50 protein-coding genes, 4 tRNA genes and 1 other RNA gene are annotated in these 54500 nt (G+C 72.5%); 26 read left to right on the forward strand and 29 right to left on the reverse strand.

What is annotated here, in order from left to right; genetic code table 11:
* Together RBJ77_RS43910 and ffs are read right to left on the reverse strand one after the other, a co-directional pair.
* Positions 1–1220 (reverse strand): DNA polymerase III subunit gamma and tau (locus RBJ77_RS43910; protein ID WP_372350115.1); only part of this gene is annotated, 1220 nt, incomplete at its 3' end.
* Positions 1221–1284: 64 nt separating this feature from the next.
* An RNA gene (ffs, locus tag RBJ77_RS43915) (signal recognition particle sRNA small type) lies at positions 1285–1383 on the reverse strand.
* A 72-nt stretch (positions 1384–1455) separates the two neighbouring features.
* On the opposite strand from ffs, the gene RBJ77_RS43920 reads away from it, so the two are divergent.
* Positions 1456–1540, forward strand: a tRNA-Ser gene (locus RBJ77_RS43920).
* 101 nt (positions 1541–1641) lie between these two features.
* Here the strand turns inward: RBJ77_RS43920 and RBJ77_RS43925 are convergent.
* From RBJ77_RS43925 to RBJ77_RS43955, 7 genes are all read right to left on the reverse strand, one after another.
* Complete coding sequence (locus RBJ77_RS43925; protein ID WP_372350116.1) at positions 1642–3453, reverse strand: SLC13 family permease; 1812 nt, start codon at positions 3451–3453, stop codon at positions 1642–1644.
* Positions 3454–3495: 42 nt separating this feature from the next.
* A complete protein-coding gene (gene ggt, locus RBJ77_RS43930; RefSeq protein WP_372350117.1) occupies positions 3496–5157 on the reverse strand; it encodes a gamma-glutamyltransferase in 1662 nt (553 codons plus the stop codon).
* A gap of 40 nt (positions 5158–5197) precedes the next feature.
* A complete protein-coding gene (locus tag RBJ77_RS43935) occupies positions 5198–5419 on the reverse strand; it encodes a hypothetical protein (RefSeq protein WP_372350118.1) in 222 nt (73 codons plus the stop codon).
* Between the two features lie 10 nt (positions 5420–5429).
* Positions 5430–7097 carry an L-lactate permease gene (locus tag RBJ77_RS43940; RefSeq protein ID WP_372350119.1) on the reverse strand — a complete coding sequence of 556 codons (1668 nt, stop codon included), beginning with the start codon at positions 7095–7097 and terminating at the stop codon, positions 5430–5432.
* 90 nt (positions 7098–7187) lie between these two features.
* On the reverse strand, positions 7188–8357 hold the full coding sequence (locus tag RBJ77_RS43945) for an alkene reductase (RefSeq protein ID WP_372350120.1): 1170 nt from the start codon (positions 8355–8357) through the stop codon (positions 7188–7190).
* A 52-nt stretch (positions 8358–8409) separates the two neighbouring features.
* Entirely contained in the window at positions 8410–9660 is a 1251-nt protein-coding gene (locus RBJ77_RS43950; RefSeq protein ID WP_372350121.1) for an MFS transporter, read from the reverse strand.
* Complete coding sequence (locus RBJ77_RS43955; RefSeq protein ID WP_372350122.1) at positions 9653–10243, reverse strand: SDR family NAD(P)-dependent oxidoreductase; 591 nt, start codon at positions 10241–10243, stop codon at positions 9653–9655. The genes RBJ77_RS43950 and RBJ77_RS43955 overlap by 8 nt, the downstream gene beginning before the upstream one ends.
* A gap of 276 nt (positions 10244–10519) precedes the next feature.
* On the opposite strand from RBJ77_RS43955, the gene RBJ77_RS43960 reads away from it, so the two are divergent.
* Positions 10520–13753 carry a BTAD domain-containing putative transcriptional regulator gene (locus tag RBJ77_RS43960; RefSeq protein ID WP_372350123.1) on the forward strand — a complete coding sequence of 1078 codons (3234 nt, stop codon included), beginning with the start codon at positions 10520–10522 and terminating at the stop codon, positions 13751–13753.
* Positions 13754–14038: 285 nt separating this feature from the next.
* Positions 14039–14737 (forward strand): sensor domain-containing protein, encoded by a 699-nt coding sequence (locus RBJ77_RS43965; RefSeq protein ID WP_372350124.1) that lies wholly within the window; start codon positions 14039–14041, stop codon positions 14735–14737.
* Here RBJ77_RS43965 and RBJ77_RS43970 read toward each other — a convergent pair.
* From RBJ77_RS43970 to RBJ77_RS43980, 3 genes are read right to left on the reverse strand one after another with little or no spacing between them, the layout of a single operon-like run.
* Positions 14720–16615: a propionyl-CoA synthetase gene (locus RBJ77_RS43970; RefSeq protein WP_372350125.1), complete on the reverse strand. Its 1896-nt coding sequence runs from the start codon at positions 16613–16615 to the stop codon at positions 14720–14722. The genes RBJ77_RS43965 and RBJ77_RS43970 overlap by 18 nt on opposite strands.
* A 49-nt stretch (positions 16616–16664) precedes the next feature.
* The gene (locus RBJ77_RS43975) at positions 16665–16991 is read right to left on the reverse strand and encodes a cupin (protein WP_372350126.1); all 327 of its coding nucleotides are present in this window, start codon (positions 16989–16991) and stop codon (positions 16665–16667) included.
* A 42-nt stretch (positions 16992–17033) separates the two neighbouring features.
* Positions 17034–17951, reverse strand: coding sequence for a LysR family transcriptional regulator (locus RBJ77_RS43980; protein WP_372350127.1), 918 nt, complete (start codon positions 17949–17951; stop codon positions 17034–17036).
* Positions 17952–18116: 165 nt separating this feature from the next.
* Between RBJ77_RS43980 and RBJ77_RS43985 the strand changes: the two genes are divergently transcribed.
* Positions 18117–18878 carry a sulfite exporter TauE/SafE family protein gene (locus RBJ77_RS43985; RefSeq protein WP_372350128.1) on the forward strand — a complete coding sequence of 254 codons (762 nt, stop codon included), beginning with the start codon at positions 18117–18119 and terminating at the stop codon, positions 18876–18878.
* Between the two features lie 43 nt (positions 18879–18921).
* On the opposite strand, the gene RBJ77_RS43990 is transcribed toward RBJ77_RS43985, so the two are convergent.
* Positions 18922–21588 (reverse strand): GNAT family N-acetyltransferase, encoded by a 2667-nt coding sequence (locus RBJ77_RS43990; RefSeq protein ID WP_372350129.1) that lies wholly within the window; start codon positions 21586–21588, stop codon positions 18922–18924.
* An 86-nt stretch (positions 21589–21674) separates the two neighbouring features.
* Here RBJ77_RS43990 and RBJ77_RS43995 point away from each other — a divergent pair, with 86 nt between their 5' ends.
* From RBJ77_RS43995 to RBJ77_RS44005, 3 genes are all read left to right on the forward strand, one after another.
* Entirely contained in the window at positions 21675–22274 is a 600-nt protein-coding gene (locus RBJ77_RS43995; RefSeq protein WP_255982165.1) for an HhH-GPD-type base excision DNA repair protein, read from the forward strand.
* 76 nt (positions 22275–22350) lie between these two features.
* Complete coding sequence (locus RBJ77_RS44000) at positions 22351–22686, forward strand: hypothetical protein (protein WP_372350130.1); 336 nt, start codon at positions 22351–22353, stop codon at positions 22684–22686.
* Positions 22687–22741: 55 nt separating this feature from the next.
* On the forward strand, positions 22742–22882 hold the full coding sequence (locus tag RBJ77_RS44005) for a hypothetical protein (RefSeq protein ID WP_372350131.1): 141 nt from the start codon (positions 22742–22744) through the stop codon (positions 22880–22882).
* A gap of 56 nt (positions 22883–22938) precedes the next feature.
* On the opposite strand, the gene RBJ77_RS44010 is transcribed toward RBJ77_RS44005, so the two are convergent.
* Entirely contained in the window at positions 22939–24726 is a 1788-nt protein-coding gene (locus tag RBJ77_RS44010) for a helicase HerA-like domain-containing protein (protein ID WP_372350132.1), read from the reverse strand.
* Between the two features lie 121 nt (positions 24727–24847).
* Here RBJ77_RS44010 and RBJ77_RS44015 point away from each other — a divergent pair, with 121 nt between their 5' ends.
* Positions 24848–25144, forward strand: coding sequence for a type II toxin-antitoxin system VapB family antitoxin (locus RBJ77_RS44015; protein ID WP_003955420.1), 297 nt, complete (start codon positions 24848–24850; stop codon positions 25142–25144).
* Positions 25145–25241: 97 nt separating this feature from the next.
* The gene (locus tag RBJ77_RS44020) at positions 25242–25898 is read left to right on the forward strand and encodes a LytR C-terminal domain-containing protein (RefSeq protein WP_372350133.1); all 657 of its coding nucleotides are present in this window, start codon (positions 25242–25244) and stop codon (positions 25896–25898) included.
* 116 nt (positions 25899–26014) lie between these two features.
* On the opposite strand, the gene upp is transcribed toward RBJ77_RS44020, so the two are convergent.
* A complete protein-coding gene (gene upp / locus RBJ77_RS44025; protein WP_255977784.1) occupies positions 26015–26650 on the reverse strand; it encodes a uracil phosphoribosyltransferase in 636 nt (211 codons plus the stop codon).
* Between the two features lie 132 nt (positions 26651–26782).
* Between upp and RBJ77_RS44030 the strand changes: the two genes are divergently transcribed.
* The 9 genes from RBJ77_RS44030 to RBJ77_RS44070 all read left to right on the forward strand — a co-directional run bounded on the left by RBJ77_RS44030 (position 26783) and on the right by RBJ77_RS44070 (position 32524).
* A complete protein-coding gene (locus RBJ77_RS44030) occupies positions 26783–27001 on the forward strand; it encodes a hypothetical protein (protein ID WP_372350134.1) in 219 nt (72 codons plus the stop codon).
* Between the two features lie 217 nt (positions 27002–27218).
* Positions 27219–27773: a hypothetical protein gene (locus RBJ77_RS44035; protein WP_255977788.1), complete on the forward strand. Its 555-nt coding sequence runs from the start codon at positions 27219–27221 to the stop codon at positions 27771–27773.
* 85 nt (positions 27774–27858) lie between these two features.
* Positions 27859–28317: a tRNA adenosine(34) deaminase TadA gene (gene tadA, locus RBJ77_RS44040; RefSeq protein WP_372350151.1), complete on the forward strand. Its 459-nt coding sequence runs from the start codon at positions 27859–27861 to the stop codon at positions 28315–28317.
* A gap of 10 nt (positions 28318–28327) precedes the next feature.
* Positions 28328–28412 (forward strand) — tRNA-Ser (locus RBJ77_RS44045).
* A gap of 473 nt (positions 28413–28885) precedes the next feature.
* Positions 28886–29056 (forward strand): hypothetical protein, encoded by a 171-nt coding sequence (locus RBJ77_RS44050; RefSeq protein WP_255977790.1) that lies wholly within the window; start codon positions 28886–28888, stop codon positions 29054–29056.
* Between the two features lie 29 nt (positions 29057–29085).
* A complete protein-coding gene (locus RBJ77_RS44055) occupies positions 29086–29379 on the forward strand; it encodes a Dabb family protein (RefSeq protein ID WP_255977792.1) in 294 nt (97 codons plus the stop codon).
* Positions 29380–29549: 170 nt separating this feature from the next.
* Complete coding sequence (locus RBJ77_RS44060; protein ID WP_372350152.1) at positions 29550–30473, forward strand: RNA polymerase sigma factor SigF; 924 nt, start codon at positions 29550–29552, stop codon at positions 30471–30473.
* A 247-nt stretch (positions 30474–30720) separates the two neighbouring features.
* Positions 30721–31593 (forward strand): RNA polymerase sigma factor SigF, encoded by an 873-nt coding sequence (locus RBJ77_RS44065; protein WP_255977796.1) that lies wholly within the window; start codon positions 30721–30723, stop codon positions 31591–31593.
* Positions 31594–31765: 172 nt separating this feature from the next.
* Positions 31766–32524, forward strand: coding sequence for a hypothetical protein (locus tag RBJ77_RS44070; protein ID WP_372350135.1), 759 nt, complete (start codon positions 31766–31768; stop codon positions 32522–32524).
* 37 nt (positions 32525–32561) lie between these two features.
* On the opposite strand, the gene RBJ77_RS44075 is transcribed toward RBJ77_RS44070, so the two are convergent.
* Complete coding sequence (locus RBJ77_RS44075) at positions 32562–32774, reverse strand: hypothetical protein (RefSeq protein ID WP_255977800.1); 213 nt, start codon at positions 32772–32774, stop codon at positions 32562–32564.
* A gap of 197 nt (positions 32775–32971) precedes the next feature.
* On the opposite strand from RBJ77_RS44075, the gene RBJ77_RS44080 reads away from it, so the two are divergent.
* The 3 genes from RBJ77_RS44080 (at position 32972) to RBJ77_RS44090 (ending at position 37006) form a co-directional block, all read left to right on the forward strand.
* Positions 32972–33424: a MarR family transcriptional regulator gene (locus RBJ77_RS44080; protein ID WP_255977802.1), complete on the forward strand. Its 453-nt coding sequence runs from the start codon at positions 32972–32974 to the stop codon at positions 33422–33424.
* Between the two features lie 20 nt (positions 33425–33444).
* On the forward strand, positions 33445–35979 hold the full coding sequence (locus tag RBJ77_RS44085; RefSeq protein ID WP_372350136.1) for an MFS transporter: 2535 nt from the start codon (positions 33445–33447) through the stop codon (positions 35977–35979).
* A 208-nt stretch (positions 35980–36187) separates the two neighbouring features.
* On the forward strand, positions 36188–37006 hold the full coding sequence (locus tag RBJ77_RS44090) for a YceI family protein (protein WP_255977806.1): 819 nt from the start codon (positions 36188–36190) through the stop codon (positions 37004–37006).
* Positions 37007–37051: 45 nt separating this feature from the next.
* Here the strand turns inward: RBJ77_RS44090 and RBJ77_RS44095 are convergent, their stop codons facing one another.
* A complete protein-coding gene (locus tag RBJ77_RS44095) occupies positions 37052–37798 on the reverse strand; it encodes an ANTAR domain-containing protein (RefSeq protein ID WP_372350137.1) in 747 nt (248 codons plus the stop codon).
* A gap of 43 nt (positions 37799–37841) precedes the next feature.
* Entirely contained in the window at positions 37842–38534 is a 693-nt protein-coding gene (locus tag RBJ77_RS44100) for an ANTAR domain-containing protein (protein WP_372350138.1), read from the reverse strand.
* 255 nt (positions 38535–38789) lie between these two features.
* Here RBJ77_RS44100 and RBJ77_RS44105 point away from each other — a divergent pair, with 255 nt between their 5' ends.
* Entirely contained in the window at positions 38790–39161 is a 372-nt protein-coding gene (locus RBJ77_RS44105) for an STAS domain-containing protein (RefSeq protein WP_372350139.1), read from the forward strand.
* A gap of 30 nt (positions 39162–39191) precedes the next feature.
* The gene (locus RBJ77_RS44110) at positions 39192–39659 is read left to right on the forward strand and encodes a PPOX class F420-dependent oxidoreductase (protein ID WP_255977815.1); all 468 of its coding nucleotides are present in this window, start codon (positions 39192–39194) and stop codon (positions 39657–39659) included.
* On the opposite strand, the gene RBJ77_RS44115 is transcribed toward RBJ77_RS44110, so the two are convergent.
* Positions 39656–40441 (reverse strand): TetR/AcrR family transcriptional regulator, encoded by a 786-nt coding sequence (locus RBJ77_RS44115; protein WP_372350140.1) that lies wholly within the window; start codon positions 40439–40441, stop codon positions 39656–39658. The genes RBJ77_RS44110 and RBJ77_RS44115 overlap by 4 nt on opposite strands.
* 96 nt (positions 40442–40537) lie before the next feature.
* On the reverse strand, positions 40538–42043 hold the full coding sequence (locus RBJ77_RS44120) for an MFS transporter (RefSeq protein ID WP_372350141.1): 1506 nt from the start codon (positions 42041–42043) through the stop codon (positions 40538–40540).
* Between the two features lie 104 nt (positions 42044–42147).
* Here RBJ77_RS44120 and RBJ77_RS44125 point away from each other — a divergent pair, with 104 nt between their 5' ends.
* On the forward strand, positions 42148–43008 hold the full coding sequence (locus RBJ77_RS44125) for an endonuclease/exonuclease/phosphatase family protein (RefSeq protein WP_372350142.1): 861 nt from the start codon (positions 42148–42150) through the stop codon (positions 43006–43008).
* A gap of 98 nt (positions 43009–43106) precedes the next feature.
* Here the strand turns inward: RBJ77_RS44125 and RBJ77_RS44130 are convergent, their stop codons facing one another.
* The 9 genes from RBJ77_RS44130 to RBJ77_RS44170 all read right to left on the reverse strand — a co-directional run bounded on the left by RBJ77_RS44130 (position 43107) and on the right by RBJ77_RS44170 (position 51740).
* Positions 43107–45302 carry an ArnT family glycosyltransferase gene (locus RBJ77_RS44130; RefSeq protein WP_372350143.1) on the reverse strand — a complete coding sequence of 732 codons (2196 nt, stop codon included), beginning with the start codon at positions 45300–45302 and terminating at the stop codon, positions 43107–43109.
* Positions 45299–46600 (reverse strand): glycosyltransferase, encoded by a 1302-nt coding sequence (locus tag RBJ77_RS44135; RefSeq protein ID WP_372350144.1) that lies wholly within the window; start codon positions 46598–46600, stop codon positions 45299–45301. Before RBJ77_RS44135 ends, RBJ77_RS44130 begins: the two co-directional genes overlap by 4 nt.
* Positions 46601–46626: 26 nt before the next feature.
* Positions 46627–48084 carry a sensor histidine kinase gene (locus RBJ77_RS44140; RefSeq protein WP_372350145.1) on the reverse strand — a complete coding sequence of 486 codons (1458 nt, stop codon included), beginning with the start codon at positions 48082–48084 and terminating at the stop codon, positions 46627–46629.
* 50 nt (positions 48085–48134) lie between these two features.
* Complete coding sequence (locus RBJ77_RS44145; protein WP_305128485.1) at positions 48135–48884, reverse strand: response regulator transcription factor; 750 nt, start codon at positions 48882–48884, stop codon at positions 48135–48137.
* Between the two features lie 99 nt (positions 48885–48983).
* A complete protein-coding gene (locus RBJ77_RS44150; protein ID WP_372350146.1) occupies positions 48984–49901 on the reverse strand; it encodes an amidohydrolase family protein in 918 nt (305 codons plus the stop codon).
* A complete protein-coding gene (locus tag RBJ77_RS44155; RefSeq protein ID WP_372350147.1) occupies positions 49882–50235 on the reverse strand; it encodes an antibiotic biosynthesis monooxygenase in 354 nt (117 codons plus the stop codon). Before RBJ77_RS44155 ends, RBJ77_RS44150 begins: the two co-directional genes overlap by 20 nt.
* A 116-nt stretch (positions 50236–50351) precedes the next feature.
* A complete protein-coding gene (locus RBJ77_RS44160; RefSeq protein ID WP_372350148.1) occupies positions 50352–51215 on the reverse strand; it encodes a DUF2797 domain-containing protein in 864 nt (287 codons plus the stop codon).
* 137 nt (positions 51216–51352) lie between these two features.
* Positions 51353–51425 (reverse strand) — tRNA-Arg (locus RBJ77_RS44165).
* A 224-nt stretch (positions 51426–51649) separates the two neighbouring features.
* Positions 51650–51740: transfer RNA gene (locus RBJ77_RS44170), tRNA-Ser, on the reverse strand.
* 176 nt (positions 51741–51916) lie between these two features.
* Here RBJ77_RS44170 and RBJ77_RS44175 point away from each other — a divergent pair.
* Both RBJ77_RS44175 and RBJ77_RS44180 read left to right on the forward strand, forming a co-directional pair.
* Complete coding sequence (locus RBJ77_RS44175) at positions 51917–52411, forward strand: SSI family serine proteinase inhibitor (protein WP_372350149.1); 495 nt, start codon at positions 51917–51919, stop codon at positions 52409–52411.
* 193 nt (positions 52412–52604) lie between these two features.
* A partial coding sequence (locus tag RBJ77_RS44180; RefSeq protein WP_372350150.1) for a PAS domain-containing protein occupies positions 52605–54500 on the forward strand: 1896 nt, incomplete at its 3' end.

A 54500-nucleotide genomic window follows, 5' to 3' on the forward strand; every position in this document is an offset into this window, starting at 1 on the left:
GCGTCGGGACCGGGGACGTACGCCATGGGAGGCGCGGCGCCCTGCCCGCCCGGGGTGAAGACGCCGCCCCGCTCGATGCGGTCGAGGCGGGCCATGACGGAACGTGCGTCGTCGTACGCCGCGGGCAGCAGCACGCGCGCGCAGATCAGCTCCAGCTGGAGGCGCGGCGAATTGGCACCGCGCATCTCCGTCAGGCCCTCGTTCACGAGGTCGGCGGCGCGGCTGAGCTCGGCGGCGCCGAACGTGCTCGCCTGCGCCAGCATCCGCTCCACGACGTCGGCCGGGGCGTCGATCAGCCCCTTCTCCGCCGCGTCCGGGACCGCGGCCAGGATCACCAGGTCACGGAGCCGCTCCAGGAGGTCGGTGACGAACCTGCGCGGGTCGTTGCCCCCCTCGATGATGCGGTCCACGACCTCGAAGGCGGCGGCGCCGTCACCGGTGGCGAAGGCCTCGACGACCGAGTCGAGCAGCGCGGCGTCCGTGTACCCGAGCAGGCCCGTCGCCATGGCGTACGTCACACCGTCCTCGGCGGCGCCGGCGAGCAGCTGGTCCATGACCGACATCGAGTCACGGACCGAACCCGCGCCCGCGCGCACGACGAGCGGCAGCACGCCGTCCTCGACGGGGATGTCCTCCTTGCCGCACACCTCGCCCAGGTAGTCCCGCAGGGTGCCCGGGGGGACCAGCCGGAACGGGTAGTGGTGCGTGCGCGACCGGATCGTCCCGATGACCTTCTCGGGCTCGGTGGTCGCGAAGATGAACTTGAGGTGCTCCGGCGGCTCCTCGACGACCTTCAGCAGTGCGTTGAAACCCGCCGACGTGACCATGTGGGCCTCGTCGATGATGTAGATCTTGTACCGGCTGCTCGCCGGGCCGAAGAATGCCTTCTCGCGCAGGTCACGGGCGTCGTCCACACCACCGTGCGATGCCGCGTCGATCTCGATGACGTCGATCGAGCCCGGTCCGTTCCGCGCGAGGTCCTGGCAGGACTGGCACTCGCCGCAGGGCGTCGGAGTGGGACCCTGCTCACAGTTCAGGCAGCGGGCCAGGATGCGCGCGCTGGTCGTCTTGCCGCAGCCGCGCGGACCACTGAACAGGTACGCGTGATTGACCCGGTTGTTCCGCAGCGCCTGCTGCAGCGGGTCGGTTACATGCTCCTGCCCGATGACCTCGGCGAACGACTCCGGGCGATAACGGCGGTACAGCGCGAGAGACGACACGCATACGAGGTTATAGGCGCCCACTGACAACCACGGCCGCCCCGGACGGCGAACCCGCTCCGGAAACGCAAGCGCCCCCCACGCACCCGCCAGAGCCGACCTACCCTTGCTGCCTTCCGGCCCTGGGGGAGTTCAGTCAGATAGCGCCACGTGAGGGGCTGCGCCAAGAGTACATGCTCCGGGTGGGTGGGAACGAGTTCGCGAGCACTCCTCAACGTCTTGTATTGTTTGCCGCGGAGGATTCGCCTAGAGGCCTAGGGCGCACGCTTGGAAAGCGTGTTGGGGGCAACCCCTCACGAGTTCGAATCTCGTATCCTCCGCCTCCGCCCGTCAGGGCGATCGAAGGGCCCCGCTGCTTGCAGCGGGGCCCTTCGGCGTTGTCGGGCGGGGCCGGTCGGTGCCGGGCGGTGTCGGGGGCGGTTCAGAACGGCCAGTAGAGCGGCGTCACGAGGACCGTCACGATCAGGGTCCAGATCAGTACGACGGTGCCCAGGCGCCAGAAGTCGCCGAAGCGGTAGCCGCCGGGGCCGTAGACCATCAGGCTCACCCCGTTCGCGAACGGGGTGAGGAACGAGGCGCTCGCGCCCATCGCCACGCCGAGCAGCATGGGGAGCGGGGAGACGCCGAGGTCGTTGGCCGTGGCCAGGCCGATCGGCATCATCACCAGCGCGGTCGAGGTGTTGGAGATGAACTGGGTGATCAGCACCGAGACCAGGAAGAGCGCGGTGAGGACGACGCGGGGTCCTGCGTCGCCGAGTGCGCTGACGACGTGGTCGCCGATCATCTGGGCCGCGCCGCTCTTCGTCATGGCGGTCGCGGGCGCGATCATCGCCCCGATCAGGATGCAGGTGTTCCAGTCGATGCCGCGGTAGAGCTGGGGCAGCCGCACCACCCGGCAGACGACCATCAGGCAGGCGCAGACGAGGGCGGCGATCGGCGCGGGGACGAGGTCGAAGGCGAGCAGGACGACGAGGAGGCCCATGATGGCGATGGCCGGGCCCGCGCCCCTGCCGAGCGGCACGGCCTGCGTCTTGACCTGGTGGGGCGGGTCGACGACCAGTACCTGGGGGTTCGACAGGTAGCGGTCGAGGGCGGGCCAGGTGCCCTGGAGCAGGAGGTGGTCGCCCGCCCGCAGCGTCAGTCCGGCCCGGCGGAGTTCGGCGCCGCCGCGCTGCACCGCGAGGATCATCAGGTCCTCGTCCGCCGTGGTCATCCCGGTGAAGACGCGTCGGCCGATCATCTCGGACCGCTGGGGGACGACGACCTCGGCGAGGCCCGACTCGCGGCTGAAGAGCAGGTCGGCGAGGGCCGCGTGGCCGTCGCCCGGCACGAGCTCCAACTGCCGCTCGGACGCGAGCTGTTCGGCTTCCGTCGTGTCGCCCCTGACCAGCAGCACGTCGCCGGCCGACAGCTGGTCGCGGGCGAGACGCTGGGCCTTGCCGCCGTCGAGGACGGCCACCGTGCGCAGGCCGGGGTGGCCGGAGAGGTCGAGCGCGTTCCACGGCGTGCCGACGAGCGGGGAACCGGCCGTCACCCGCAGCCGGTGCAGGTCCTCCTCCAGGCCGTACTGGTCGACCAGGGTGTGGGCGTGGCCGCTGAAGTCGGCGGGGATCGACTGGCCGCGCCGCTCGGGCAGCAGCCGCTTGCCGAGGAACACGACGATGAGGATCGAGCCGATCAGCTGCGGGATGCCCAGGATCGACCAGGCGAAGAAGCCGATGTGGCCGACGCCCGCGTTGTCGGCCTCGGTGGCGGCGATGACGTTGACCGGCGAGCCCAGCAGCGTCAGCTTCGCGCCCTTCAGGCAGGCGATGGCGAGCGGGATCATCAGATGGGACGGTGCGATGCCGGTGCGGACCGCGATGACGACCGTGACCGGCAGCATCGCGGCGACCGCGCCGTTCATGCCGATCAGTCCGCTGAAGACGGCGGCGACGACCATGAGCGCCACCATGAGCACGGTCTCGCTGCGGCCGCTCAGCCGCATCAGCAACTGCCCGGCCCAGGCCCCGACGCCCGCCGTCTCCAGGCCCACCGCGATGGCGAGCAGCGCGGCGATGAGGACGACCACCGGGTCGCCGAACCCGGTGACCGCCTCCGGCATGGTGAGCACGCCGGTGAAGAACAGCGTCAGGGAGGCGCCGATCGCGACGACGGCCGCGGGCACGACGTTCCAGATGAAGAGCACCATCGCCAGGCCGATGACCGACAGCGTGATCCAGATGTCTGACACAGGTATTCCTCGGGTCCCCCGTGGGCGGCGTGGACGGACAGGTCAGAAGCCGAGCGCGGCGCCGTCGCCGCGCGGGTCGGCGCCGCCTTCGTAGAAGCCCTGTTCGCTGTCGACGCGGATCGCCTGGGCGTGGCCCATGTTGTCGTTCCAGTCGGTGACCGGCTGGACCGGCTGGCCGCGGCGCTTGAGGTCGCGGACGATCTCGTCGCTGATCCGGCCCTCCAGCGAGAGGTTGCGCGACGGGGTGCCCCAGGTGCGGCCCATCAGCCAGCGCGGGGCCTCGATCGCCTGCTGGACGTCGTAGCCGAAGTCGAGCATCCGGGTCACCAGCGCCACCTGCGACTGCGGCTGGCCCTCGCCGCCCATGGAGCCGAAGGCGAGGTGCGGCCTGCCGTCCTTGAGGAGCAGGGCGGGGACGAGGGTGTGGAAGGTGCGCTTGCCGGGCGCCAGGCAGTTGGGGTGGTTCTCGTCGAGGGAGAAGAACGCGCCGCGGTTCTGCGGGACGATCCCGGTGTCGCCGCCCACGACCGCGCTGCCGAAGTCGTGGTAGATCGACTGGATCAGCGAGACGACCATGCCGTCGGAGTCGGCCGCGTTGAAGTAGCAGGTGTCGCCCGCCGGTACGCGCCGCTCGTGCGGATGGGCGTAGGGGATGCCGGGCGGGACGGAGTTCATGTCGGCCGCGCGCTCCGGGTCGATCAGCCGGCGGCGTTCGTCCGCGTACTCCTTGCTGATCATCCGGTCGACGGGGATGTCCACGAAGCGGGGGTCGGTCAGCCACTCGTCGCGGTCGGCGAAGGCGATCTTCACGGCCTCGACGATGTGGTGGTAGTAGTCGGCCGTGCCCTCGCCGAGGGCCGTGATGTCGAAGCCCTCGACCAGGTTGAAGATCTGGAGGGCGGTGAACCCCTGGGTGGCGGGCGGGAGTTCGTAGATGTCGTGGCCGCGGTACGACGACGAGATCGGGTCGGCCCATTCGGCGTGGAAGCCCGCGAAGTCGTCGGGGGTGAGGGGGGAGCCCTGGGGCTGGAGGGCCGCGCAGAGGCGCTCGGCGGTGCGGCCCTCGTAGAAGCCGTCGCGGGGGCCGTGCGTGGCCAGGCGCTCGAAGGAGTCGGCCAGGCCCGCCTGGACCAGGCGCTGTCCTTCGCGCAGGACCCGGCCGCCCGGCAGGTAGACGGCGGCGGTGTCGGGCCGGGCCTTCAGGATCGGTTCGTCCTGGACCAGCCAGTCGGCGAGCGAACGGCTCACCGGCATGCCGTCGCGGGCGTGCCCGACGGCGGCCCGGAAGAGCGAGTCCCACGGGAGTTTCCCGAACCGCTCGTGGGCCAGGCGCCAGCCGTCGACCGCGCCGGGGATCGTGAGCGCGGCCTGGGCCCCGCGGGCGGGGATCTCGCCGTCGTCGCCGCTCAGGGCGCGGTAGCGGTCGAGCGTCGCGCCGGCGGCGGCCGGGCCGCTCGCGTCGATCGCGTGCACCCGGCCGTCGGGTTCGCCGATCAGCCAGAAGCCGTCGCCGCCGAGCCCGGCCATGTGCGGGTAGACCACGCACAGGACCGCGTTGGCGGCGACGGCCGCGTCGACCGCGCTGCCGCCGCGCTGCAGGGCGTCGAGCCCGGCGGCGCTGGCGAGGTGGTGGGGCGTGGCGACGACGCCGTTCGCCGCGTACGTCGGGGGGCGGCCCGTGCGGGGGCCGTCGGGGTGACTCATCAGCGCCTCCTGGGGCGGGCTGCCGGGACTCCGGGGAGGGCTACGACGTGCGCTCGTCGTACTCCATGCCCATGTCGGTCGGCTTGTCGGTGGAGTGGTCCATGTAGCGGGTCCAGACCGGCAGCAGGCCGCCGAGGACGAAGGCCGCCAGTCCGATCCACCACACGGCCCGGTGGTCGTCGGTCGCGCCGGTGCTGATCACGGGAAAGGCGATGAGGAGGAGCACCAGGGAGACCGTCTCGGCCTTGAGCTTCTTGTCCATGACTGCCCTCTCAACTCACCGCTACGAGAACGATCGTGGCGATGCCGGTGAGCACCGCGACGACGACCGTCCAGCCGATCGTCAGGCGCAGCACGGCGCCTTCCTTGCCCTTGATTCCGGCGATGCTGGTGCCCAGCACGATGTTCGCCGGAGCGATGGCGTTGCCGTACGCGCTGCCCGCGGCCTGGGCCGCGACGATCGACTCGGCGCTGATGCCGTGCAGGTGCGCGACGTCGCTCTGCACACCGGCGAAGAGCACGTTGGACGCGGTGCTGCTGGACGTCATGAAGGCACCGAGCGCACCGATCACGGAGGCGATGCCGGCGTAGACGTACGGCGGTGACACGTCGGCGATGCCGTGGGCGATCGTCAGGGTCTGGCCGCTGTGGTCGAGGATGCGGCTGGTCACCAGGAACGCGATCACCGGCACCGAGGCGGGCACGGCGTCGATCAGCAGCGACGAGGAGATCCGCTCGGGTGCGTGCAGCCGGCCCCAGGCCCGGTAGTAGCCCTTCCACCGGTAGACGATCCACACCACCAGGGTGGTGATCAGCAGCATCGTGCCGGGGTGGGTCAGCAGCGTGATCGGGGCGTACTTGTCGGTGGCGTCGATGTCGATGCCGTAGCCGGTGTCGACGGCCGGGAACGGCATGCCGAGGGTCCACTTGCGCAGCTGGTCGTTGAGCGGCCCGATCAGCAGCGCGCTCAGGGTCACCAGCGGGAGCACGGCGTACGGCAGGCACGACATGCCCAGGCTCATGACCGGAGGCGCCTCCTCCTTCTCCTCGACCCGGCGCTCGGCCATGGCCGGCCGCTCGCTGATCCCGGTGATGGGTTCGCCGAACCGGCGCCAGCGCGACAGCGGGTAGAGCGCGAGGAGGGCCACCGCGGCGGCCAGGAACGTCGACAGCTCCGGGCTGAAGAGCGTGGAGAGCATCTGGCCGACGCCGAGGATGGTGCCGAGGATCAGGACCAGCGGCCAGGCGTGCCGGACCGCGGCCCAGCGGCCGTAGAGCCAGACGACCAGGAAGCCGCCGAGGTAGGTCGGGATGAGGATCAGCAGGCCCGACTTGAACGCCGCCTGCGTCGCGTCCTCGACGTCGGCGACCTGGAGCGTCGCGAGCCAGCCGACGCCGAGGGTGCCGAAGAAACGGGCCCACGCGTGCGCGAGCACGCCCATCGCGACCGCGTGGACCGGCCGGACGCCGACGGCGATCAGCAGCGGCACCACCACGGCGACGGGGGCGCCGAAGCCCGCGATGCCCTGCAGGAACGACGAGAAGACCCAGGCCAGCGCCAGGATGATGAACAGCTCGTTGCGGCTGAACCTGGAGATGCCGCGCCGCAGGGCGTCATAGGCGCCGGCCTGCTTGGTGACCTGGTAGAGCAGCAGCGCCGGCCAGATCACGTACAGGATGAAGATCGCGTCCCACACGCCCTTGCCGCACGCGACGGCCAGGGTGTGCCACGGCGTCTTGAAGGCCACCAGCGCGACGATCGCCGCGGTGAACATCGCCATCGGCGCGGCCTCGGGCGCGCGCCAGCGCAGGGGCACGAGGAAGACGAGCAGGACGACGATGGGCAGGATGGCGAGCGACCAGTGGAGTACGTCCACGGGGATCTGAGCGGTGTCCATACACTCTCCGGGGTTTTTTACTGGCTTAGTCCGGATGCGCACCGATATGTGGGACATACACACTGACAGCCCGTTCATCCGCCCGTTCAGGGGAGCCCGGGGCCCGAGCCCCGAGCCCCCCGAGCCCTGATCTCACCCGGCGGCGCCGGCCGCGGGCAGCGTCGGATAGTCGGTGTAGCCCTCCGGCCCGCCCACGTACATCAGGTACGCGTCCCGTACGGGGTTCAGGGGCGCGCCCGTCCGGAGCCGGGTGACCAGGTCGGGGTTGGCGAGGAACGGGCGGCCCAGGGCGATCAGGTCCGCGCCCGCCGCGAGCAGCCGGTCGGCGGCCGCGTGGACCGGCTCGGCGGCGAGGGGCCCGTCGGGCAGGACCGGGTTGGCGATCAGGGTGCCGGGCCAGGCGGCGCGGATGGCACGGAAGACCGGGTCGGACGGGTTCGCGTACACGACGTGGAGGTAGGCGAGCGGGCCGACGGACCTGAGCTCCGCCACCAGCGCCGGGTAGATCGCCTCCGTGTCGCCCTCCTCGATGCCGTTCACGGTGAGGCCGGGCGAGAGGCGGACGCCCACCCGCTCCGGGCCGATCGCCTCGGCGACGGCGCGGACCACCTCCATCGTGAAGCGGATGCGGTGGGCGACCGGGCCGCCGTACGCGTCGGTGCGGCGGTTGGTGTTGCCCGCCAGGAACTGGTGCAGCAGATAGCCGTTGGCCGAGTGGACCTCGACGCCCTCGAAGCCCGCGGCGACCGCCCGGCGGGCCGCGGCCGCGAAGTCGGCGACCGTGGCGGCGATCTCGTCGGGCGTCAGCTCCCGGGGCACGGGCGCCGGGAGGTGACCGGCGGCCGTGTGGATGCCGTCCGGGAGCGGGACCGGGGACGGGGCGAGCGGGGTCAGTCCGCTGGTGTCCGGGTGGCCGACCCTGCCCCCGTGCTGGAGCTGCAGGAACATCCGGCCGCCGCGCGCCCGGACGGCCTCCGTGACCTGGCGCCAGCCCGCCTCGTGGGCGTCGGTGTGCAGGGCGGTGATGTTCGGGTACGTCCGGCCGACCGCGTTCGGCGTCGCGGCCTCGGCGACGATCAGGCCGGCCGCGGCGCGCTGTGCGTAGTACGTGGCCATGAGGGGCGTGGGCACGCCGTCGGCGGTGGCGCGGTTGCGGGTCATCGGGGCCATGACCAGGCGGTTGGCGAGGGGGATTCCGGCGAGGTCGGTGGGCTCGAAGAGGTGGGTGGGGTGGGAAGTACGGGTGGTGGGGGTGGTGGGGGTGGTGATGGTCTGCGTGGTCGGCGTGGCGTGCGTGGTCATGGTCCTACTCCCTTGGTGTGGAGGTGAGTTGGCGGGGGGGGAGCGGTCGGGGTCAGGTGGTGGGGAAGCCGTGGCGGCGGGACGCGGTGACCACGGCGAGGACCGGGGCCAGCAGGAGCAGGACGGCCCACGGGAACGAGCCCGAACCGGCCAGGTCGAGCAGCACGCCGCCCGCCACCCCGCCGACCGCCATCGCGACGTTCCACAAGGTGACGAGCATCGCCTGGGCCGCGTCGGCGGCCTCCTCGCCGCCCGCCCGGCCCGCCGCCGTCTGCAGCAGCGTCGGGATGCCGCCCCAGCCGAGGCCCCACAGCGCGGCGGCGGCGTACACCGCCGGGGTGCTGTCGGCGAGCAGGGCGAGAGCGGCGGCGGCCACGGCGATCAGGACGGTGCCGGCCAGGGTCAGGGCGCGCAGCCGGCGGTGGACGAGCGCGCCGACGATCCAGATGGAGAGGAGCGAGGCCGCGCCGAAGACCAGCAGGACGACGTCCGTCGAACCGCCCAGGCCGAGGTCGTCGAGGAACGTGGCGATGTACGCGTAGAGGATCGTGTGCGCCAGGACGAGGACGAGGGTGACCGTGAGGACGGCCGACACCCCGGGGACGCGGAGGGCGTGCCGCATCGGAGTGCGGGCGGAACGGGCCTGGCCGGGGTGGTCGGGCACCGCCAGCCGGATCCAGCCGAGCAGGACCACCGTCAGGGCCGTCATCGCGAGGAACGCGGTGCGCCAGCCGAGCGCCGAACCGAGGAAGGTGCCCGCCGGGACGCCGAGCGACAGGGCGACCGGGATGCCCGCCATGGCGATCGCGAGGGCCTTGCCCTCCAGGTTCGGCGGGGCGAGCCGGCGGGCGTGACCGGCGAGCAGGGCCCAGGCCAGACCGGCCGCGACACCGGCGACGAAGCGGGCCGTCATCGTCAGGGCGTACGAGGAGGAGAGCGCGGTCACCGTGTTGGCCACGGCGAACGCGGCCATGGCCGTGAGCAGCAGGCGCCGGCGGTTCCAGGCCGTGGTCGCGGCGGTGAGCGGGATCGCGGTGAGGAAGGTGCCGACCGCGTAGACGGTGACCGTCTGGCCGGTGGCGGACTCGCTGACGCCGAGCGCTCCGCTCATCGCCGGGAGGAGGCCCGCCGGGAGGGTTTCGGTGAGGCTCGTGATGAAGACGGCCGTGGCCAGGGCGAGGAGGGCGGGGAGGGGGAGTTTGGGGGTCTGGGTGGGAGTGGGGGCGGAGGTGGAGGTGGGGGTCGGGGTGTGGGCGTGGGCGTGGATGTGGGTGGCTGTGGGGTGTGGGGTCGTGTCAGGCATCGTGCGTGTCTCCGGGGGTGCGTGCGGGTGGGGTGGGGAGGTCTACGGGGAGTTCCGTGCCGGTCGTGAGCGGGGCGTCCACCGCGAGGAACAGCGCGGCGCGGGCCGCCTCGTCGGCCGAGCCGCGGCGCTGCATCAGGTCGTCGTCGTGGCCGCCCGCCACGGTGTTGACCCGGACGCCGCGCGCCGCGGCCTCCCGTGCGCAGGCGCGCAGGGCGGGCTGGGTGGCGGGACAGCCGCTCAGCACGACGGACCCTCCGGGCGCGAGCAGGGGGAGCAGCGCGGTGAGGGTGGCGCGGGCCTCGGTTGCGGCGGTGGCCGGTGGGGTGGTGGCGGTGCCCGCGTGGACGAAGAGGTGGTCGATGCGGCCGAGGCGGTCGGCCACGGTGGCCGGCGGGGGTGTGGGGCCGGTCAACAGGTGGGCGGTGCGGCCCAGTTCGGTGCGGGCTCGGGGGAGGTCGGTGGGGGTGTGGGCCGTGACCAGGACGTGGGCTCCGCCTTCCACCAGGCGTTTGGCGATGGCCAGTCCTACGCCGGTGGCTCCGCCGGTGATGACGGCTGTGCGGCCTCCGTACTTCGTCATGGCTCGGCTCCCGTCCCGGGGGGTGATGGTGGTGCGTGGTCGGTGTGGACGGGACGACTCTGCGGGGGCGGGGTTCGGGGGTGCTGAGGGTTGGCTGATGGTCGGCTGAGGTCGGCTGAGGTCGGCTGAGGGAGGAGGTCGGGGTGGTTGCCCTCGCGCCGTTGGGGGTGGGGTTCGTCGGCGGGTGCGGGTGCGTCGTGGCTGGTCGCGCAGTTCCCCGCGCCCCTGAAGCGCCGACTCCGTCGGCTTGTCGGGGGTGGCGGGTACCTTCTGGGGATGTGGTTCGGGGTGTTGGGGGGACTGGTCGTACGGGATCGGGCGGGTGGCCTGGTCGGGGTGCCGGAGGTGAAGGTCCGGGGGCTGCTCGCCGTGCTGCTCGCGCACGAGGGGCGCGTCGTGTCCGTGGACCGGCTGGTCGAGGACCTGTGGGGCGACCGGCCGCCCGGGAACCCGGCCAACTCGCTGCAGGCCAAGGTCTCCCAGCTGCGCCGCGCCGTCGGCCGTGAGCGCGTCGTGCGGGAGGCCGCGGGGTACCGGCTCGTGCTCGACGGCGCCGAGGTCGACGCCGTCGCGTTCCGGGAGTCCGTGGAGCGGGCCCGGGCCGTGCCGGACCCGACGGAGCGGGTGGAACTGCTCGACCGGGCACTGGAGTTGTGGCGCGGGGACGCGTACGCGGACTTCGCCGACGCCGAGTTCGCCCGGGCGCCGGTGCGGCAGCTCGACGAGCTGCGTCTCGTCGCGGTGGAGGAACGGGCCGACGCCAGACTCCGGTTGGGGCAGCACGACGTGGTGGCGGGTGAGCTGGGCGCGCTGGTGCGGCTGCACCCGCTGCGCGAGCATCTGCGCGCCCTCCAGCTGCGCGCGCTGTACCGGGCCGGCCGGCAGAGCGAGGCGCTCGCCTCGTACGAGGAGCTGCGCAAGGTCGTCGCGGACGAGCTGGGCGTGGATCCGTCGCCCGAGCTCACGGCCCTGCACGCGGCGATCCTCCGGCAGGACGACAGCCTGGCCCCCACCGGAGCGCCCGCTCCGGCACCGCCCTCCCCCGCGCCCGCGCCCGGCGGCGACCGTCTCCCGGCGCCGGCCACCCCGCTCGTCGGGCGCGACGACACCCTCGACGTACTGGCTCAACTTCTCGCGTCTGAACGGCTGTTGACTCTTACCGGGCCTGGCGGCGTGGGGAAGACGCGGCTCGCCGTGGAGGCCGCGCGGCGCGCCTCCGGGACCGCCCCCGACGGGGTGTGGCTGGTCGAACTCGCCGGGGTCCGCGGCGACGCCGACGATCTCGCGCAGGCCGTCGCCGCCGCGCTCGGGCTGCGCGAGGACGCGGGCACCCCGCTCGACGGCGGTTCGGCCGGCCGGCTGGCCCGGGTGCTGCGCGAGCGCCGCGCCCTGCTGGTCCTCGACAACTGCGAGCACGTCGTCGAGGCCGCCGCCGGCCTGACGTACACCCTGCTGCGGGCCGCGCCCCTGCTGCGCGTGCTGGCCACCAGCCAGGAACCGCTCGGTCTGGCCACCGCCGGGGAGACCGTGCTCCCGGTCGAGCCGCTGCGGCAGGCGGACGCCGTGGGGCTGTTCATCGCGCGGGCGGAGGCGGGCGGCGCCACGCTCGCGCCCGACGACGCCGAGGACACCGCCGCGGTCGCCGAGATCTGCCGGCGTCTCGACGGCATCCCGCTCGCCCTCGAACTGGCCGCCACCCGCGTACGGGCTTTGGGCGTACGGGAGTTGGCGGCCCGCATCGGCGACCGGTTCCGGGTGCTCGGGGCCGGGCAGCGAGGGCTGCCGGCGCGGCAGCAGACGTTGCGCGCGATGATCGACTGGAGCTGGGAGCTGCTCGGCGCGCCCGAGCGGATCGTGCTGCGCCGCCTCGCCGTGCACCGCGACGGCTGCACCCTGGAGGCCGCGGAGGCCGTCTGCGCGGGGGACGGGGTGGCCCGCGACGAGGTGCTCGACCTGGTGACGCGGCTCGTGGACCGTTCGCTGGTCGTCGTGGTGCCGGGGCCCGGCGGCGGGCCGCGCTACCGGCTCCTGGAGTCCGTGTCGGCGTACGCCCTGGAGCGGCTCGCGGAGATGGCGGACGTCGACGCCGTACGGGACCGGCACCTGCGGCACTACCTCGGTCTCGCCGAACGGACCGCGCCCCTACTGCGCGGCGGCGGGCAGCGGGACCTGCTCGCGCGGCTCGACGCCGAGTCCGCGAACCTGCGGGCCGCGCTCGACGAGGCGGTGCGGCGCGATCCGGCCGCCGCGGTGCGGCTCGGCACCGCCCTCGCCTGGTGGTGGCTGCTGCGGGGGCGGCTCACGGAGGCGTACCGGGCGTTGTCCGCGGTGGCGGCGGGGGCGGTGGGGGCGGTGGGGGCGGTGGGGGCCGCTGACGGTGAACTTGTGGTGCTGCGGGCCGCGTTCGGGCTGCTGACCGGTGCCGTCGGGGCTGCGGTGGACGCCTCTGGTGTTTCCGGTATCTCCGACGTCTCCGTCTCCGGTGTCTCCGGTGTCGGTGTCTCTGCTCCGGCTCACTGGCTCTACGCGTACGGCGTGTTCAACGGGGGCGACCCCGACGCCTGCGGACGCCACCTCGACGCGCATCCGCCGCACCCCGACGACCGCTGGTCCACCGCCGCCACGCTCGCCCTGCGCGCCCTGCACGCCCTGATCCGCGGCGACCTGGCCGCCCTGGAGCGGGACGGGTTGCGCTCCGCCGCGCTGTTCCGTGAACTCGGGGATGCCTGGGGCGAGTTGCAGACCGTCCAGCCGCTCGCCGCGCTCGCCGAGATCAAGGGCCGGTACGAGGAGGCCGAACGGCTCGGCGAGGCGGGGCTGCGGATCGCCGAGGAGCTCGGCCTCGCCTCCGAGGTGTCCGCCCGGCTCTCCGGGCTCGGCCGCGTCGCACTGCTCCGCCACGACTGGGACCGCGCCCGTGACCTGCACGAACGGGGGCGTCAGCGGGCCGTCGAGCACGGCTACAAGTACGGCGAGATCCACGCCGAGATGGGGCTCGCGCTCGGCGCCCGCCGCTCCGGCGACCTCGACGCCGCCGAGCGCCATCTGGTCCGGCTGCGTGACGCCCACGGTGAACTCTTCTCACCGGCGGGCGACCATCTGCGCAGCGCCGAGTTCGGGTTCCTCGCCGAGTTGCGGGGCGATGCGGAGGCGGCTCGCGCCCACCATCTGCGCGGCCTCGACGCCGCCCGCACGCTGGCCGAGCCGCGGGCCTTCGCCCTGACCCTGGAGGGGCTGGCGGGCGCGGAGTCGTTGGCCGGGGAGGCGGGGGCTGCGGCGTTGCTGCTCGGGGCGGCCGATGCGGCTCGGCGGTCGGTCGGGGCGCCGTTGCCTCCGGCGGAGCGGGGGGATGTCGACCGGGTCGTGGGGAGGGTTTCGGCGGTGCTCGGGGGTGAGGGGTTCGCTGCCGCGTTTCGGGTGGGGGCCGGGTTGGAGCCTGAAGCGGCAGTCGTGCGTGGCGTCTCGGGGCTCCGCCCCGGGCCCCGCTCCTCAATCGCCGGAGGGGCTTGAGCGGCCGAAGCGGCAGGCGTGCGTGGCGTCACGGGGCTCCGCCCCGGACCCCGCTCCTCAATCGCCGGAGGGGCTTGAGCGGCCGAAGCGGCAGGCGTGCGTGGCGTCACGGGGCTCCGCCCCGGACCCCGCTCCTCAATCGCCGGAGGGGCTTGATTGGCGGAGGGAGCTTCATTGGCGGAGGGGATTGATCGGCAAGGGGGGATAACCGGCGGGGGATAACCCCACCCCAAGACACCCCGTCACCCCATGTTCCCGCCGTCCCCGGCGCGCGAGGCTGAACGCATGACCTCGACGACGCTTCCTTACCTCAGCGGGCACACCGCGACCACCGCCCACGCCGGGCACGACACCACCCGGCGCCCCTCCTTCTGGCGGGCCCCCTTCAGCGTCACCACGTACCGGGAGGTCGGGCACACGCTGACCTCGTTGCCCGTGGCGGTCGCCGGGTTCGCCTTCTCCGTGACGATGTTCGCCCTCGGCGTCGGCACGCTCGTCGTCTGGCTCGGGCTGCCGGTCCTGGTGGCCGCGCTGACCGGGGCGCGGGCCCTGGGCGGGGCGGAGCGCGGGCGGGCCCGCAGCCTCCTCGGCCTGGACGTGCCGGCGCCCGACGCCCCCGGTGAGGGGCTGCGCGGCCGGCTCACGGACGCCGCCGGCTGGAAGGCCCTGCTCTTCCACACGGTGATGTTCCCGTGGCGCGTGCTGTCGTTCACGCTGTCCGTGACGTTCCTGGCCACCGGCTGGGCCGTGGCGCTGTTCCCCACGTACTCCTGGGTCTTCCACCGCTACCTGGACTGGCCCGGCTACCGCCTCTACGACTTCACGACCGACGCGGGCGTGCACCACGCGTACTACATCGAGTCGCCCGCCCAGATCGCCGCGGTCTCCGCGATCGGCTTCGTCCTCGTCTTCCTCACGCCGCAGCTGGTGCGCGGTCTGACGAACGTCGACCGCGCCGCGATCCGCTCACTGCTCTCCCGCTGACGGCCGCCGCGTGAGCACCGGCCGCAGCGCATCGAGCACCGCCGCATCGTCGACGGTCGACGGCACCGGTTCGTCGAGGCCGTCGGCGATGCCGCGCATGGTCCGCCGCAGGATCTTCCCCGACCGCGTCTTGGGCAGGGCGGCGACCACCGCGACGTCCTTCAGGGACGCGACCGCCCCGATCCGGTCCCGTACGAGCTGCACGAGCTCGGCCTCGACGACCGCGGGATCGGAGGCGACGCCCGCCTTCAGCACCACGAAGCCGCGCGGCACCTGCCCCTTCAGCGAGTCGGCGACGCCGATGACGGCGCACTCGGCGACGTCCGGGTGGGAGGCGAGGACCTCCTCCATGCCGCCGGTCGACAGGCGGTGCCCGGCCACGTTGATCACGTCGTCGGTCCGGCCCATCACGAACACGTAGCCGTCCTCGTCCACGTGCCCGCCGTCGCCGGTGAGGTAGAACCCGTCGTACGCGGACAGGTACGAGGCCACGAACCGCTCGTCGTCGTTCCACAGCGTGGGCAGCGCGCCCGGCGGCATCGGCAGCTTCACGACGATCGCGCCGTCCTCCCCCGCCGCGACCGGCTTCCCGGCCGGATCGAGCACCCGCACGTCCCACCCGGGCAGCGGCCACGTGGGCGAACCGGCCTTCACCGGCGCGGCCTCGATGCCCACCGGGTTGGCGACGATCGGCCACCCGGTCTCGGTCTGCCACCAGTGGTCGACGACCGGGATGCCGAGCAGGTCGCTCGCCCAGTGGTAGGTCTCCGGGTCGAGCCGCTCCCCGGCGAGGAACAGGTACGTGAGCGCGCCGAGGTCGTACTGCCGCGCCAACTCCCCTTCCGGGTCGACCTTCTTGATGGCCCGGAACGCGGTCGGGGCGGTGAACAGCGTCTTCACGCCGTACTCCTGCGCCACCCGCCAGAACTGCCCCGCGTCGGGCGTCCCCACGGGCTTGCCCTCGTAGAGCACGGTCGTCGCGCCGGCCAGCAGCGGCGCGTACACGATGTACGAGTGCCCGACGACCCACCCCACGTCGGAGGCGGTGAACATCACCTCGCCGGGCCCGACGTCGTACACGGCCTCCATGGACCAGCGCAGCGCGACCGCGTAGCCGCCGCAGTCGCGCACGACGCCCTTCGGCTTCCCGGTCGTCCCGGACGTGTAGAGGATGTACAGCGGGTCGGTGGCGGCGACGGACACGCACGCGGCGGGCTCCGCATCCCGCACGGCGGCCTCCCACTCCACGTCCAGCGGGCCCAACTCCGCCACGCACTCGGGTCGTTGCAGCACCACGCACGCGTCGGGCCGGTGCTCGGCCAGCTCGACGGCGCTGTCCAGGAGGGGCTTGTAGGGGACGACCCGCTTCCCCTCGATCCCGCAGGACGCCGACACGACGACCTTCGGCCGGGCGTCGTCGATCCGCACGGCCAGCTCGTTCGCCGCGAACCCGCCGAACACCACGGAGTGCACCGCCCCGATCCGCGCACAGGCCAGCATCGCGACGACGGCCTCCGGCACCATCGGCATATACACGACGACCCGGTCCCCCCGCCCGACCCCGAGCCCCACGAGCACCCCGGCGAACGCGGCGACCCGGTCCCGCAGCTCCGCATAGCTGTACGTGCGCCGGCTCCCGGTCACCGGCGAGTCGTACACGAGCGCGTCCTGCGCCCCGCGCCCCGCGTCCACGTGCCGGTCGAGCGCGTTGTGACAGACGTTCAACTCCCCGTCAGGGAACCACCGGTAGAACGGCGCCCGCGCCGGGTCCAGCGCCCGCGTGGGCGCCACGTCCCAGTCGATCCCCCGGGCGGCATCGAGCCAGAACCCTTCGGGGTCCTCGGTGCTGCGGCGGAAGACTTCCTCGTACGACGGCATGGCCCGTACCCCTTTGCGCAGTTCCCGAAGCGACGGGAACACGATCAGCTCAGGCCGTCACCGCAGTCAACAGCACCGCCGCATCCGTCAGCGCCACCAGGCCGTGGCGTTCCTGGGGGATCGGGTGGAGGTGGCCGGGGCCGAGGGTGATGTCGCCGGAGACCGCCGTGAGGCGGACGCGGCCGGTGAGGACCTGGAGGGTGGCCGCCGGCGGGGCGTTGTGTTCCTCCAGGGAGCGGCCCGCGGTCAGGGCGATGACGCTCTGGCGGAGCTGGTCCTCGTGGACGATCAGTTCCGCGCTGCGGCCGTGGGCGGACTCGCGGGCGATCGCCAGGTGGTCGTCGGCGAGGGACGTGAGGGTGTGCGTGGTGGTCATGGAGCCAGGGTCGCGCGGCGAAGGGGTGGGCGCGACGTCGTGTCAGCCGATCGGGCCAGCCGCGCCGACCGGGCAGGTGCGGCCCACCGTGTCGGCGAAGGCCCTGGCCAGCGGGGTCAGGGCGGACCAGCGGCGGACCGCCCAGCCGACCTGGAGGGGTGGCAGGCAGGGGACGGGGACGAGGGTCAGGCCGGGGTGGCCCGGGCCGCGCAGGCCCGGCAGGTCGGGGACGACGGCGTGGCCGAGGCCCAGTTCGGCCAGGTGCACGGCGGTGTCCCAGTCGGCGATGCCGGTGCCGGACGCGGTGCCCGAGGCGATGCCCAGTTCGGCGAAGCGGTCGTCGAGGTGGCCGCGGGACGTGGAGTGTTCGGGCGGGAGGATGAGCTGGGCCGAGGCGCGCAGGTCGTCCGGTTCGGCACGGGTCCTGGCGGCCAGGGCGTCGTCGTCGCGGACCGCGAGGACCCAGGGGAGTTCGACCACCGGGTGCAGCTCTATGCCGCGCGCGGGGGTGCCCATCGTGATCCACGCCAGGTCCAGGTCGTGCGCGGCGAGCGCCTCGAAGCAGCTGCGGCTGGAACTGACCGTCTGGAACTCCAGGCTGACCTGAGGATGCGTACGGCGGAACTCGACGATCGCCTCCGCCATGAAGTGGCGGACCGAGGTGGCGCCGGTCGTCACCCGCACCGAGCCGCTCTCGCCGCGCGCCAGGTCGTCGAGGCGGCGCAGCGCGTGGTCGATGGCGCCGAGGCCGTCGGCCGCCGCGGCGCGCAGGATGCGGCCCGCGGGGGTGGGCACGACGCCGCGCGCGTGCCGTTCGAGCAGGCCGATGCCGGCCTCCTTCTCCAGCCGCTTGACGTGCTGGCTCACCGCGGACTGCGTGCAGGACAGATCGCGTGCGACGGCGCTGAGGCTGCCCGCGCGGCAGACGGCGACGAAGACGCGGAGGTCGTCGAGGGTCACGTCACCCAAGGTATGACTTGGGTTCGTGCAAGGAAACCCTCGGATTGACTTGGGTGCCGACGCGACGGACGATCGTGCACGGGACGGCCCAGGGCGGCAACCCGCCACGGAGGTCGCGAACTCCCGGCGGGTGCCGACCCGTTGACCAAGGAGGAGCGGCAACCCGTGGACGTAGTCGAGGCAGTGGCGATCGGTGCCGCCGGAGTCGCCGCGGGCGGGATGAACGCGGTGGTCGGGTCCGGCACCCTGATCACGTTCCCGACGCTGCTCGCGTTCGGGTACCCCCCGGTCCTCGCGAACGTCTCCAACAACATCGGCCTGGTGCCGGGCGTGCTCAGCGCCGCGTACGGCTACCGTCGCGAACTGCGGGGCCAGCGGCGGCGGTTGATACGGTTCGGCGCCGCCTCGCTGATCGGCGGTCTGGCGGGCGCGCTCCTGCTGCTGAACCTGCCGGACGCCGCGTTCCGCGCCATCGTGCCCGTGCTGATCCTCACGGCCTGTGTGCTCGTACTGCTCCAGCCCCGGCTGAACCGGTGGATGAAGAACCGGCCGAACTCCGGCTCGCGCACCGACGGCGGCGTCCCGATGTGGCTCGGCGTCCTCGGCACCGGCGTCTACGGCGGCTACTTCGGGGCGGCCCAGGGCGTGCTCCTGATGGGCATGTTCGGGGCCGTGCTCCGCGACGACCTGCAGCGGCTGAACGCCGCTAAGAACGTCCTCGCGTCGCTGGTCAACGGCGTCGCGGCGGTCCTGTTCATCGCGGTCGCCGACGTCGACTGGGCGGTGGCCGCGCTGATCGCGGCGGGCTCCACGGCGGGCGGTCTGATCGGCGCCCGGCTGGGCCGCAAGCTGCCGCCGAACGCGATGCGCGGCGTCATCGTGACCGTCGGCGTCACCGCGTCGGCGCTGCTCATCGCCCGCTCGTGACCGGCCGCTCGTGACCGGACCGGCTGCTCGTGACCGGCCGCGACTACCGGGTGTAGAAGGCGAGTTGGGCGCGCTTCTCGACGAGGTGCACCTCGGGCAGCTTCACCTCGGGCAGCACGATCTCCCCGGCGAGCTCGAACCCCACGCGGGAGAAGAGCGCGATCGCCTTCTCGTTGCGCGCGTCCGGCTCGGCGACGATCCGCTTCCGGCCGAGCCCGTCGAACGCGTACGAGGTCAGCACGCCCACCAGCGCGCCGGTGAACCCGCGCACGGCCCCCGCACCACCGGCGGGCGCGACCAGCAGGTGCACGCCGACGTCGCCGTCGCGCACCTCGTAGCACTCGCTGACCCGGTCGGCCTCCGGCTCGTACGTCTGGAAGAGGGCGACCGGAGTTCCGTCGAGGCGGACCAGGAAGGCGTGGTGGGTGTCGAGCCCGGCCATGTGCGCGTAGATGTCGCGCACGTCGTCGCGGCCGATGCCCGTCATGCCCCAGAACGTGGCCCGCTCCTCGCGCACCCACCCGTGCAGCACGTCGATGTCGTCGCCGGCCGGGTCGACGGGCGCGAGGCGGAAGGTGCCGAGCCCCTCGACGTACTGCTCGTGCACGGTCGCCGCGGCGGCAGCATCGGTCGCGTCGGGTGCGTCGGGCTTTTCGGGCACCGGGTTCTCCTTGGTCAGTCGGTCGAAGTCGGTGGTCACGGGGGCGAGTTCGCCGCGCAGCCACAGCGGCAGCTGGTCGCGGTGGTGCGGCGTGCCGGGCACTCCGGACGCGCCGAACGGCACGATCCAGCGGCTGTCGTCGCGCCGCGCGAGGTCCCACACGTAGCGGGCGGCGGGGCCGCGCGCGCTGAGGTCGGTGACGCCGGGCACGCTCGACGTGGACAGCACGCAGTCGTGGTCGCCGTCCAGGCCGGGCCACTCGGCGCCGGGGTCGGCGAGCGCCTGCCAGGGAGCGAGCCGGTGCAGTTCGCCCCAGGTGGTCCCGGTCGCCTCCGCCGCCACCTCCTGGAGGGCCGCGCGGACGGCCGCGAGCCGCTCCTCGTACGGGATCCGGTCGGTCGCCAAAAGGTTCTCCAGGCCGAACGCGACGCGCGGCACGAGCGCCAGCCACGGCCGGAAGACCTCCGGGTACGCGGGCATCAGCCCGGTCAGCGGCGCGAGGTGCGGGTGGGCGGCGAGCCGGCGGACGACACCGGACCGCACCCGCGCGTACGCGGCGGCGCGCACGCTGCCCGCGGCCATCCGCCGGTCCCAGTTCAGCAGGGACGCGCGCAGCCGGGCGGCATCGTCGTCGAGGCCGTCGAGCTCCTCGACCAGCCTCAACAGGGGTCTGGCCGAGGCGAGTTCGGTGTCGGTGTGGACGGCGGCCATGCCGTCGGCGTCCCACGTCACCTGTCCGGCGAGCAGTGCGGCGATGCGCCGGGCGCGGTGCGGCGGCGCGAACTCGATGCCGAGGGGCGCGGCGAGGGAGCGCTCGTTCGCCATCACGGCGACCCCGTCGGCGCCGATGTCGGCGCGCGGCATCGGCGCGTACCGGCCGCGCCAGGCGTACCGCTCCTCCCAGGCGGGCACGACCCGCAGCATGTTCTCCGGGTCGCGTACGGGGACGGTGCCCGCGACCCGGTGCAGCAGACCGCCCTCGGTGTCGGCGGCGAGCACCACGTTGACGGGTTCGGCCCAGCGGTCGAAGGCCCGGTCGACGTCGCCGACGGTGCGGGCGCGCAGCAGGCCGGGCAGCGCGGCGAAGCCGAGGTCGGCGTGGACGCGGGCGGGCTGGCGCAGGCTGATCCCCTCGCCGTCGTCGGGGCCGCCGATGACGACGACGCCGCGCTCGGTCTCGACGACCTCGACGCCGTCCTCCCGGTGGGCGTGCGCGGGCCGCCAGCCGTCGGGCCCCAGCGCCTCGACGCCGCCCTCGCCGGTCCGCCGCAGCCGCTCCCGGTACAGGTCCTGGTAGTCGGCCATGGCGTTGGTGATGGCCCAGGCGACCCCGCCGGTGTGGCCGAAGTGACCGATGCCGGGGACGCCCGGCACGGCGAGTCCCACGACGTCGAACTCCGGGCAGGCGAGCCGGATCTGCTGGTAGACGCCGGGATCCTCGATGAACCGGTGCGGGTCCCCGGCGATCAGCGTGCGGTCCTCCCCGGCGACCAGCCACCCGTTGCTGCCGGAGGTGCCGGGACCGTCGGTGGCGAACAGCTCCACGGCGTCCGCGCCGAGCCGCCGCACGACCTCGTCGCGCCACAGCTTCCCGGGGAACCCGGCGAACAGCACGTGCGTCGACAGCCAGACGCCGAGCGGCGTCCACGGCTCCCAGCGGCCGGGCGCGGCCCCGGCGCGCGCGAACTCCGGCGCCCGCTCGCCCGGTTGTGCCAGGCCGTCGTTGACCCCGTCGACGTAGGCCCCCACCCACGCCCGGGTCGGCGCGTCCAGCGCCTCGTAGCAGCGCCGGGCGGTGTCGGCGAGCCGCGCCTGCCGCGCGAACCGGTCCCAGCCGACCGCCTCCGCCCCCAGCAGTGCGGCGGACGAGCCGAGCATCCGGTGCCGCTCGACCTCGATCTGCCAGGCCCGGTCGAGGGCGGTGACCCGGCCCTGCGCGTACGCGAGCGCGGACGCGTCGCCCGCCCGCAGGTGCGGGACGCCCCACTCGTCCCGGAAGAGCTCGAAGCCCTCCGCGTCACCGAGGTTCACAGGTCCCCCACTCCCCATCCACGAAATTCTTAGGCGAGCCTAACCTAAGCCGCGTAGCACTCGACGGGCAGTGGCGCGATCATCGAGGTATGAGCCGTAGCCACATGGACGCCACCCTCCACCTCGCCCAGGAACCCGCCGCCGACGAACTGCTCGGCCGCAGTCCGCTCGCCGCGCTCGTGGGGATGCTGCTCGACCAGCAGGTGCCCATGGAGTGGGCGTTCGCGGGCCCGCACACCATCGCCGTCCGGCTGGGCGCCGACGACCTGGACGCCCACGAGATCGCCGCGTACGACCCCGAGGCCTTCGCCGCGCTGCTCTCCACGAAGCCGGCCGTGCACCGCTACCCGGGATCCATGGCCCAGCGCATCCAGCAGCTGTGCGCCTACCTCGTCGAGCACTACGACGGCGACGCCGCCGCCGTCTGGTCGGACGCCGCCACCGGCAAGGAACTCCTGACCCGGCTGAACGAGCTGCCCGGCTTCGGCAAGCAGAAGGCCCAGATCTTCCTCGCCCTGCTCGGCAAGCAGCTCGGCGTCCGGCCCACGGGCTGGCGCGCGGCGGCGGGCGCGTACGGCGAGGCGAAGGCGTTCCGCTCGGTCGCCGACATCACCGGGCCCGAGTCCCTCGCGAAGGTGCGCGCGCACAAGCAGGAGATGAAGGCCGCGGCGAAGGCGGCGAAGGCCGCCGCGTCAGCACAGTGACGCATCCGTAGCCCAAGAGGGCGGTTCTGGCGGCGCGGAGATCGCGTCACGGGCGTGTCCGGGGACAAGTCGGGGCATGAGCGCCGCCACGTCCACCGCCGCCCCGGGCCGCCGTGCCCGGGCCTGGGCGCGTGCGCTGCTGCTCGCGGTCGCCCTGCTGGTCACCCCGCTGACCGGGCCGGCGGCCGAGGCGGCGCCGCCGGCCGCCGCGTCGTCCTGCGAACCGGGCGAGCTCCACCAGGACACCGCCGAGAACGCCCTCCGCCTCCCGACCGGCCACCCGGTCCGCCTCCTCACGGCCCCGCCCCGGCAGCCGCGCCCGTCGTTCGCGCCCTGCTGGGCCAGAACCAGCCCCGACCACCCCGCAAGCCCGTCCCACCGCGCCCTGCGCACCGTCGTCCTGCGCTGCTGATACGGCCTCCGGCCCCGTCAGGAAACCCCGCACGACGTCGGAAGGACGCCCACCCATGCCCAAGGACCCGTACGCCCTCCTGCGCGCTCTGCTGCGCGCGGAGGCGACCCGTGAGGCCCGCGTACAGAAGCCGCAGACCGCCCGGTCCGCGCAGGACCGGCCCGCGCCGGCAGGACAGGAGAAGGACGCCGGATGAGACGAGGTGGTCCGCCGGCCCCGAGGGCCGGCGGACCACCTCCTCAGAGGGCGCGGTCAGCGCCTGCGCGTACCGAAGATCGACCGGGAGATCTCCCGCCCGAGCTGCGTCCCCACGGACCGCGCCAGCGACTTGAAGATCCCGCTCCCCACGACCTGGTCCACCACGGACGCGTCCTGCGCGGGACGCCCCCGCGCGGCGGCCTTCGCCTCCTTCTCGGCGGCGAGCGCCTCCGCCTCGGCCCGCTTGCGCGCCGCGGTCTCCGCCTCCTGCGCGGTCAGCTTCTCGAACGCCGACTCGCGGTCCACGGCGTCGGCGTACCGGGAGTACAGCAGCGACCCCTTCACCGCCGCGTCGAGCGCGCCCGCCTCCACCGGCCCCATCAGCGACTCCGGCGCCCGCAGCCGGGTGGCCGCGACCGGCGTCGGCGCGCCCTTCTCGCTCAGCACGGTGATCACGGCCTCGCCGGTGCCCAGCGAGGTGAGCACCTCTTCGAGGTCGTACCCCGAGTTGGGGAACGTCTTCACCGTCGCCTTCAGCGCCTTCTGGTCGTCCGGCGTGAAGGCCCTGAGCGCGTGCTGCACGCGGTTGCCGAGCTGCGCGAGGACGTCGGCGGGCACGTCCTTGGGGGTCTGCGTCACGAAGAAGATGCCGACGCCCTTGGACCGGATCAGCCGCACGGTCTGCGTGATCGCTTCGAGGAACGCCTTCGACGCGCCGTTGAACAGCAGGTGCGCCTCGTCGAAGAAGAAGACGAGCTTCGGCTTCTCCACGTCCCCGACCTCGGGCAGCCCCTGGAACAGGTCCGCGAGCAGCCACATCAGGAACGTCGAGAACAGCTGCGGCTTGTCCTGGACCGCGGGCAGCTCCAGTACGGAGACCAGCCCCCGCCCGTCCGGAGCCGTCCGCAGCAGTTCGCTGGTGTCGAACTCCGGCTCCCCGAAGAAGTCGCCCATGCCCTGCGCCTCGAAGGCGGTCAAGGCCCGCAGGATCACCCCGGCGGTGACGGTCGACAGACCGCCGATCTCCTTGAGCTCGGGCTTGCCCTCGTCGGACGTGAGGAAGGTGACGACGGCCCTGAGGTCCTTCAGGTCGACGAGCTCCAGGCCCTTCTGGTCCGCGTAGTGGAAGATCAGGCCGAGCGACTGCTCCTGGGTCTGGTTGAGCTGGAGCACCTTCGACAGCAGGACCGGGCCGAAGCTCGTGACGGTCGCCCGCAGCGGGATGCCCGCGCCGATGCCGCCCAGCGCGTAGAACTCGCACGGGAACCCGGTCGCCGCCCACTCCTGGCCGACCTGCCCGGCCCGCTCGCGCACCTTGTCGTTGTCCTCGCCCGGCGCGGAGATCCCGGACACGTCGCCCTTGATGTCGGCGAGGAAGACGGGCACGCCCTGCGCGGCCAGCTGCTCGGCGATGAGCTGGAGGGTCTTCGTCTTGCCGGTGCCGGTGGCGCCGGCGACGAGGCCGTGCCGGTTCAGCATCGGCAGCGGGATGCGGATCTGGGCGTCGGTGTGGCACGCGCCGTCCCACATCAGGGCACCGAGGTCGAGGGCCGGCCCGGTGAACGCGTAGCCGGAGGCGATCTCCAGCGCCTCGGCGGGCAGCGCGGGGGCGCCGGTCACGGTCTCGGGGTGCGCGGGTGCTTCGGGTGCCTCGGCGGCTCCGGAAGCCTCGGGAGCCGTGGGCGCCGCAGGGGACGCGGGCGCCGCGGGCGGCAGGAAGCGGCTGCGCTTCGGGGCGGCTCCCGCGGCCGCCGCCCCGACCGTCAACGAGGCGCCCGTCTCTCCACCGGACGAGTTCACGTCACCGGCCGGTCCGCCCGCCATCGGCTCGCTGTCACTCATTTCAGGCCCCTGTCCCCTGCTTGAGTGTTCCCATTTCGCCCCGTTTCAGGGCGTTATTTCCCAGGGTCGCACTCCGTCTCCATGGCTGCGCCCGGAGAGCCTCGACCGGTAGGCTTTCCGTGTGATCTTCAAGCGCATCGGAAACGGCCGGCCGTACCCCGACCACGGCCGGGAAAGCACCCGGCAGTGGGCGGACGTCGCGCCGCGCCCGGTCCGCCTCGATCAGTTGGTGACGACCAAGGGCCAGCTCGACCTGGAAACGCTGCTCGCCGAGGACTCCACGTTCTACGGCGACCTCTTCGCGCACGTCGTGAAGTGGCAGGGCGACCTGTACCTGGAGGACGGACTGCACCGCGCGGTCCGCGCCGCGCTCCAGCAGCGCCAGGTGCTGCACGCCCGCGTCCTCGAACTGGGCTGACGGCACTCCGGTCCGCATTGGCCCTTTTGGGTTGGACTGGGCGGCCGCGCGTGATCATTTAATAGGCATCACTGCCGAGCGGCACTACGCTGCGCCCATGAGCATGCTCACTCCCCCCGGCATGGGCGGCAAGTACCGCATCACGGGGGACAAATATCCCCGTATGCGGCGCGGCCGCTCGCGCAGCAGGATTGTGCTCGCCGTTGTCGCGTCCGTCGTGGCGGTCGCCCTGATCGGCTGGGGATCGTTCCAGCTCGTCGACGTCTTCACCGGCGGCGGCAAGGCCACGGCAGCGGGCCCCGGGCCCGCCGACTGCGCGAGGAAGCCGAGCGCGAGCGCGTCGCCGTCGGTCCCGGCCACGGCGAAGAAGCTGCCCGCCCCCGGCCAGATCACGGTGAACGTCCTCAACGCCACGCCCCGCGGCGGCCTCGCCAAGGACACCGCCGACGAGCTGAAGAAGCGCGGCTTCAAGATCGGCGAGGTGGGGAACGCGACGAAGGCGTACGACAAGAAGGTCAAGGGCACCGGGATACTGCTCGGCGCGACGACGGCGACGGACGCGGCGCTGCCGGTCCTGGGCACGCAGCTGGCCGGCGCCGAACAGAAGGCCGACACGCGCGCCAAGGCCACCGAGGTCGACCTGATCCTCGGCACGGCGTTCAAGTCCCTCACACCGAAGGCCGACGCCACGAAGGCGCTCACCGCCCTGACCCACCCGAAGCCGGCGCCCAGCGCGTCGAAGCCGGGCTGTTGAGGGGAGCGCCCCGCCAGGGGCGCGGGAAACTGCGCGCTCAGCCACGAAAGAAGCCGCGGACGGAACCGCTCGTGCACCGAGCAGCCCCGTCCGCGGCTTCTTCGTAGGGGGCCGCCCTACTCGGCGGCGCCGTACATCCGGTCACCCGCGTCGCCGAGGCCCGGGACGATGTACCCGTTCTCGTTCAGGCGCTCGTCGACCGACGCGGTCACCACGGTCACCGGCGTCCCCGCCAGCTCCCGCTCCATGATCTCGACGCCCTCGGGCGCGGCCAGCAGCACCACGGCGGTGACGTCGTCCGCACCGCGCTTGATCAGCTCCTGGATCGCCGCGACGAGCGTGCCGCCCGTGGCGAGCATCGGGTCCAGGACGTACACCTGGCGCCCGGAGAGGTCGTCCGGCATCCGCGTCGCGTACGTGGAGGCCTGCAGCGTCTCCTCGTTGCGCACCATGCCGAGGAAGCCCACCTCGGCGGTCGGCAGCAGCCGCACCATGCCGTCGAGCATGCCGAGACCGGCCCGCAGGATCGGCACGACCAGCGGACGCGGGTAGGACAGCTTCACGCCGGTCGTCGCCGTCACCGGGGTCTCGATGTCGACCTGCTCGGTGCGCACGTCCCGGGTCGCCTCGTACGCGAGCAGGGTGACCAGCTCGTCGGCCAGGCGCCGGAAGGTCGGGGAGTCGGTGCGCTTGTCGCGCAGCGTGGTGAGTTTGTGCGCCACCAGCGGGTGGTCGACGACGTGGATCCGCATGTCCCCAACAGTAACCGGGCCCCACCGCCCCGGCTTCCCCTCGTGTCCGCGCCGTTGGCATCAAAGGCCCGCCCCGAGGGAAAGTGGAAGGGACTCGCCGTCTAGAGGGGTACTGGGGTGGTGGTGTGGCCCATGCCGGACCAGAAGCGCCAAGAGGAGCCCGACCGGGAGACCGGGACCGCGCGGAGCGGATCCGGGGAACCCGAGACCGACGCCGAACGAAGGCGCCGCCGCGCCGTGTTCCTGCGCGAGCTGACCGAGGCGCGCGAGCTGCGCGCCCGGGTCCAGCCGCGCCGCGCCCGGGCCGCGAGGATGCGCCAGCAGATGCGGATGCGCACGTTTCGCTGGTGACACAGCGGTGACGTGCGGGTGACGCGCCTCACACCAGACACCCCCGTCGGGCGTCCGTCGGAGACGCGACGCCAACACAGCGCGCGGAAGACCTCTCTTGAAGCCGTACTTTCTGCCACGATTCCGAGTGGGCGGGGCTTGAACTGCACTCCCCGCCGGCAACACTCCGCCGGGGGGACCCCTTACCGGCACACCTGAGACCAGTGGGAGAGTCACGGTGTACTTCGCCGCACTGCTCGCGCGCACCGAAGACGGGTGGGAAGCGAGCGATACAGAGCTCGACGACGTGGAGGCCCTGTCGGACCTGTCCGACCTGGCCCGCGAGGCGGCGGCCGAGGCCGGCGCCGAGGACGACACGGTCCTCGTCTTCATCGAACAAGAGGACGCGTGGTTCGGCATCGTCCGTGTGGACGGCGAGGAGGACCCTCGCATCTACATCTCCGACGCTGCCGCGGCCGCCCGCAGCAGCTACGGCGAGATCCTGCTCACCGACGAACTGCTCGGCAAGGATCCGGACGGCGACGACGAACTGGACGCCCTCGACCTGGACGGCACGGAGGACGGCGAACCGGAGGCGTCCGACGACAGCGAGGAGGAGGACGACGACGGCACCGGTGCCGAAGCCGTGCCGCCCGGTCCGCTGGGCGACGCCGAGATCCTCGCCGACCTGGGCGTGCCCGAGAAGGAGCTGCTCGCCCTCGACGCGGGCGACGCACTGGGTGAGATCGCCGAGATCCTGGGTGCCGCGGAGGTGCTCGAGACGGTGCGCTGATCCTCCCGGGGTTAGATTCCTGGCCGTGACACCCCACGACACCACCGACGGCCCCGATCCCGTACGCGATCCCTGGAAGCCGCCCATGCGGCAGGCCCTGGCCGAGGCCGGTCTTGCCGCGGCGGGCGGCGACGTACCCGTCGGCGCCGTCGTCCTGGCGCCGGACGGCACCACCGTGCTCGCCGCCGCGCACAACGAACGCGAGCTGACCGGTGACCCCACCGCCCACGCCGAGGTCCTGGCGATCCGCCGGGCCGCCGAGGCGGTCGGCGAGTGGCGGCTCACCGGCTGCACGCTCGTCGTCACCCTGGAGCCGTGCACCATGTGCGCGGGCGCCATCGTCCAGTCCCGCCTCGACCGCGTCGTCTACGGAGCCCGTGACGACAAGGCCGGGGCGGCCGGTTCGCTGTGGGACGTGATCCGCGACCGACGGCTCAACCACCGGCCCGAAGTGATCTCCGGAGTGCTCGCGCAGGAGTGCGCGGAACCCCTGACCCGGTTCTTCAGGGATACGGATTTCAGACCACGGCCCTCTTTGGGCTAGAGTTCCTCTCGGTAGCGTGTCCGAGCGGCCGAAGGAGCTCGCCTCGAAAGCGAGTGTGGGGAAACTCACCGAGGGTTCAAATCCCTCCGCTACCGCTGACAACGCCCCCCTTCCACGGGTTCACCGAGGAAGGGGGGCGTTCTGCATGCCGGTTGCCGGTGGGCCGGTGGGCGCGTGGGTCCGTACGCGAAGAGCCCCGGCGCCTGACCAGGGGCACCGGGGCTCTCGTCCCGCTCGGTCGGGGGAAGCGGCATCGGGGGGACAAGCCGCTTCCCCCGGTGAGGACGGACTCCCGTAAGCCCACGCCGCTTCTCGGGGGAAGCTGCGGCGCGGACCCCGCAGTCGGGGTCACGTCCCTGCCCTTCGGATTCCTGCCAGACCCTCCGGGCTCACCACCCATCCTGCGCCCTCGCGAGGCCGTCGCGGAGCGGCAAAGGGCCTGTGGCGCAGGGCCCTTGGTCCTTAAAGGCCGGGTGAGAGATCGTCCGGGATAGACTCGCGCCCGGCAACAGGGGCCACAGGCGGAACAGATGTGGTGCGGGCGCGGGCAACGGGGAGGCCGAACGTAGTGCAACCGAAGAAAATTGGTCTGTTCGTCGCGGTCGTCTTCGTGCTCTACGTGATCATCACCGACCCCGCCAAGGCCGCCGACTACGTCCAGATAGGCTTCGAAGGCGTATCGACCGCCGCGCAGTCCATCGGGGACTTCATGACCTGGGTCGTCAACGGCGGTCAGTGAGTTCGGCCCACTGCCCGGGAGCGTCGCCTGTGATCCGCCATCTGGTCCTCTTCAAGCTCAACGACGGCGTCAGCCGGGACGAACCGCGTGTCGTCGAGGGCGTCCGGGCCTTCCGCGCGCTGGGTGAGCAGATCCCCGAGCTGACGTTCTGGGAGTGCGACTGGAACATCACCGACCGGCCGATCGCCTACGACTTCGCGATCAACTCGGCGGTCGAGGACACCGATGCGCTGAAGCGGTACATCGAGCACCCCGCGCACCAGGCGGGTGTCGCCCTGTGGCGGGAGTTCGCCACGTGGGTGATCGCCGACTACGAATTCTGAGCAGCGCGCACCACCGAAAGGCCCCTCACCGGAACGGTGAGGGGCCTTTCCACGTCTTGTGCCCCAACTTGCCCTTCAACACGTAGTTATGCGGTGCTTGCACACAGTGCACATGTCTTGTGATGCTATGACCGCTTTTGACCGATGAGTTGACGGAAACAGAGGTGGGGTTGACCGTGCCGGCCAGTACTGCGCCTCAAGAAGCACCGCAAGCGCCGCAGGCGCCGCAAGCACCGGCCGTACCGGCCGTACCGCCTGCGCCGGCCGCGCCCGCCGAGCAGACCACCACCCCGGCCGCGCCCCCCGCGCCCCCCGCTTCGACCGCGAAGAGCCGCGGAGCCGACACCCGGGCCCTCACCCAGGTCCTCTTCGGCCAGCTCAAGGACCTGCTGCCGGGCAGCCCCGAGCACTCCCGGGTGCGCGGCGCCCTGATCGAGGCCAACCTGCCGCTGGTGCGCTACGCCGCGGCCCGCTTCCGCAGCCGCAACGAGCCGATGGAGGACGTCGTCCAGGTCGGCACGATCGGCCTCATCAACGCCATCGACCGGTTCGACCCGGACCGCGGGGTGCAGTTCCCGACCTTCGCCATGCCGACCGTCGTCGGCGAGATCAAGCGGTACTTCCGCGACAACGTGCGGACCGTGCACGTGCCGCGCCGACTGCACGAGCTGTGGGTGCAGGTGAACGCCGCGAGCGAGGACCTGACCACGGCCTTCGGACGCTCCCCCACGACCGCCGAGATCGCCGAGCGGCTGCGCATCGGCGAGGACGAGGTGCTCGCCTGCATCGAGGCCGGACGCTCGTACCACGCGACCTCCCTGGAAGCCGCGCAGGAGGGCGACGGGATGCCGGGCCTGCTCGACCGGCTCGGCTACGAGGACCCCGAACTCGACGGAGTCGAGCACCGCGACCTCGTCCGCCACCTGCTCGTACAACTGCCCGAGCGCGAGCAGCGCATCCTGCTCCTCAGGTACTACAGCAACTTGACGCAGTCTCAGATCAGCGCCGAACTGGGCGTCTCGCAGATGCACGTGTCAAGGCTCCTCGCCCGCAGCTTCGCCCGACTTCGATCCGCAAACAGGATCGAGGCGTAGCTGAAACGGGTAGACCGGATCGAGTGACCCCTTCCCGACGGAAACGCGGCCACCTCCGGCCACACCCCCTGCTTCCTGCGCGGATTCGCCCCATCCATGTCGACATGTCACTACAGCGTGTTGCCGACATGTGACATTCTGCTGGAACCGCGTTTGGCGCAGCCTCACGTCCGGTATTCAGGTGGAGGCTGCGCTCCTACCTGACGGGAGCGCCCGCCGCGACCGTCCGCGACCTCAAGGGGGTGGCATGTCCGCAGACCAGGGCAGCTCGAAGGTGCTCACGCTCTCGCCCGACACGCCTGTTCCTGTCCCGGCTCAGGCCCCCGCGACCCCCGAGGTCGTCCAGGGGACGTCCGGGTCCATCGACACCCGCACCCTGTCCCGCTCCCTGTTCCTGCGCCTTGCCGCGCTCGACGAGCAGAGCCCGGAGCGCGCCTATGTGCGCGACACCCTCATCGAGCTGAACCTCCCGCTCGTGCGCTACGCGGCAGCCCGCTTCCGCAGCCGGAACGAGCCGATGGAGGACATCGTCCAGGTCGGCACGATCGGTCTGATCAAGGCGATCGACCGGTTCGACTGCGAGCGCGGCGTGGAGTTCCCGACGTTCGCGATGCCGACCGTCGTCGGCGAGATCAAGCGGTTCTTCCGGGACACGTCCTGGTCCGTGCGGGTGCCGCGGCGCCTCCAGGAGCTGCGGCTCGCGCTGACGAAGGCGAGCGACGAGCTGGCCCAGAAGCTGGACCGCTCGCCGACCGTCCCCGAGCTCGCCGTGGCGCTGGGCGTCTCGGAGGAGGACGTGGTCGACGGCCTGGCCGTGGGGAACGCGTACACGGCGTCCTCCCTCGACTCCCCGGCCCCCGAGGACGACGGCGGCGAGGGCTCGCTCGCGGACCGGCTCGGTTACGAGGACACCGCCCTGGAGGGCGTCGAGTACCGGGAGTCGCTCAAGCCGCTGCTGGCCAAGCTGCCGCCGCGCGAGCGCCGGATCATCATGCTCCGGTTCTTTGCGAACATGACGCAGTCGCAGATCGGCGAAGAGGTCGGCATCTCGCAGATGCATGTCTCCCGGCTGCTCACCCGCACCCTGGCGCAGCTCCGCGAGGGTCTGATCGCGGACTGACCCGCCCACCTGCCGGACCTTCGGCGCGGGCCACCCCACCGGACGGGGGGCCCGCGCCGCCGCATGTGTGCCGTATGTGCCCTGCGGGGTTCCTAATTGACGGTCCGTCAGACACACTGGCGCGATGCTGCGGGCTTGGACACGTGGACGTAGAGGACGTAGGGGCATCGCCGTGGGGGCCGCTTCGGCGGCCGTCGTGTGTCTCGGCGGGACGGCCGTCGTGGCGCTCGGGGGCGACGACGGGCCGGCCGCCTACGTGGCCGTGGGCGCGGCCGGCGGCACCCCGTCGGAGCCGGGCGGCGGCGTCGCGCCCACCGGCAAGGTGGAGCTGGTCCCCCTGGACTCGGCGGAGCCGGGCGACGGCGGGGCAGCCGGCGAGGGCGGCGGCGGGGCCGCGGGCGAGGCCACGGACGGTTCCGGGGGCGACGGCAGCGGCACCGGCGACGGTGGCGGCGGGGTCCCGGTGGACGGCTCCGGACCCGGCGGCAGCGGGAGCGCGGACCCGGACGGCGCCTCGGACGGGCCGCCGTCGTCCACGGGCTCCGGCGACACCAACTCACCGGGCAGGCCGTCGAGTTCGGCCCCCGCTCAGAAGCCCGGCACCGGCTCCCCGTCCCCCGCCGGACCGGCCGCCCTCAAGGTGGGCGACCCGGAACTGAAGGACACGGACAAGCGCTGGTGTCAGGACGTGACGCTGACGCTGCACAACTCCGGTGGCAGCGCGGTCCGTTCGGGCACGGTCACCTTCGGGACGCACGTCATCGGCGCCCTCGGGATCGACTGGGCGACCGTGAAGTCCACCGAGAAGCTCCCCGTACCGATCGGCGCGGGAGAGAAGAAGGAGAAGACCTGGACGGTGTGCGTCGACTCCTGGCGCGTGCCGCTCGGGATGCACCTGGAGACGCGGGACGTCGACGTCGACTGGAAGTGACGCCCCACGCCACCGTTCAACTGGTCGTGCGCGGAAGCTACTTGAGCGCCAGCCAGGCCACCGCCGCGATCACGACGACCGCGACCACGATGCCGATGACCAGGCCCGCACCGGGACCGGACTTCGCCGGAGCCGCCTGCGCGCGCGGGGTGGGGGTGCCGCCCTCGTCGACGAAGGCGCGGAACATCTGGGTGCTGCCCGCGGGGTCGTAGTTGCCTTCGGGGTTCGGGCCCTGGGGGTTGTGTGCCATGGCCCAGGACCCTAGCGAATCGGCGCCACAGGCGCCACAGTCCGCCCACAGGGCACTTGAGCTGCGACTTTACCCCTTTACACCTGCACTTTGCCGTGATTTTAGGGTCGAACGTCCCTTTTAGTTTGCCTGCGGCAACCAACTGCTTCTATCGTTGCCCTAAGCAACAAAATATAAAGCTTTGGTCAGGAGGTGCCGTGGCCACCCAACGTCACTACGACGAGCTGGCGCGACAGCTCAGCGCCTTCGGCGCGATCAAGAGAGACATGGCGCGGATCCTGCCGCACGACTGCCCGACCGGTTCGGCCGCCGTACTCACGCTGCTCAAGCGGTACGGCGACATGCGCATGAGCAAGATCGCCGAACTGCTCGCCGTCGACGTGTCGGTGGCCAGCCGGCACGTCGCGCACGTCGCGGACCGCGGCTGGATCGAGCGCCACCCCGACCCCGCCGACAAGCGGTCGCGCATCCTCAGCCTCACCGACAAGGGCTGGAAGCAGCTCGACGTGCTCAACGAGCGCTCGACGCAACTGCTCGCCGACCGGCTGAGCGACTGGTCCGACGACGAGGTCAACCAGTTGATCGCCCTCATGACGCGGCTGCGCGACAGCTTCGGTGACTGCCGAACGACCACCCGTACACCCGCATAAGACGTAAGAAAAGGAATCCCATGGCAACATCCACACCGACCGGTGTGCGGGGCAGCCATGCCAAGCATTCAGGCGCCGCCCCCGACACCGGCGCAACCATGACGCACCGACAGATCATGGAGGCCCTGTCCGGGCTGCTGCTCGGCATGTTCGTCGCGATCCTGTCGTCGACGATCGTCACCAATGCTCTGCCCGAGATCGTCGGCGACCTCGGTGGCGGCCAGTCCGCCTACACCTGGGTCGTCACCGCCTCGCTGCTCGCGATGACCGCGACCACCCCGCTGTGGGGCAAGCTCGCCGACATCTTCAGCAAGAAGGCGCTCGTCCAGATAGCCCTCATCGTCTACGTGGGCGGTTCGGTCGTCGCGGGTCTCTCGCAGAGCCCCAGCATGCTGATCGCCTGCCGTGTGGTCCAGGGCATCGGCGTCGGCGGTCTGTCCGCCCTCGCCCAGATCGTGATGGCCGCGATGATCTCCCCGCGCGAGCGGGGCCGTTACTCCGGCTACCTCGGCGCGACCTTCGCCGTCGCCACCGTCGGCGGCCCGCTGCTCGGCGGTGTCATCACGGACACCTCGTGGCTGGGCTGGCGCTGGTGCTTCTACGTCGGCGTCCCCTTCGCGATCATCGCGCTCATCGTCCTGCAGAAGACGCTGAAGCTCCCCGTGGTCAAGCGGGACAACGTGAAGGTCGACTGGGCCGGTGCCTTCTTCATCACCGCCGCCGTCTGCACCCTGCTCCTGTGGGTGACCTTCGCCGACGACAAGTACTCCTGGCTGTCGTGGCAGACCGGCGCGATGGTGGGCGGCGCGGCCGTGCTCGCCCTGATCTTCATCCTCGTGGAGACCCGGGCCGCCGAGCCGATCATCCCGCTGCGGCTCTTCCGCAACCGCACCATCACGCTCGCCTCGATCGCCTCGCTCTTCGTGGGTGTCGCGATGTTCGCGGGCACCGTGTTCTTCTCGCAGTACTTCCAGCTGGCACGCGGCAAGTCGCCGACGATGTCCGGTGTCATGACGATCCCGATGATCGGCGGCCTGTTCATCTCGTCGACCGTCGCGGGCCAGGTCATCACCAAGACCGGCAAGTGGAAGGCGTGGCTGGTCTCCGGCGGCGTGCTCATCACGGCGGGCCTCGGCCTGCTCAGCACGATCCGCTACGACACCCCGTACTGGCACGTCGCGGTCTTCATGGCCCTGATGGGCCTCGGCGTCGGCATGATGATGCAGAACCTCGTGCTCTGCACCCAGAACCAGGTCGACCCGCAGGACATCGGCTCGGCCAGCTCCACGGTCACCTTCTTCCGCTCCCTCGGTGGTGCGATGGGTGTCTCGGCGCTCGGTTCGATCATGGCCACGCGCATCACGCACTACGTCAAGGAAGGTCTCGCCGACCTCGGCCCGCAGGGCGCTGCCCTCGGCCACGGCGGGACCGGTGGCGGCGCCATCCCGGACCTGGACAAGCTCCCCGCGCCGCTGCGCACCATCATGGAGAGCGCCTACGGGCACGGCATCGCCGACGTCTTCCTGATCGCCGCGCCGATCGCGCTGCTCGCCCTCATCGCCACGCTGTTCATCAAGGAGGTCCCGCTGCGTACGTCCGGCGGCCTGGACCAGGCCAAGGAGACCGAGGCGGCCGCTGCCGCCGCCCCGGCCGGCGTCACCGCCACCCCGGCGGCCGAGCCGGAGAAGGTGCCGAGCCTGGTCGGTGCGGACGAGCCCGCCGCGGACAACCAGACCCAGCGTCTGACGGCCGTCGCCGCGACCCCGGGCAACGTCCCGGCGCAGTCGGCCGTCGGCGGCACCCCGGTGCACGGTTTCGTCCGCGGCGCCGAGTCCGCCCCGGTCCCGCGGGCCGCGATCACGCTGATCTCCCTCGGGGGACGGCAGCTGGGCCGCGCGGTGGCCCAGGGCGACGGCTCGTACACGGTCGACGCCCCCGGCACCGGCTCCTACGTCCTGATCGCCTCGGCCGACGGCTACCAGCCGCAGGCCTCCACGGTGGTCGTCGGCGACGCCGCGGTCACCTACGACATCCTGCTCAGCGGTACGAGCGGGCTGAGCGGTGTGGTCAAGGCCGCCGAGACCAAGGCGCCGGTCACCGGTGCCATGGTGATCGTGACCGACGTGCGCGGCGACGTGCTCGCCACCGGGCTCTCCGGCGAGGAGGGCGAGTTCACCTTCGCCGAGCTGGTGCCCGGGCCGGTGACCATCGCGGTGAACGCCGCGGGCCACCGTCCGCTGGCGCTGCCCGTCGAGGTCGGCGGCACGGGGGTCACCCGGGTCGAGATCGAGCTGAACTCCGGCTCCCAGGTGCAGGGCACCGTGCGGGCGGCCGGCCGGACGCTGAACGACGCACGGGTCACGCTGATCGACGCCGCGGGCAACGTGGTCGCCACCTCGACCACCGGTGAGGACGGCGCGTACGCCTTCACCGACCTGGACGGCGGCGAGTACACGGTGATCGCGACCGGCTACCCGCCGGTGGCCACGCACCTCACCGTGCAGGGCAGTGGCGTCGACGGCCACGACATCGAACTCGCCCACCCCGGCGAGTAGCTGAGACCCCGGGCCACCTGAAGGACGGCGCGCGCTTCGAGCGGAGACGCGCGCCGGACCGGCCCGGTTGTGGGAAAGGGGCCCCGGACCCGGTGGCGTCGTTAACGGCAGGGGACGGCCGGAGACGTCACGGGCCGGGGCCCGTTCGCGTTCGGGACATGACCAACTCCCTTACGTACGTGAGAACTTGAGCTAGGAGATGTGAACGATGGGACTCAGTGCGCGGATCCGTACGCGGGACGGGTGGGCTCTGCCGCACGCCGTCGTCACGGTGACCGACATGACCGGTGCGCAGGTGCTGCGGGCCGAGGCCGACGACGAGGGGGCCGTGCACGACGCGACCCCGCTCACCCCCGGCCCGTACACCGTGATCGTGACGGCCGTGGGCTACTCCCCGGCGGCGTCCACCGCGCTCGTCACGGCGACCGGCCGCGCCGAGGTCGGCTCCGTGGTGCTGGCCCGGCAGGGCGGCGCCGAACTGCCGCCGCCCGGCCCCTGGACGGTCGACCCGGCGCACTCCGCGGTCGCGGCGACGGCGCAGCACCTGGGCATCACCTCGGTGCACGGCCGGTTCACCGACTTCAGCGCGCGGGTGGACATCGCCCAGGACGTGGAGAAGTCCCGCGTCGAGGCGGTCATCCGGGCGGCGTCCATCGACACCGGCAACGGCATGCGCGACGGCCACCTGAAGTCCCCGGACTTCCTGGACGTCGAGACGTACCCGGAGATCACCTACCGCTCGACGGGGCTCTCCCCGGCCGGCTCCGACCGCTGGACGGTGCACGGCGAGCTCACCATGCACGGCGTCGCCCGCCAGGTCGACCTCGACCTGAGCTACCTGGGCACCGGCGCCGACCCGTGGGGCGGCACCCGCGCCGCGTTCAAGGCGACGGCCGAGCTGAAGCGCGAGGACTTCGCGATGAACTACAACCAGGTCGTGCAGGCCGGCATCGCGGCGATCGGCGCGACGCTCAGGGTCGAGCTCGACATCCAGGCCGTCCAGGGCGACGCCCTGCCGCAGGCCTGACCGGCCGCGCCGTCGTCGGTCGCGCCGGAGTCGGCCCCGCCGGAGTCAGTCGCGGGCCCGCTCGGTGAAGCGGCCCGCGTCCGGCGGGGCGCCGCCGACCGCCGTCACCAGTTGGACGCACAGGGCGCGCAGTTTGACGTTCGCGTCCTGGGAGCGGCGGCGCAGCAGTTCGAGGGCCTTGTGCGCGTCGCAGCGGTGCGTGGCCATCAGGATGCCGATGGCCTGGTCGATGACGCTGCGCGAGAGCATCGCGGCCCGCAGGTCGAGGCCCGCCTCCCGGTCGTGTTCCATGCGCAGCGCCACCGCGACCGCCCCGGATGCCTGCGCGGCCAGTTCCCTGGCCGTCCCGCGGTGGCCGTGGAAGGCGCCGGGGCCGCGGGCGTAGAAGTTGAGGGCGCCGTACGCGCCGTGGTTCAGGGTGAGCGGGACGGCGAGCAGGGAGCGCACCCCGCGCTCCCGCGCCGCGGCCGGGAAGGGCGCCCAGCGCGGCTCCGTCGCCAGGTCGGGCGCGTGCTGTTCGACGCGTTCGCGGGCCGCGGCCAGGCAGGGCCCGGTGTCGGCCGCGTACTGCACCTCGTCGAGCCCGCTGACCAGCAGGTCGCTGCTGGCGACGGTGTGCAGCCGGTCGGCGCGGCCGAGCGTGACGCTGCAGGCCCCGGGCCGCACGACGTGGCCGGCCCGTTCGCTGAGTTCCTGGAGGAATCCGCCGAGGCCGTCGCTCTCGGCCAGGGCCTGGTAGAGCCCGGCGGCGTCCATGGCGGACACCGGGGCGGCGCGATCCGGCGGGGGCACGGCGGGACTGTTCATCGCCACCGGGTGTCCACGGATCGGCCGCTCACTCGCCGCTGCCCTCGGCTGCTGTGTCCACGTACCGCTGGGCCAGGTCCCGGAGTTTGAGGTTCTCCCGCTGCGAGGCCCGCACGAGCAGCGCGAACGCGTCGGCCGCGTCGACGTCGTGGTGGGCCATGACCAGCCCGGTGGCCTGCCCGATCAGGTCGCGGGTGCGCATCGCCTCCGTGAGCTGTTCCTGGACGGTGGCGGATTCGTGGGCGAGGGAGATGTGCGCGGCGAGCAGCCGGCCGACGCGCAGGCTCGTGCTGTCGAGCCCGGCCGGTTTGCGGCTCCACAGGGCGAGGACGGTGAGGCGGCGGCGGTCGGCCCGCAGCCGCAGGGCGAGCAGGGAGCGGACGCCGAGCGGGGCGAGGCCGCGCCCGGCGACGTCCTCCGCGGTGGTGTCGGCGATTCCGGCGACGGGGCTGCTCCAGAGCTGCTCCCACAGCGCGCGGTAGGCGTCGGTGTCGGCCAACTGCTGTACTTCCTGGGCCACTTCGTCGCTGGAGGCCAGGGTCTGCGGGCGCTGGTCGCGTCCGACGGTGACGATGCCCGCGTGGTCGGTGCCGGGCACGAGGTGCACGGCGAGCCGTACGGCGGTGCGCAGGATGGCGCGGGAGCCGCCCGCCTCGTGGAGCTGGCGGGCCGCGACGGTCAGTGCTTCGGCCAGCCGGAAATCGGCAGCGGAGTAGGACACTTCGGGAGAACTCAAAAGAAACACCACGAACCTCTTCAGCGCGCATGACCGACCGGCCATACGCGGGGAGAGCTCCGCAGCACATTCCCGACTGCGAGCGCAGGACATACGCACTCTATCCGGTTTCCATGAGCCCACGCCGAGTTGGTCCGGACAGCGGAGAACGACCCGCGATCAGTGATGGAATGGGCGACCGGGTCAGGAAGCGGCTCGTCGTCCACCGACCGACCACTAGCGGTCTGGCAGGTGAGCCCTGTGCCCACGCCCACACCCATCCACCTGGCTTCCATCGACATCGCCCACCACACCCTGATCGCCTTCCCCGACGAGATCGACCTGAGCAACGCGGCGCCGTTGCTGGCCGAGGCGCGGGCCGTGGCGGATCTGCACGCCGACGGCGCCCGGGACTTCATCATCGACCTGACCGACACCCGCTTCCTGGACTCCCAGGGGGTACGGCTCCTGCTGGACCTGCGCCGCTATCTGGCGGACCGGTACGGCTCCTCGCTCCGGGTGTCCGCGCCACGGACGGGGGTCGCGAGCCGGGTCCTCACGCTGACCCAGCTGCGCCGGGACGTGCCGGTCCACGACAATCTCCTCGAGGCGCTGCTGGCCCGGGAACCATGACCGCGGCGGGCGGCGGCATAGGCTGGCGCCATGGCTCCGAACATCGCGACCAACACCCGTGTGCCCCTGGACGAGTTGCTCGACTTCGTACGCCCCCGTCACCGTGCCCTCCTGATCACCGCCCGCGCCGACGGCTCCCCGCAGGCCTCCCCGCTGACCTGCGGGGTCGACGACTCCGGCCGGATCGTCGTGTCCACCTACCCGGAGCGGGCCAAGACCCGCAACGCCAAGCGGAACCCGCGCGTGAGCGTGCTCGTGCTCAGCGACGACTGGAACGGGCCGTGGGTCCAGATCGACGGCACGGCGGAGGTCATCGACTCCCCCGAATCGGTCGAGCCCCTGGTGGAGTACTTCCGCAACATCTCGGGCGAGCACCCGGACTGGGACGAGTACCGGGAGGCGATGGTCAAGCAGGGCAAGTCGATCATCCGCGTCACGCCCGACAAGTGGGGCCCGATCGCCACCGGCGGCTTCCCCGCGCGGCTGGCCGAGGGCTAGGGTCCGTCCACCTGGGCGGCGCCCTGGGCGCGCTCCTGCGCCACCAGGGCCTCGATGCCCGCGACCTGCAGATCGAGCGCGACCTGGAAGTCCAGGTCGCGCATCTGCTCCACGGTGCCGCCCTCCTCCATCGCCTCCATCATCCGCTCGGCGTGCTTGAAGTCCTCCGCCATCTCGGGGGGCGCGCTGAACGCGGACATCGCCTCGTGGAAGTACTCGTCCTGCGTCATGCCGGCCTCGGTGCACCGCTGGACGAAGTGGCCCTCGATGGTGCTGTATCCGTAGACGAACTGGAAGACGGACGCGATGGCGCCGCGCTGCCGGGGCAGCGAGAGGCCGGTGCGGGCGATGACCTGCTGCACCGCGCGCGAGAACAGCAGCGAGTTCGGACCGACGTTGAGGAAGTTGCCGGTCAGCGTCGAGGTCCACGGGTGGCGGACGATCAGCGCCCGGTACTGGGCGGCCAGTTCCCGCAGCTGATCGCGCCAGTCCGCGCGGTCCGCGTCCGGCCCGTCGGCCACGACCGGGAACCGGGGCTCGCCGAAGACCCGGTCGAGGGCCAGTTCCAGCAGGTCGTCCTTGGTGTCGACGTACCAGTACACGGACATCGCGGTGACGCCCAGCTCACCGGCGAGGCGCCGCATGGAGAACTTGGCGAGGCCCTCCGCGTCGAGCAGCCGCACGGTGGCGTCGGTGATCCGGTCGCGGTCGAGCCCGCTGGGCTGCTCGCTGCGCCGACTGCGCGGCGCCTTGGCCTCGGAACCCTCCAGCCAGACACTCATCCGCGCTGCCTTCGCCATGGCGCACCTTCCCAGGAGTCGTCGTACGCGGGCGGGCCGGGAACCCAGCGGAATCCAGCGGTCCGCCCGCCACCGATGCTATGCCGCTGAGTCTGCCCGCTCGGCCCTGCGCAGCAACGCAGCGGCCAGCAGACCGCCGACGAGCACGGCGAGGGAACCGACCAGCTGGCTGGTCTCCAGGCCCGAGGCGAACGCGTCCGCGATCCGGGCCTTCTCCCCCGCCGAGTCGGCGGCGGCCAGCGCGGCCGGGAGCGAGGCCGCGGCGACCGGGACGAGCGCGGTGAACCGGGCGTTGAGGACGGCGCCGAGCACGGCCACCCCGAGTCCGTTGCCGAACTCCGCCAGGGTCCCGTTGACACCCGCGCCCACACCCGCCTTCTCCGGCGGGATCGCGCTCATGATGGCGTTGGCCATGGCCGGCATGGCGAGGGCGATGCCGACACCCATCACGATCAGGCCGAACAGCATTCCGCCGTAACCGTCCCCGCCGAGCACGGCGATCGCCGCGAGCCCCGCCGCCAGGCAGCTCATGCCGGCGGCGATGGTCACCGGGGTGCCGACCTTGGCGAGGAGCCGGGCGCCGACGCCCGTGAGGTTCAGGCCGACGATGGTCAGCGCCAGCGGCGCCGTGCGCAGCCCCGCCTCCAACGGCTCGTAGCCGAGCACGAACTGGAGGTGCTGGGTGAGCAGGAAGAGGGAGCCGCCCATGCCGAACGCGACGAGGATCGCCCCGGCGACCGCGCCCGTGAACTTCTGGTTGCGGAAGAAGTGCATGTCCAGCATCGGGTACGGGATGCGCAGCTCCCACGTCACGAACGCGGCCATGACGACGAGCCCGATCGCGGCCGAGGTGAGGGTCGTCTCGGAGGTCCAGCCCTTGTCCGGGCCGTTGATGATCGCGTAGACGACCCCGGTCATGCCGACCGTGGAGAGCAGGGCGCCGAGCAGGTCGGGGCGGTCGCCGCGCGGGTTCTTGGACTCGGGGACCAGCGCCAGGACGGCGATCAGGCCGATGACCGCGACCGGGATGTTGATGAGGAAGATCGCGCCCCACCAGAAGTGGTCCAGCATGAAGCCGCCGAGCAGCGGGCCGACGGCGAACCCGAGCGAGTTCACGGTCGCCCACAGGCCGATCGCCTTCACGCGCTCGGCCTCGTCGAAGATCTGCACGACGACGGCGAGGGTCGTGGTCATCAGCAGCGCGCCGCCGACGCCCATGCCGGCCCGCGCGGCGATCAACTGCCCGGTGGAGTCGGCCAGCCCGGCGACCAGCGACCCGACGCCGAACAGCACCAGGCCCGCCGCGAGCATCTTCTTGCGGCCGTACCGGTCGGCGCTGCTGCCCGCGGTGAGCAGCAGTCCGGACTGGACGAGCGAGTAGGCGCTGATCACCCACTGGATGTCGGACGTCGAGGCGCCCAGCTCCCGGGTGAGGGAGGGGATCGCGACGTTCAGGACGGTGTTGTCGAGCAGCACGGTCAGCTGGGCGAGGCAGATGACGCCGAGGATGAGCCAGCGCTGCGGGTGGCCTCCGGCCGCGGAGGGCCCGGACGGATCGGTGGTCTCGGCTGTCGTCTCCGTCATGCGGTCCCCTGTTCTGCTTCTACGGTGTACGACTACGCTTCTCGTACACCGTAAGGGATTACTCGTACGCTGTACAAGGCGATTTTCCGCATACGGTTCCCGGCATGCCGATACGTGTGCGCGTAGCGCCTCAACTCGTCCTGTCCGCAACCCTGTTGAGCCTGGTGGCGTGGGCTCCGCCCGCGTCCGCCGGGGGCTCGGCGGTTCCGCTGCGGATCGCCACGTACAACATCCACGCCGGGTCCGGCATGGACAACGTCTTCGACCTCGACCGGCAGACGGCGGCGCTGCGCGCGCTGCACGCTGACGTGATCGGCCTCCAGGAGGTCGACGTGCACTGGGGCGACCGCAGTCAGGGGCTCGACGTGGCCCGGGAGCTGGCGGACCGGCTCGGGATGCGGGTCTCGTTCGCGCCGATCTACAGCCTCGACCCGGTGACGGCCGGGGCGCCGCGGCGGGAGTACGGGGTGGCGGTGCTGTCCCGGTATCCGATCCGGTCCGCCGTCAACCACGAGATCACCCGGCTGTCCACGCAGGACCCGAACCCGGTGCCGGCGCCCGCGCCCGGCTTCGGCGAGGTGACGCTGAAGGTGCGAGGCGTGCCGGTGCAGGTCTTCGTCACGCACCTCGACTACCGGGCCGATCCGGCGGTCCGTACGGCGCAGGTCGCGGACACCCGGCGGATCATGGCGGCGGAGCGGAACGCCGTCCCGGGTGCGCGGCAGGTCCTCCTCGGCGACTTCAACGCGGAGCGCTCCGCGCCCGAGCTGGCGCCGTTGTGGCAGGAGCTGACGGACGCGGGGCCGTCGGCCGGCGGGTCGTTCCCGGCGGACGTGCCGGTGAAGCGGATCGACTTCGTGGCGGTGGGGGAGGGGATCCGGGCGCGGTCGGCCGAGGTGGTGGCGGAGGCCGCGGCGTCGGACCACCGCCCGGTGGTCGCCGAGGTGGCCGTCTCCCGCCGGTAGACACGGCGCCGCACGGCCTGGACACGGCGAAGGCCGCGGACGTGGCTGCTCGGTCGACGAGCAGCCGCGGCCGCGGCCCTGCTGTGCCCGGAGCCCTCCTAGCTGGGCCGGGTCAGGTCGTAGAACGTGGCGTTCCCGACCGTCACCTTCTTGAAGTGGGCCTCCACCCAGGACGTGATCTTGGCCGAGGTGCCGGAGCTCGACCCGCCCATGCCACCCCCGGAGCCGCTGCCGATGAAGTAGTGGATCCTGCCGTCCTCGACGTACTGCTTGAACTGGGCGAGCGTCGGGGACGGGTCCGTGCCGTTGAAGCCACCGATGGCCATCACCGGCTCTCCGGTGGCCAGTTGGTAGCTCGCCTGGTTCTGCGAGCCGACCGTGGCCGCGACCCAGGTGTAGTCGTCGGCGTTCTCGGCCAGCAGCTTCTCAGCCTTGGAGCTGACCTCGGCGCCGTTGAGCAGACCGCCCATGCCGCCGCCTCCGCCACCGCCGGGGCCGCCTTCGCCCATGCCGCCGGGCATGGTGCCCTGCTGCTGCTTCTGACCGGTGCCTTGGTTCTGGTTCTGATTCTGGTTCTGGTTCTGGTTCTGGTTCTGTCCGGGCATGCCGCCGCCGGGGAAACCGCCGCCCTGCTGGTTGCCGTTGCCGTTCGGTGGCTGGCCCATCTGGCCGCCACCGCCCTGCTGGTTGCCGCCAGGCATTCCGCCGCCCCGGCCCCCGCCACCACCGCCGCCCGGACCGCCGCCGCCCATCATGCTCGCCCCGGAGGGACCCGCCGTGACGATCGACCCGGTGTGCCCGGTGTTCAGCGTGCTGATGGTGTACGCGGTGGGCGCCGCCAGCGAGGCGGCCAGGCCCAACCCGGCCGCGCTCAGCGCCAGTTGACGGCTGAGGCGGCCGGCGAACGCGAGGCCGAGGCCCGCGGCGAGACCGCCGACGAGCACGGCCCAGCGCAGCCACGGCAGGTAGTCCGGCGTCCGCCCGAGGAGCACGTACCCCCACACCGCGGTGACGGCCACCGAGACGCCGAGGGTCGCCGACGCCGTGATCCGCGCCCGCTCCTCCCACAGCACGGTCGCGCCCATGCCGACGAGCGCCGCGATGTAGGGGGCGAGGGCCACCGTGTAGTACTGGTGGAAGATGCCCGCCATGAAGCTGAAGACGAGACCCGTCATCAGCAGCGAGCCGCCCCACGCGAGGAACGCGGCACGCGCCGTGTCGGTCCGCGCCGCCCTCCGGGTCAGCACGACACCGGCGGCGAAGAGGATCAGCGCGGCCGGGATCAGCCAGGAGACCTGGCTGCCGATCTCGGAGTTGAACATCCGGCCGATGCCGGTCTCGCCCCACTGCCCGGTGCCGCCGCCCGCGCCGCCGCCACCGCCGCCGACCGAGCCGGTCTCGTCGCCGCTGATCCGGCCGAGGCCGTTGTAGCCGAAGGTCAGTTCGAGGAACGAGTTGTTCTGGGAGCCGCCGATGTACGGCCTGGACGACGCGGGCCACAGCTCCACGATCGCCACCCACCAGCCGCCCGCGACGACCATCGCGAGCCCGGACAGGGCGAGCTGGCCGAACCGCCTGCGCAGCCGCACCGGCGCGCACACCGCGTAGAGCAGGGCCAGCGGCGGCAGGATCAGGAAGGCCTGGAGCGTCTTCGCCAGGAAGGCGAGACCGACCGCGACGCCCGCCCACACCAGCCACTTCGTCCGCCCGCGCTCCATCGCCCGCAGCACGCAGTACACGGTGACGGTCATGAGGAGGGCGAGCAGCGCGTCCGGGTTGTTGAACCGGAACATCAGCGCGGCGACCGGGACCGTGGCGAACACGGCCATGGTGATCAGGCCCGCGGCGGCGCTGAACCGGCGGCGCACGGCCGCGTACAGCACACCGGCCGTGGCCAGGCCCATCAGCACCTCGGGGACGAGGATCGCCCACGAGTTGAGTCCGAAGAGGCGGACGGACAGCGCCATCGGCCAGAGCGCGGCCGGCGGCTTGTCGACGGTGATGGCGTTCGCCGCGTCGGACGAGCCGAAGAAGAACGCCTTCCAGCTCTCGCTGCCCGCCTGGACGGCCGCCGAGTAGAAGGAGTTGGCGTAGCCGGACGCCGACAGGTTCCAGAGGTAGGCGAGGCCGATGACGAGGAGCAGGCCGAGGAAGGCCGGGCGCACCCAGCGCGCGTCGTCGGGCCGGCCGCGCCAGAGGCGGCGCGGGAACCCGTCCTTGGGCCGGCCGTGGCCCGCCACCGCCCGTGCGGGCGGGGCCGGGGCGTCGGGCGCCGGGGATTCGGTGACGGTCATCGCTGGGTCCTGAGGTCGGGGGAAGGGGAGGCGTGCTGGTCGGGGAAGACCCACGCCCGGAAGAGCAGGAAGCGCAGGACGGTCGCCGCGAGGTTGGCCGCGATGAGCACGGCCAGCTCGGTGGAGTGCGAGGGGGAGCCGGACGCCACGCCGAGGGCGGCGAGCGAGCCGCTGGTGAGGGCCCAGCCGATGCCGAACACGACGATGCCCTGGGCCTGGTGGCGCACGGCCTTGTCCCGGCCGCGCACCCCGAAGGTGAGGCGCCGGTTGGCGGCCGTGTTGGCGATGGCCGACACGAACAGCGCGAGCGCGTTGGCGACCTGCGCCCCGGAGAACGTACGGAAGCCGGAGTACAGCAGGAGGTAGAGCAGCGTCGACAGGCCGCCGACGACGCAGAAGCCGACCAGCTGGCGGGCCAGCCCCTTGGGCACGCCCGCGAGTTGGCGGTCGCGCGGGTCGTCGCCGAACGGCCGGGCGAGCCGGTCGAGGGCCAGCGAGCCGGTCGCGAGCGCCCGCCCCACCCGCCAGACGCCCTTGAGGTCGTCGGTCGCCGTCCTCACGATGTGCACGGTCGAGTCCGGGTCGTCGACCCAGTCGACGGGCACTTCGTGGATGCGGAGCCCGGCCCGCTCGGCGAGCACCAGCATCTCCGTGTCGAAGAACCATCCGGTGTCCTCGACGAGCGGCAGCAGCACCTGCGCGACGTCGCGCCGGATCGCCTTGAAGCCGCACTGGGCGTCGGAGAAGCGGGCCTGGAGCGAGCCGCGCAGGATGAGGTTGTAGGCACGGGAGATGAACTCCCGCTTCGGCCCGCGCACGACCCGCGAGGAGCGGGCGAGCCGCGAGCCGATGGCGAGGTCGGAGTGCCCGGAGATGAGCGGCGCCACCAGTGGCAGCAGTGCGTTCAGATCGGTGGACAGGTCCACGTCCATGTACGCGAGGACCGGCGCGTCGGACGCCGACCAGACGGTGCGCAGGGCCCGCCCGCGGCCCTTCAGCTCCAGCCGGGAGTACGAGACGCCCGGCAGTTCCGAGGTCAGTTCGTGCGCCACCTTCGGGGTGGCGTCGGTGGAGGCGTTGTCCGCGATCGTGATGCGGAAGCGGTAGGGGAAGGTGCGGAGCAGGTGGCGGTGGAGTCTGCGCACGCACGCGCCGAGGTCCTTCTCCTCGTTGTAGACGGGGATGACAACGTCCAGGACCGGCACATCGCCGCTGCCCGCAGGGAGGTGCTCCCGCGCCGGCAGCGCCCCGAACCTCGCGGCGGTGGGGTCGATGCCCGGAGAAGAGTCGGTTCGCATGCCATCGACATTCGCCAACCGCCCTGTTAGCGCTGTGTGGTGAAGCTTTGCCCTGCCTGTGAGTACATGACGGGTTCGTCATGGGCGGGCAGATGCACGGTGAACACCGTCCTGCCGGGCACGGAGTCCATGGTCACGGCGCCGCCGTGGGCGGCCGCGACGGCCTGCACGATGGCGAGCCCGAGCCCGGTCGACCCGGCCTTCCTCGACCGGGACGAGTCGCCGCGCGCGAACCGCTCGAAGACGTGCGGCTGGAGCTCGGCGGGGATGCCGGGCCCGTCGTCCTGCACGTCGAGGCAGACCCAGGGGCCGTGCCGGTGCACGCGGGCGGTGACGGTGGTGCCGGGCGGGGTGTGCGTCCTGGCGTTGGCCAGCAGATTGACGAGGACCTGGTGCAGCCGCGCGGAGTCGGCGAGCGCGGTGGCCGGTTCGTCGGGCAGTTCGAGGCGCCAGCGGTGGTCCTGGTCGGCGGCGCGGGCATCACTGAGCGCGTCGACGACGAGCGGGGACAGATCGGTCGGCTCGTACGACAGCGGCCGTCCGGCGTCCAGCCGGGCCAGCAGCAGCAGGTCCTCGACGAGACCCGTCATCCGGTGCGCCTCGGACTCGATCCGGCCGAGGGCGTGCCGGGTGTCGGGGCCGGTCTCCTCCCGGCCGCGCCGGGTCAGCTCGGCGTACCCGCGGATGGAGGCCAGCGGGGTGCGCAGCTCATGACTGGCGTCCGCGACGAACTGCCGCACCCGCGTCTCGCTCTGCTGCCGCGCCTCCAGGGCGCCGTGCACGTGGTCCAGCATCCGGTTGAGCGCGGCCCCGACCTGTCCGACCTCGGTCCGCGGATCGGCCTCGGCGTCCGGGACCCGCTCGTAGAGGGTCACTTCGCCGCTGTGCAGCGGGAGTTCGGAGACGCGGGTGGCGGTGGCGGCTACGCGGCGCAGGGGGCGCAGGGCGACGCCGACCATGACGACTCCCGTCACCCCGGCGGCCAGCAGGCCCGCGCCGGTGACGGAGAGCTCTATGACGATGAGGGTGTTGAGGGTGGATTCGACCTCGGCGGCGGGCAGACCGACGAGCGCCGTGCCGCTGGGGGACGTCTGCACCCGGTAGGTGCCGAGCCCCGGCAGGTCGACGCTGTGCGCCTCGCCGTCCTTGGCGACGGAGGCGAGGGCGTCCCGCTGGGCCTCGGTCAGGTCGGTCCTGCCGGTGGTCGAGTTCTGGTCGCTCCGCTGCGCCTCGGTGACGGTGCTGCCGTCGGACGAGAGCAGCGCACCGACCGTCTCGGGGCCGGACGGCCCACCCAGGAACGCCAGGCCCGGCTCGCGCGGCTGCCGGTTCATGCCCTGCCCGTCGGGGCCTCCGCCCTCGGCCAGCATGGCGATCTGCCGGACCTTCTGGTCCAGCTGCCCGTACAGGTACGTGTGCAGGGCCAGTGTGGTCACGGTGCCGATGACCACGGCCACCAGGGCGATGAGGCCGACGGCGGTCACGACGAGCCTGGTCCGCAGGGTCCGGGGCCGCCCCGGACGGCCCCGGCGCGTCACGAGACCGTCGTGGCGGCCGGCTTGATCAGATAGCCCGCGCCGCGCCGCGTGTGGATCATCGGCTCGCGCCCGGCGTCTATCTTCCGCCGCAGGTAGGAGATGTACAGCTCGACGACGTTGGCCTGCCCGCCGAAGTCGTAGCTCCACACGCGATCCAGGATCTGCGCCTTGCTGAGCACGCGCCGCGGATTGCGCATGAGGAAGCGCAGCAGCTCGAACTCGGTGGCGGTCAGATGGATGTTGGCCCCGCCCCGGGACACCTCGTGGCTGTCCTCGTCGAGCATGAGGTCACCCACGACCAGCACGGACTCGCTGCGCCGGTCGGCCGCCCCGGTCCGCCGGATCAGCCCGCGCAGCCGTGCCACGACCTCCTCCAGGCTGAACGGCTTGGTGACGTAGTCGTCGCCGCCCGCCGTCAGCCCGGCGATCCGGTCCTCGACGGCGTCCTTGGCCGTCAGGAAGAGCACCGGCACGTCCGGCAGCTCACGGCGCAGCCGCCCGAGCACGCTCAGCCCGTCCATGTCGGGCAGCATCATGTCGAGCACGACGGCGTCGGGCCGGAACTCGCGTGCGGTCTGCACGGCTCCGGCCCCGTCGCCGGCGGCCCTGATCTGCCAGCCTTCGTAGCGCAGGGCCATGGACAACAGCTCGGTGATGGACTGCTCGTCGTCCACGACAAGCACCCGGACGGGGCTTCCGTCCGGCCTCAGCAGTTCGGTACGCCCCTGGGGCGAGGTCGCGGTCATGGTGCAACCATGCGGCGACCCTCTGAGAGCACCCTTTCGGCTACCTGTGAAAACCCTGAGAAACGCACAGGCGCCTCTCAGGTACGCCCCAGCAGCAGGTCAGGCCAGCCCGAAGAGCGCCGCGCCGTTCCCGTGGCAGACGGCCCGCACCCACGCGTCGCCCAGCCCGAGCCGCTCGATCGCCTCCAGCTGGTGGACGTAGGGGTACGGAATGTTCGGGAAGTCGCTGCCGAGCAGCACCCGGTCCCCGAGGTCCCGCAGCCGCGCCAGCTCCTCGCGCGGGAAGGGCGCCTGCCGCTCGGAGAAGTCCGTGAACGCCATGGTCGTGTCGAGCCGCACCTCCGGGTACCGCTCGGCGAGATCGAGGAACTCCCCGTACTCGGGCATCCCCAGGTGCGCGACGACGAGCGGCAGCCGCGGATGCCGTGCGAGCACGCGGGCCATCGGCTCGGGCCCGGTGTGCTTGCCCGGCGCCGGCCCCGAACCGCAGTGCGTCACGATGGGCACCCCCGCCTCGGCCAGCGCTCCCCAGACGGGGTCGAGCAGCGGGTCCGCCGGGTCGTACGCCCCGACCTGCACGTGCGCCTTGAAGATCCGCGCACCGTCCTCGATCGCCCGCCGTACGTAGTCGCCGGCGCCCGGCTCGGGGAAGAAGGTGGCGGTGTGCAGACAGTCCGGGGTGCGGGCGGCGAAGTCGGCGGCCCAGCCGTTCAGCCACTCCGCCATCCCCGCCTTGTGCGGATAGAGCATGGAGGTGAAGGCGACGACGCCGAACTCCCGCAGCCGCGCGAGCCGTCGGTCCTCCTCCTCCCGGTACGTGATCGGCCACGGCACGCCGGTGAGCGGCCCGGCGCTGTCGAAGTACGCCCACACCTTGCGCAGCACGCGCTCGGGCATGAAGTGCGTGTGCACGTCGACGAGCCCGGGCAGCCGGTGCCGGGCGAGGAACCCGGCGACGAGCTCCGCCTCGCTCCCGGCGCCGTCTACGCCGGCCCCGCTACGCACGCTCACATCCATGACTCCGCTCGACCTTGGCGACGTGCACGGTGTACCCCGTGTACCAGTCGGCCCGCCCCTGCTTCTGCACGGCCCGGTGCTCGGCGAACGACCGCCACCGCTCGATGGCGTCGAGGTCACGGAAGTACGAGACGGTGATGCCGAGCCCGCCGGGCGTCCGCGCGGACTCGTGCCCGAGGTATCCGGGCATGTCCTTCACCAGCTCGTCCATCCGCTCGGCGGCCTCCCCGTACCCGAGGTCTCCCTCGGTGCGCGTCGAGCTGAACACCACGACGTAGTACGGCAGTTCAAAGGCGGGCAACGGAGCGACAGGCGCTTCCACGTGATCACTCATGTCCCCCACGGTGACCCGCCCCCGACCGCCCTGTCCACCTTCGGCGCCCTTCCTTGCCGTACGGGCAGGGAGACTTGACCCTCCGGTCACCGAGCGCCCCGCCGCGGCCCGGAACCTCAGAACAGTCCGCCCTGCACGGCAGGCACCTCCCGCACCCCGACGTCCGACCCGCGCGCCCCGGCCGGCCCCCGCTCCAGCGGCCACCCGGCCAGCACCCGGGTGTCCACCACGAGCCGCCGCCCGGCCGGCTCGACGAGGTGCAGATCGGGCCCGGCGGCCGCGACGACGGTGCCCGCCACCACGGCACCGGCCGCGAGCCCGTCCACCACCGCGTCCACCCGGTCCACGGCCGCGAGCCCGAACACCTCCCCGTGGTCGACGACCTCGCACGGCAGCCGCTCCAGCGACTCGGGCCACCCGTCGAGCCCGGCGGCGACCCCGTGCGCCCGCACCAGCTCGGTCCCCCGCCCGGCCGTCTCCGGCAGCCCCGCCCGCACGATCCGCTTCCGCTCGTACGGAATCCGGTCCGGCACCCCGAGCGCGACCCGCAGCAGCTCCTCGGCCCGCCGCGCCGCCATCAGCGGCCCCTGCCCCAGCCAGGTGAAACAGACCGCGCCCTGCTCCAGCAGCCGCGCGCTCCCTCTGGCCGCGCCCGTGATCCCCACCTTCACGAGCCCGTCCCCGAACCACGCCAGGTACACGCGGTACGGCCGCGGGTCGTCGGCCATGGTGTCGGCGGCCACGGACCGCGCCCGGTCGATCCCGGCGCATTCCGCGCACTGCGCCCGCGTCCCCCGCTCCGGCACGGCGCCCCACCCCGGACAGGCCGTCCGCCGCCCGCCCCGCCACACCCCGAGACACCGCCGTGGCCCTCCGACGCGCAGGGCCACGTCCTCCCCGAACCGCACCCCGCTCTCCCGCTCCGCCCCCGCCCCGTCCCCCAGCCACCCGAACTCCGGCCCACCCCCACGCCATCGCATCCCGGTGCACCACCACGTCATGAGCCCAGAATGACGCACCCCACTGACAACGCCCGGCTCACCGGAACAGGAACCCGGAACACGAACCCGGAACACGAAGAAGCCCCCGGAGATTCTCCGGGGGCTTCTTCTCTGTGTGCACTCGGCAGGATTCGAACCTGCAACCTTCTGATCCGTAGTCAGATGCTCTATCCGTTAAGCTACGAGTGCTTGTTTTGTTTTCGTCTTCGCTCCCCGGCCTTTCGGCCCGCTCGCGGCGACAGGAAGAACATTACATGACTGCCGCCGCCATGTGAAATCCGTTTGCCTCACCCGTTGTGACCTGCGGAAACGCACCCACAGTCACCGGGGTCCGGCGCGCCCCCGAGGCTCCGCGGACCCCCGGGAAGCAGCGAAGCCCCGGTCCTGGTGGACCGGGGCTTCGGATCTTGCTGCGGAGGCGGAGGGATTTGAACCCTCGATGGGATTTAAGTCCCAAACCGCATTAGCAGTGCGGCGCCATAGACCGGACTAGGCGACGCCTCCAGCACAATCCCCCCACGCGAGCGCGAGTGGATGCGTGCAGATGATGACACAGCTGAGCGCCGTGTCACCAATCGCCCCCCACGGTACTAGGCGGGCAGGCCAGAGAGCAAAGCCGTTGGACAAGGCGCATCGTCGTGGTGGGTGAGCGCGTTAGGCAGGGCATGTTCTTGCGCCGCGTGTCCCCGCACCAGTCCCCGCGTCCGTCCTCCCGCGTACCGGCCCGGCTCCTCCTCACCGCCGCCGCGTCCGTCGCCCTCGCGGCGGCCCTGCCCGGCGGCGCGCACGCCGACACCGGGCCGACGCGGATGCCGCCGTCCCCCTTCGGCGTCCTGGACGGCGTGGCGCCCGACCAGCTGACGGTCAGCGTCACCGACTCGGGGACCGGGAACGACGGGACGGTCGAGCTGGACTGCGCGCCGGTCGGCGGCAGCCACCCCGATCCGGGCGCGGCCTGCGCGAGGCTCGACGAGATCGAGGCGGACGGACGGGATCCGTTCGCGCCCGTGCCGAAAGGGTCCTTCTGCACGATGCAGTACGGGGGCGACGCCACCGCCCACATCACCGGCACCTGGCACGGCCGGCCCGTCGACGCCACGTACCGGCTGAGCGACGGCTGCGAGATCTCGCGGTGGCGGCAACTGGTGCCCGTGCTGCCTGCTACCGCCCCGTGACCCTGGGTCCACCGGGCACACCGTCACGACCGGCCCCGCTCGGGATCCCCACATCCTCTACGTGGGCTCCCTCTCATCCGGCGTCGCGAGCACAACCACTGCCCGTAGACTCCCTCCCGTGACACGCCGCGGGACGCGAGGCAAGATGGCCCGGGCGGTCAGCAAGTCGCGGTAATCAGGAGGGAAGCGTCTCGTGAGCAGCAGGCCATCCCGAGGCGCTGCTCGCCTCGCAGCCATACTCGACGCGCTGCCGGATGCGTTGGTGCTGGTCAACACCAACGGGACCGTCGTCAACGCCAATTCCATCGCCCTGGAAGCCTTCGAGGCGCCGGGCACCGCCCTGGTGGGGCGCGGACTGCTCGATCTGCTGCCGGAGTTCGACTCGCGGCTGATCCCCGGATCCATGCGGCGGCCCGACACCCCGACCGACGAGCGCGGCCGGACGAAGCCGACGCGGATGATCGCCCGCCGCACCGACGGCAGCGAGTTCCCCGTCGAGGTGACCAGCGCGAACCTCGCGGACAGCGCCCGCGACGCCGTCGACCCGTACGGCACCGGCGGCCTCGGCGGCGGTGGTTACAGCGGGTCCGAGCTGCTCATGCTGGTCGTACGCGACCTTTCGGGCACCGTGGACACCGAGGCCGAACTCGCCCGTTCGCAGCGGCAGACCGAGATGATCCTGCGGGCCGCCGCCGAGGGCGTCGTGGGGACCGACACCGACGGGCGGATCGTGCTCGTCAACCCGGCCGCCGCGCAGATCCTGGGGTTCCGTGCCAGCGATCTGGGCGGCCAGGAACTGCACCAGCTCGTGCTGCACTCGCGCGCCGACGGCGAGCCGTTCCCGTACGAGGAGTCGCCGCTCGCCGACACGCTGCGCTCCGGGCGCAAGCACCGGGTGCGCGGGCAGGTCCTGTGGGCCAAGAACGGCGACCGGCTGCCCGTCGACATGACCACGGCGCCGGTGCGCGACGGGGACCAACTGGTCGGCGCCGTCATGACCTTCACCGACCGGCGCCCGTACGACCAGCTGGTCACCGAGCACGCCGAGGAGCTGGCCCGGCGCGACGAGGCCGCCGAACAGGAGCGCGCGGAGCGGGCCGAGGAGCTCGGCCGCGTCCGCGAGGAGCTGACCGCCGAGCTGACGGCGGCCCACGAGCAGCACGCCGAGGAGCTGTCGGCCGAGCGGGAGCGGGGCGCCGCGTTCGCCGAGCGCGAGAAGGACCGCTACGAGGCGCTGGCCGCGCGGCACTCGCAGCTGCTCGCCGTGCTCGGGCAGTCGCTGCGCGGGCCGCTGGACGAGCTGCGGCGCGAACTGGGACAGCTCGCCGCCGACGACGCGGGGCAGTTGTGGCCCGAGGCGAACCAGGTCCTGCACCACCTCTCCGCCGGCTACTCGCGGATCACGACGCTCGTCGACAACGTGCTCGCCTACCAGCTGCTCGACACGGGCGGCGAAGGCCTGACCCGTACGCCGGTGATGCTGGACGCCGTCGTCGCCGCCGGTGTCGACGGGGCCGTGGAGCTGATCGGGCCCGGCCGGGTCCAGTTCGCCGTGCACGCGCCGCCGATCGAGGCCGAGGTGGACGCGGGGCGGCTCGCGACCGCGCTGGCGCACCTGATCGCCGACGTCGCGGGCATCGACGCGACCGGCAACGCGCGGGTGCCCGCCGGCGCCGGGTACGTCGACTCGACCGTCGTGGTGGCCGCCGCGCAGCGCGGCGAGAGCGTGCGCATCGAGGTGCGGGGCCCGTACGCCGGTGGCGATCCGGTGCACGAGCCGATCGTCCAGGGCATCGTGCGGGCGCACGGCGGTGTGCTGCAGACCCACGAGATGCCGGGGATGAGCGGCAGCGCGTACGTGCTGGAGGTGCCGATCGGGAGCGGGGCCGGGGTCGTCGCGGCCGAGGCGTCCCCCGTCGTTCCGGCGCCGTCCGGTCCTGCCGACGACCCGGCCGCGGAGACCGTCGCGGCGAACCTTCCCGAGCAGGCCACCGCGACCTCCGGCGGCGGTCGCCGCCGCGCCCGGCGGGCCTCCGGGCCCTCCGTCGACGCGTTCCTGGAGAGCGGGCTGCCCGGTGACGGGGCGGCT

Origin of the sequence: Streptomyces sp. KL116D (assembly GCF_030766975.1) — a bacterium.
GTDB classification, from domain to species: Bacteria; Actinomycetota; Actinomycetes; order Streptomycetales; family Streptomycetaceae; genus Streptomyces; species Streptomyces longispororuber_A.

Excerpts from the sequence above, each read along its gene's own strand:
- ggt (WP_372350117.1), bottom strand. The coding sequence starts at position 5,157 with ATGAGTCACCCCGACGGCCCCCGCACGGGCCGCCCCCCGACGTACGCG.
- RBJ77_RS43935 (WP_372350118.1), bottom strand. The coding sequence starts at position 5,419 with ATGGACAAGAAGCTCAAGGCCGAGACGGTCTCCCTGGTGCTCCTCCTC.
- RBJ77_RS43945 (WP_372350120.1), bottom strand. The coding sequence starts at position 8,357 with ATGACCACGCACGCCACGCCGACCACGCAGACCATCACCACCCCCACC.
- RBJ77_RS43950 (WP_372350121.1), bottom strand. The coding sequence starts at position 9,660 with ATGCCTGACACGACCCCACACCCCACAGCCACCCACATCCACGCCCAC.
- RBJ77_RS43955 (WP_372350122.1), bottom strand. The coding sequence starts at position 10,243 with ATGACGAAGTACGGAGGCCGCACAGCCGTCATCACCGGCGGAGCCACC.
- RBJ77_RS43960 (WP_372350123.1), top strand. The coding sequence starts at position 10,520 with ATGTGGTTCGGGGTGTTGGGGGGACTGGTCGTACGGGATCGGGCGGGT.
- RBJ77_RS43965 (WP_372350124.1), top strand. The coding sequence starts at position 14,039 with ATGACCTCGACGACGCTTCCTTACCTCAGCGGGCACACCGCGACCACC.
- RBJ77_RS43970 (WP_372350125.1), bottom strand. The coding sequence starts at position 16,615 with ATGCCGTCGTACGAGGAAGTCTTCCGCCGCAGCACCGAGGACCCCGAA.
- RBJ77_RS43975 (WP_372350126.1), bottom strand. The coding sequence starts at position 16,991 with ATGACCACCACGCACACCCTCACGTCCCTCGCCGACGACCACCTGGCG.
- RBJ77_RS43990 (WP_372350129.1), bottom strand. The coding sequence starts at position 21,588 with ATGGGGAGTGGGGGACCTGTGAACCTCGGTGACGCGGAGGGCTTCGAG.
- RBJ77_RS43995 (WP_255982165.1), top strand. The coding sequence starts at position 21,675 with ATGGACGCCACCCTCCACCTCGCCCAGGAACCCGCCGCCGACGAACTG.
- RBJ77_RS44000 (WP_372350130.1), top strand. The coding sequence starts at position 22,351 with ATGAGCGCCGCCACGTCCACCGCCGCCCCGGGCCGCCGTGCCCGGGCC.
- RBJ77_RS44005 (WP_372350131.1), top strand. The coding sequence starts at position 22,742 with ATGCCCAAGGACCCGTACGCCCTCCTGCGCGCTCTGCTGCGCGCGGAG.
- RBJ77_RS44010 (WP_372350132.1), bottom strand. The coding sequence starts at position 24,726 with ATGAGTGACAGCGAGCCGATGGCGGGCGGACCGGCCGGTGACGTGAAC.
- RBJ77_RS44020 (WP_372350133.1), top strand. The coding sequence starts at position 25,242 with ATGAGCATGCTCACTCCCCCCGGCATGGGCGGCAAGTACCGCATCACG.
- upp (WP_255977784.1), bottom strand. The coding sequence starts at position 26,650 with ATGCGGATCCACGTCGTCGACCACCCGCTGGTGGCGCACAAACTCACC.
- RBJ77_RS44030 (WP_372350134.1), top strand. The coding sequence starts at position 26,783 with ATGCCGGACCAGAAGCGCCAAGAGGAGCCCGACCGGGAGACCGGGACC.
- tadA (WP_372350151.1), top strand. The coding sequence starts at position 27,859 with ATGCGGCAGGCCCTGGCCGAGGCCGGTCTTGCCGCGGCGGGCGGCGAC.
- RBJ77_RS44065 (WP_255977796.1), top strand. The coding sequence starts at position 30,721 with ATGTCCGCAGACCAGGGCAGCTCGAAGGTGCTCACGCTCTCGCCCGAC.
- RBJ77_RS44075 (WP_255977800.1), bottom strand. The coding sequence starts at position 32,774 with ATGGCACACAACCCCCAGGGCCCGAACCCCGAAGGCAACTACGACCCC.
- RBJ77_RS44085 (WP_372350136.1), top strand. The coding sequence starts at position 33,445 with ATGGCAACATCCACACCGACCGGTGTGCGGGGCAGCCATGCCAAGCAT.
- RBJ77_RS44090 (WP_255977806.1), top strand. The coding sequence starts at position 36,188 with ATGGGACTCAGTGCGCGGATCCGTACGCGGGACGGGTGGGCTCTGCCG.
- RBJ77_RS44110 (WP_255977815.1), top strand. The coding sequence starts at position 39,192 with ATGGCTCCGAACATCGCGACCAACACCCGTGTGCCCCTGGACGAGTTG.
- RBJ77_RS44115 (WP_372350140.1), bottom strand. The coding sequence starts at position 40,441 with ATGAGTGTCTGGCTGGAGGGTTCCGAGGCCAAGGCGCCGCGCAGTCGG.
- RBJ77_RS44120 (WP_372350141.1), bottom strand. The coding sequence starts at position 42,043 with ATGACGGAGACGACAGCCGAGACCACCGATCCGTCCGGGCCCTCCGCG.
- RBJ77_RS44125 (WP_372350142.1), top strand. The coding sequence starts at position 42,148 with ATGCCGATACGTGTGCGCGTAGCGCCTCAACTCGTCCTGTCCGCAACC.
- RBJ77_RS44130 (WP_372350143.1), bottom strand. The coding sequence starts at position 45,302 with ATGACCGTCACCGAATCCCCGGCGCCCGACGCCCCGGCCCCGCCCGCA.
- RBJ77_RS44135 (WP_372350144.1), bottom strand. The coding sequence starts at position 46,600 with ATGCGAACCGACTCTTCTCCGGGCATCGACCCCACCGCCGCGAGGTTC.
- RBJ77_RS44145 (WP_305128485.1), bottom strand. The coding sequence starts at position 48,884 with ATGACCGCGACCTCGCCCCAGGGGCGTACCGAACTGCTGAGGCCGGAC.
- RBJ77_RS44150 (WP_372350146.1), bottom strand. The coding sequence starts at position 49,901 with ATGGATGTGAGCGTGCGTAGCGGGGCCGGCGTAGACGGCGCCGGGAGC.
- RBJ77_RS44155 (WP_372350147.1), bottom strand. The coding sequence starts at position 50,235 with ATGAGTGATCACGTGGAAGCGCCTGTCGCTCCGTTGCCCGCCTTTGAA.
- RBJ77_RS44160 (WP_372350148.1), bottom strand. The coding sequence starts at position 51,215 with ATGCGATGGCGTGGGGGTGGGCCGGAGTTCGGGTGGCTGGGGGACGGG.